This is a genomic window from Pseudomonas sp. F9001, from assembly GCF_013385435.1.
GTDB lineage: Bacteria > Pseudomonadota > Gammaproteobacteria > Pseudomonadales > Pseudomonadaceae > Aquipseudomonas.
The window spans coordinates 1-50,363 of the sequence record NZ_JACAPX010000054.1 but is presented as its reverse complement, the minus strand read 5'-3'; the positions used below and the strand labels follow the sequence as shown (position 1 = coordinate 50,363).

General features: G+C 61.3%; 50 protein-coding genes. 35 read left to right on the top strand and 15 right to left on the bottom strand.

From position 1 onward, the window contains the following. Nucleotides 1-339 precede the first annotated feature (339 nt). Nucleotides 340-642 carry a DUF2288 domain-containing protein gene (locus HX818_RS30055; RefSeq protein ID WP_003211652.1) on the bottom strand — a complete coding sequence of 101 codons (303 nt, stop codon included), beginning with the start codon at nt 640-642 and terminating at the stop codon, nt 340-342. A gap of 340 nt (nt 643-982) precedes the next feature. On the opposite strand from HX818_RS30055, the gene HX818_RS30050 reads away from it, so the two are divergent. From HX818_RS30050 to HX818_RS30005, 10 genes are all read left to right on the top strand, one after another. After that, nucleotides 983-2,110, top strand: coding sequence for a branched-chain amino acid ABC transporter substrate-binding protein (locus tag HX818_RS30050; protein ID WP_087693197.1), 1,128 nt, complete (start codon nt 983-985; stop codon nt 2,108-2,110). A gap of 45 nt (nt 2,111-2,155) precedes the next feature. After that, nucleotides 2,156-2,338 carry a hypothetical protein gene (locus HX818_RS30045; RefSeq protein ID WP_003211657.1) on the top strand — a complete coding sequence of 61 codons (183 nt, stop codon included), beginning with the start codon at nt 2,156-2,158 and terminating at the stop codon, nt 2,336-2,338. Continuing rightward, on the top strand, nt 2,338-3,261 hold the full coding sequence (livH, locus tag HX818_RS30040) for a high-affinity branched-chain amino acid ABC transporter permease LivH (RefSeq protein ID WP_017137212.1): 924 nt from the start codon (nt 2,338-2,340) through the stop codon (nt 3,259-3,261). Before HX818_RS30045 ends, livH begins: the two co-directional genes overlap by 1 nt. Further along, nucleotides 3,258-4,511: a high-affinity branched-chain amino acid ABC transporter permease LivM gene (locus HX818_RS30035; RefSeq protein WP_003211661.1), complete on the top strand. Its 1,254-nt coding sequence runs from the start codon at nt 3,258-3,260 to the stop codon at nt 4,509-4,511. Before livH ends, HX818_RS30035 begins: the two co-directional genes overlap by 4 nt. Continuing rightward, a complete protein-coding gene (gene livG / locus HX818_RS30030; RefSeq protein WP_003211663.1) occupies nt 4,508-5,275 on the top strand; it encodes a high-affinity branched-chain amino acid ABC transporter ATP-binding protein LivG in 768 nt (255 codons plus the stop codon). The genes HX818_RS30035 and livG overlap by 4 nt, the downstream gene beginning before the upstream one ends. Nucleotide 5,276: 1 nt before the next feature. Then, nucleotides 5,277-5,978: an ABC transporter ATP-binding protein gene (locus HX818_RS30025; protein WP_003211664.1), complete on the top strand. Its 702-nt coding sequence runs from the start codon at nt 5,277-5,279 to the stop codon at nt 5,976-5,978. 260 nt (nt 5,979-6,238) lie between these two features. Further along, nucleotides 6,239-6,544, top strand: a complete 306-nt coding sequence (locus HX818_RS30020) for a DUF2282 domain-containing protein (RefSeq protein ID WP_003211666.1) — start codon at nt 6,239-6,241, stop codon at nt 6,542-6,544. 26 nt (nt 6,545-6,570) lie between these two features. After that, a complete protein-coding gene (locus HX818_RS30015; RefSeq protein WP_003211668.1) occupies nt 6,571-7,446 on the top strand; it encodes a DUF692 domain-containing protein in 876 nt (291 codons plus the stop codon). Beyond that, nucleotides 7,443-8,219 carry a DUF2063 domain-containing protein gene (locus tag HX818_RS30010; RefSeq protein WP_102368254.1) on the top strand — a complete coding sequence of 259 codons (777 nt, stop codon included), beginning with the start codon at nt 7,443-7,445 and terminating at the stop codon, nt 8,217-8,219. Before HX818_RS30015 ends, HX818_RS30010 begins: the two co-directional genes overlap by 4 nt. Beyond that, entirely contained in the window at nt 8,216-8,701 is a 486-nt protein-coding gene (locus HX818_RS30005) for a DoxX family protein (protein WP_003211673.1), read from the top strand. Before HX818_RS30010 ends, HX818_RS30005 begins: the two co-directional genes overlap by 4 nt. On the opposite strand, the gene HX818_RS30000 is transcribed toward HX818_RS30005, so the two are convergent. Beyond that, nucleotides 8,698-9,606 carry a LysR family transcriptional regulator gene (locus tag HX818_RS30000; protein ID WP_003211675.1) on the bottom strand — a complete coding sequence of 303 codons (909 nt, stop codon included), beginning with the start codon at nt 9,604-9,606 and terminating at the stop codon, nt 8,698-8,700. The genes HX818_RS30005 and HX818_RS30000 overlap by 4 nt on opposite strands. A gap of 104 nt (nt 9,607-9,710) precedes the next feature. Between HX818_RS30000 and HX818_RS29995 the strand changes: the two genes are divergently transcribed. The 3 genes from HX818_RS29995 (at nt 9,711) to HX818_RS29985 (ending at nt 12,777) form a co-directional block, all read left to right on the top strand. After that, nucleotides 9,711-10,310, top strand: coding sequence for a short chain dehydrogenase (locus HX818_RS29995; RefSeq protein ID WP_003211677.1), 600 nt, complete (start codon nt 9,711-9,713; stop codon nt 10,308-10,310). A 74-nt stretch (nt 10,311-10,384) separates the two neighbouring features. After that, nucleotides 10,385-11,056 (top strand): COG3650 family protein, encoded by a 672-nt coding sequence (locus HX818_RS29990; protein ID WP_003211681.1) that lies wholly within the window; start codon nt 10,385-10,387, stop codon nt 11,054-11,056. Between the two features lie 107 nt (nt 11,057-11,163). Further along, entirely contained in the window at nt 11,164-12,777 is a 1,614-nt protein-coding gene (locus HX818_RS29985; protein WP_177021288.1) for an NAD(P)/FAD-dependent oxidoreductase, read from the top strand. A gap of 135 nt (nt 12,778-12,912) precedes the next feature. On the opposite strand, the gene HX818_RS29980 is transcribed toward HX818_RS29985, so the two are convergent. Next, on the bottom strand, nt 12,913-14,010 hold the full coding sequence (locus tag HX818_RS29980; RefSeq protein WP_173406096.1) for a PLP-dependent cysteine synthase family protein: 1,098 nt from the start codon (nt 14,008-14,010) through the stop codon (nt 12,913-12,915). Between the two features lie 213 nt (nt 14,011-14,223). Between HX818_RS29980 and nhaA the strand changes: the two genes are divergently transcribed. From nhaA to HX818_RS29965, 3 genes are all read left to right on the top strand, one after another. Continuing rightward, nucleotides 14,224-15,411, top strand: coding sequence for a Na+/H+ antiporter NhaA (gene nhaA / locus HX818_RS29975; RefSeq protein WP_177021287.1), 1,188 nt, complete (start codon nt 14,224-14,226; stop codon nt 15,409-15,411). 156 nt (nt 15,412-15,567) lie between these two features. Then, entirely contained in the window at nt 15,568-16,797 is a 1,230-nt protein-coding gene (locus tag HX818_RS29970) for an S-type pyocin domain-containing protein (RefSeq protein ID WP_008432082.1), read from the top strand. Continuing rightward, nucleotides 16,794-17,129, top strand: a complete 336-nt coding sequence (locus HX818_RS29965; RefSeq protein WP_134325849.1) for a hypothetical protein — start codon at nt 16,794-16,796, stop codon at nt 17,127-17,129. Before HX818_RS29970 ends, HX818_RS29965 begins: the two co-directional genes overlap by 4 nt. Nucleotides 17,130-17,204: 75 nt before the next feature. On the opposite strand, the gene HX818_RS29960 is transcribed toward HX818_RS29965, so the two are convergent. The 6 genes from HX818_RS29960 to dinG all read right to left on the bottom strand — a co-directional run bounded on the left by HX818_RS29960 (nt 17,205) and on the right by dinG (nt 25,734). Further along, complete coding sequence (locus HX818_RS29960; RefSeq protein ID WP_003189251.1) at nt 17,205-17,669, bottom strand: glycine zipper 2TM domain-containing protein; 465 nt, start codon at nt 17,667-17,669, stop codon at nt 17,205-17,207. Nucleotides 17,670-17,950: 281 nt separating this feature from the next. Next, nucleotides 17,951-18,598, bottom strand: a complete 648-nt coding sequence (gene pdxH / locus HX818_RS29955; protein WP_003211693.1) for a pyridoxamine 5'-phosphate oxidase — start codon at nt 18,596-18,598, stop codon at nt 17,951-17,953. 27 nt (nt 18,599-18,625) lie between these two features. Beyond that, entirely contained in the window at nt 18,626-19,786 is a 1,161-nt protein-coding gene (locus tag HX818_RS29950) for an OmpA family protein (protein ID WP_177021286.1), read from the bottom strand. Nucleotides 19,787-19,928: 142 nt separating this feature from the next. Then, on the bottom strand, nt 19,929-21,074 hold the full coding sequence (locus HX818_RS29945) for an EstA family serine hydrolase (RefSeq protein WP_003211696.1): 1,146 nt from the start codon (nt 21,072-21,074) through the stop codon (nt 19,929-19,931). Nucleotides 21,075-21,166: 92 nt separating this feature from the next. After that, nucleotides 21,167-23,494: a beta-galactosidase gene (locus HX818_RS29940; protein ID WP_008432094.1), complete on the bottom strand. Its 2,328-nt coding sequence runs from the start codon at nt 23,492-23,494 to the stop codon at nt 21,167-21,169. A gap of 95 nt (nt 23,495-23,589) precedes the next feature. Next, nucleotides 23,590-25,734 carry an ATP-dependent DNA helicase DinG gene (gene dinG, locus HX818_RS29935; protein ID WP_008432096.1) on the bottom strand — a complete coding sequence of 715 codons (2,145 nt, stop codon included), beginning with the start codon at nt 25,732-25,734 and terminating at the stop codon, nt 23,590-23,592. A gap of 99 nt (nt 25,735-25,833) precedes the next feature. On the opposite strand from dinG, the gene HX818_RS29930 reads away from it, so the two are divergent. Continuing rightward, on the top strand, nt 25,834-26,298 hold the full coding sequence (locus HX818_RS29930) for a CopD family protein (RefSeq protein ID WP_177021285.1): 465 nt from the start codon (nt 25,834-25,836) through the stop codon (nt 26,296-26,298). Nucleotides 26,299-26,400: 102 nt separating this feature from the next. On the opposite strand, the gene HX818_RS29925 is transcribed toward HX818_RS29930, so the two are convergent. The 3 genes from HX818_RS29925 to HX818_RS29915 all read right to left on the bottom strand — a co-directional run bounded on the left by HX818_RS29925 (nt 26,401) and on the right by HX818_RS29915 (nt 28,269). Then, nucleotides 26,401-27,159 (bottom strand): hypothetical protein, encoded by a 759-nt coding sequence (locus HX818_RS29925; RefSeq protein WP_003213707.1) that lies wholly within the window; start codon nt 27,157-27,159, stop codon nt 26,401-26,403. Next, nucleotides 27,152-27,445 carry a DUF1145 domain-containing protein gene (locus HX818_RS29920; protein ID WP_102368245.1) on the bottom strand — a complete coding sequence of 98 codons (294 nt, stop codon included), beginning with the start codon at nt 27,443-27,445 and terminating at the stop codon, nt 27,152-27,154. Before HX818_RS29920 ends, HX818_RS29925 begins: the two co-directional genes overlap by 8 nt. 128 nt (nt 27,446-27,573) lie before the next feature. After that, nucleotides 27,574-28,269: an OmpA family protein gene (locus tag HX818_RS29915; RefSeq protein WP_008432103.1), complete on the bottom strand. Its 696-nt coding sequence runs from the start codon at nt 28,267-28,269 to the stop codon at nt 27,574-27,576. Nucleotides 28,270-28,449: 180 nt separating this feature from the next. Between HX818_RS29915 and HX818_RS29910 the strand changes: the two genes are divergently transcribed. The 4 genes from HX818_RS29910 (at nt 28,450) to HX818_RS29895 (ending at nt 30,181) form a co-directional block, all read left to right on the top strand. Next, nucleotides 28,450-28,947, top strand: coding sequence for a DUF6231 family protein (locus tag HX818_RS29910; RefSeq protein ID WP_008432105.1), 498 nt, complete (start codon nt 28,450-28,452; stop codon nt 28,945-28,947). 4 nt (nt 28,948-28,951) lie between these two features. Continuing rightward, nucleotides 28,952-29,422: a YchJ family protein gene (locus tag HX818_RS29905; RefSeq protein WP_003213699.1), complete on the top strand. Its 471-nt coding sequence runs from the start codon at nt 28,952-28,954 to the stop codon at nt 29,420-29,422. Between the two features lie 61 nt (nt 29,423-29,483). Further along, the gene (locus HX818_RS29900; protein WP_003213697.1) at nt 29,484-29,984 is read left to right on the top strand and encodes an LEA type 2 family protein; all 501 of its coding nucleotides are present in this window, start codon (nt 29,484-29,486) and stop codon (nt 29,982-29,984) included. Beyond that, on the top strand, nt 29,981-30,181 hold the full coding sequence (locus tag HX818_RS29895) for an SEC-C metal-binding domain-containing protein (protein WP_003213695.1): 201 nt from the start codon (nt 29,981-29,983) through the stop codon (nt 30,179-30,181). Before HX818_RS29900 ends, HX818_RS29895 begins: the two co-directional genes overlap by 4 nt. Before the next feature lie 140 nt (nt 30,182-30,321). Here the strand turns inward: HX818_RS29895 and HX818_RS29890 are convergent, their stop codons facing one another. Then, nucleotides 30,322-31,713 carry an ATP-binding protein gene (locus HX818_RS29890; RefSeq protein WP_003213693.1) on the bottom strand — a complete coding sequence of 464 codons (1,392 nt, stop codon included), beginning with the start codon at nt 31,711-31,713 and terminating at the stop codon, nt 30,322-30,324. Beyond that, a complete protein-coding gene (locus HX818_RS29885) occupies nt 31,710-32,420 on the bottom strand; it encodes a response regulator (protein ID WP_003213692.1) in 711 nt (236 codons plus the stop codon). The genes HX818_RS29890 and HX818_RS29885 overlap by 4 nt, the downstream gene beginning before the upstream one ends. 196 nt (nt 32,421-32,616) lie before the next feature. Here HX818_RS29885 and HX818_RS29880 point away from each other — a divergent pair, with 196 nt between their 5' ends. From HX818_RS29880 to HX818_RS29860, 5 genes are all read left to right on the top strand, one after another. Then, nucleotides 32,617-34,998 (top strand): TonB-dependent siderophore receptor, encoded by a 2,382-nt coding sequence (locus tag HX818_RS29880; protein ID WP_177021284.1) that lies wholly within the window; start codon nt 32,617-32,619, stop codon nt 34,996-34,998. A gap of 3 nt (nt 34,999-35,001) precedes the next feature. Next, nucleotides 35,002-35,682, top strand: a complete 681-nt coding sequence (locus HX818_RS29875) for a Fe2+-dependent dioxygenase (RefSeq protein ID WP_003213688.1) — start codon at nt 35,002-35,004, stop codon at nt 35,680-35,682. A 28-nt stretch (nt 35,683-35,710) separates the two neighbouring features. Continuing rightward, on the top strand, nt 35,711-36,826 hold the full coding sequence (locus HX818_RS29870) for an ABC transporter substrate-binding protein (protein WP_177021283.1): 1,116 nt from the start codon (nt 35,711-35,713) through the stop codon (nt 36,824-36,826). A gap of 161 nt (nt 36,827-36,987) precedes the next feature. After that, entirely contained in the window at nt 36,988-38,046 is a 1,059-nt protein-coding gene (locus tag HX818_RS29865; RefSeq protein ID WP_134325843.1) for an iron ABC transporter permease, read from the top strand. Beyond that, the gene (locus HX818_RS29860; protein ID WP_177021282.1) at nt 38,043-38,831 is read left to right on the top strand and encodes an ABC transporter ATP-binding protein; all 789 of its coding nucleotides are present in this window, start codon (nt 38,043-38,045) and stop codon (nt 38,829-38,831) included. Before HX818_RS29865 ends, HX818_RS29860 begins: the two co-directional genes overlap by 4 nt. A 158-nt stretch (nt 38,832-38,989) precedes the next feature. Here the strand turns inward: HX818_RS29860 and HX818_RS29855 are convergent, their stop codons facing one another. Beyond that, nucleotides 38,990-39,541 (bottom strand): cysteine hydrolase family protein, encoded by a 552-nt coding sequence (locus tag HX818_RS29855; RefSeq protein ID WP_177021281.1) that lies wholly within the window; start codon nt 39,539-39,541, stop codon nt 38,990-38,992. Nucleotides 39,542-39,637: 96 nt separating this feature from the next. On the opposite strand from HX818_RS29855, the gene HX818_RS29850 reads away from it, so the two are divergent. From HX818_RS29850 to HX818_RS29810, 9 genes are all read left to right on the top strand, one after another. Continuing rightward, nucleotides 39,638-40,282, top strand: a complete 645-nt coding sequence (locus HX818_RS29850) for a glutathione binding-like protein (protein ID WP_003213676.1) — start codon at nt 39,638-39,640, stop codon at nt 40,280-40,282. 233 nt (nt 40,283-40,515) lie between these two features. After that, nucleotides 40,516-42,957, top strand: coding sequence for a penicillin acylase family protein (locus HX818_RS29845; RefSeq protein ID WP_177021280.1), 2,442 nt, complete (start codon nt 40,516-40,518; stop codon nt 42,955-42,957). A gap of 199 nt (nt 42,958-43,156) precedes the next feature. Continuing rightward, nucleotides 43,157-44,161 carry a ligase-associated DNA damage response exonuclease gene (locus HX818_RS29840; protein ID WP_003213671.1) on the top strand — a complete coding sequence of 335 codons (1,005 nt, stop codon included), beginning with the start codon at nt 43,157-43,159 and terminating at the stop codon, nt 44,159-44,161. Beyond that, entirely contained in the window at nt 44,158-45,792 is a 1,635-nt protein-coding gene (locus HX818_RS29835) for an ATP-dependent DNA ligase (RefSeq protein WP_177021279.1), read from the top strand. Before HX818_RS29840 ends, HX818_RS29835 begins: the two co-directional genes overlap by 4 nt. Nucleotides 45,793-46,121: 329 nt before the next feature. Continuing rightward, nucleotides 46,122-46,901: a transporter substrate-binding domain-containing protein gene (locus HX818_RS29830; RefSeq protein ID WP_003213667.1), complete on the top strand. Its 780-nt coding sequence runs from the start codon at nt 46,122-46,124 to the stop codon at nt 46,899-46,901. Between the two features lie 57 nt (nt 46,902-46,958). Further along, entirely contained in the window at nt 46,959-47,687 is a 729-nt protein-coding gene (locus tag HX818_RS29825) for an ABC transporter permease (protein ID WP_134325837.1), read from the top strand. After that, complete coding sequence (locus HX818_RS29820; protein WP_003209532.1) at nt 47,684-48,394, top strand: ABC transporter permease; 711 nt, start codon at nt 47,684-47,686, stop codon at nt 48,392-48,394. The genes HX818_RS29825 and HX818_RS29820 overlap by 4 nt, the downstream gene beginning before the upstream one ends. A gap of 9 nt (nt 48,395-48,403) precedes the next feature. Next, the gene (locus HX818_RS29815; RefSeq protein ID WP_177021278.1) at nt 48,404-49,522 is read left to right on the top strand and encodes a succinylglutamate desuccinylase/aspartoacylase family protein; all 1,119 of its coding nucleotides are present in this window, start codon (nt 48,404-48,406) and stop codon (nt 49,520-49,522) included. Nucleotides 49,523-49,535: 13 nt separating this feature from the next. Continuing rightward, nucleotides 49,536-50,300: an ABC transporter ATP-binding protein gene (locus HX818_RS29810; protein ID WP_008432141.1), complete on the top strand. Its 765-nt coding sequence runs from the start codon at nt 49,536-49,538 to the stop codon at nt 50,298-50,300. Nucleotides 50,301-50,363 lie beyond the last annotated feature (63 nt).

The following is a 50,363-nucleotide window of genomic DNA, read 5'->3' as shown; positions in this document are numbered from 1 at the left end:
GGCGGCCCGCGGAACCGTGCCGGAGTGCGGGCATGCCGAGCCTAGGCGAGGCACCGAGTGGTGGGGCAAAGACTTTTTGGTTACTTTTGGGGCGTTTGCCAAAAGTGACCCGCTGTAAGAGCGGAACCATAGGTGGCCGTTACCTAAATAACGGATATGTACACATACCCAGAAACAATTCCCCCCGCACTCCGCCGCTACCAAAACTGTTCCCATGACGCGCACGTAACCCCCGCCTGTGACCTTTCTCTACGGCAAGGTGCCATCACCGCAAATGCAGTTACCCGCCTACACACTTAAACTCGGAAAAATCACGCACCTTTTTCGCGCATGCATTTCCTACACTGCCCTTTCCTGGATCAGAATCCACGGCGAAACCACCACCGCCCACAAACTCGGATCCCGCTCAACCAGGTCCAATGCCCGCGTCGCAGACACCTCGCCAAGACTCCCCGCAGCCAGCCAGGCAGCGACTTTCTCACGGTTGTCCTCAGCCATGCCCTCGGCGGCCTCGATCAAATCCAGCCCGGCGTCGACCCACAATAGGGCACCCTTGGCAAAGAACGGCTCAAGCTCCTTCCAGGAAATTTCGGCAGTTTCACCAAGCAGCTTGGCATAGAGGGTGCTAGGTTCTTGCGTCATGGGAGTTCACCTGAAGAAAAAATCGGCGCAATCATACCGTCGAGCCCCAGGCAGAAAAACCCAGTTGCAAATGAGGCACCGAACGAAAGTGTCAGGAAAGCCAAGGATTGCCCGAAACTCTGGCATCACCCCGCCGCAATTCTGTCTTTTTCTTTCATTTAAGCGACATACCCGGGTTTTGCCCCCAGCAGCCAGCTTTTCAAGCGATCAACCGGCGCTCTACACTGTACCGGTACAGTTGCCAGGCCGCTGCCGGGGGATATCCGAGATATCTGATCCGGTTCTGCAGCTCACAAGGCCGCTAGAACTATAAAAAATACAACAGTAAGAGTGGAGCACTATGAATAAGGCTACTAAGCAGATTTCCAAACTGTTTGCCGCTATGGTCCTGGCCGGGGTTGCCAGCCATTCGTTCGCAGCTGACACCATCAAGATCGGTATTGCCGGCCCTAAAACCGGCCCTGTGACCCAGTACGGCGACATGCAGTTCATGGGTGCCAAGCAGGCCATCGCCGACATCAACGCCAAGGGCGGCGTAGATGGCAAAATGCTCGAAGCCAAGGAATACGACGACGCTTGCGATCCAAAACAAGCCGTGGCCGTAGCCAACAAAGTGGTCAACGACGGCGTCAAGTTTGTGGTCGGTCACCTTTGCTCCAGCTCCACTCAGCCAGCATCCGACATCTACGAAGACGAAGGCGTGATCATGATCACCCCGGCTGCCACCAGCCCGGAAATCACGTCCCGTGGCTACAAGCTGGTCTTCCGCACCATCGGCCTGGACAGCGCCCAGGGCCCTGCCGCCGGTAACTACATCGCCGACCACGTGAAGCCGAAAGTCGTAGCCGTTATCCACGACAAACAGCAATACGGTGAAGGCATCGCCACCGCCGTTAAACAAACCCTCGAGAAGAAAGGCGTGAAAGTTGCCCTCTTCGAAGGCATCAACGCTGGCGACAAAGACTTCGGTTCGCTGATCCAGAAGCTCAAGCAAGCCAACGTCGACTTCGTCTACTACGGCGGCTACCACCCTGAGCTGGGCCTGATCCTGCGCCAAGCCAAGGAAAAAGGCGTGAACGCCAAGTTCATGGGCCCTGAAGGCGTCGGCAACGACTCCATCTCGCAAATCGCCCAGAACGCTTCCGAAGGCCTGCTGGTTACCCTGCCGAAATCCTTCGACACCGATCCTGCCAACAAGGCAATCGTTGAAGAGTTCACCAAGAACAAGCAGGACCCAACCGGTCCGTTCGTGTTCCCGGCCTACTCGGCTGTTGAAGTGATCGCCGGCGGTATCGCTGCCGCGAAGAGCGAAGACACCGCCAAGGTGGCAGCGGCCATCCACGCCGGTACCTTCAAGACCCCGACCGGCGACCTGAGCTTCGACGCCAAGGGCGACCTGAAGGACTTCAAGTTCGTGGTCTACGAATGGCACTTCGGCAAACCAAAAACCGAAGTTTCCCCTCAGTAAGCCAGGCGTTACTGGTCAACAAGCCCACTGTGCAAGCAGTGGGCTTTGTTTTACGAGGTTTATGGGCCTGTCACCCGCGATCCGGGCGCTGGCTCACCTGAAAATCTTAAAACCGTCACCAGCGGTTCGCTGGCAAACGCTTTGTGCAACCTGATCACAGAACAGGGCACCGAGCCGGAAATTGACTCCACCAGTGAAATGCGTATCGGGTTTTTAGGAGCGCTGTAATGCCTGAGATCTATCATTTTTTCCAAACGCTGGTTAACGGCATGACCGTTGGCAGCACCTATGCCTTGATAGCCATTGGCTACACAATGGTTTACGGCATCATTGGAATGATTAACTTCGCCCATGGCGAGGTGTACATGATTGGTTCCTACGTGGCCTTCATCGCCCTTGCCGGGCTGGCCATGCTGGGTATCCATTCCCTGCCGCTGTTGATGACCGCTGCATTCCTGGCGTCCATCGTCGTAACCAGTGCCTATGGCTACAGTATCGAACGCGTTGCGTACCGCCCCTTGCGTGGCAGCAACCGCTTGATCCCGCTGATCTCTGCGATCGGCATGTCGATTTTCCTGCAGAACACCGTATTGCTGTCCCAGGATTCCAAGGACAAATCCATTCCCAACCTGATCCCGGGGAGCTTCTCCTTCGGCCCAGGCGGCGCACAGGAAGTGCTGATTTCCTATATGCAGGTCCTGGTCTTCGTCGTCACCCTGGTGGCAATGCTCGGCCTGACCCTGTTCATCTCTCGCTCCCGTCTGGGGCGCGCCTGCCGGGCCTGCGCCGAAGACATCAAGATGGCCAACCTGTTGGGCATCAACACCAACAACATCATCGCCCTGACCTTCGTCATCGGTGCCGCACTGGCGGCTATCGCTGCCGTGTTGCTGAGCATGCAGTACGGCGTGATCAACCCCAACGCTGGTTTCCTGGTGGGCCTCAAGGCCTTCACCGCAGCGGTATTGGGCGGCATCGGCAGCATTCCGGGTGCGATGCTCGGCGGGCTGGTGCTGGGGGTGGCTGAAGCCTTTGGCGCCGACGTATTCGGTGACCAGTACAAGGACGTGGTGGCATTCGGTCTATTGGTTCTGGTGCTGTTGTTCCGGCCGACCGGCATTCTGGGCCGTCCGGAGGTTGAGAAAGTATGAGCAGATATCTTAAATCGGCGTTTTTCAGCGCCTTGCTGGTCTGGGCCGTGGCCTTCCCGGTACTCGGGCTCAAGTTGAGCATTGTCGGGATCAACCTTGAAGTGCATGGCACCGGTCCCGTGACGTTGACCATCATTGCCCTGTGCTCGGTGTTGATGTTCCTGCGCGTGCTGTTCACTCAGCAGGTCGGCGCGCTCCTCAAGTCCAACCGTGGCCCGTTGGTATCGCCCAAGGTCAGCCAGTTCCTGACCCTGCCGCGCACCCAGCGCTACATCATCATCGGCCTGATCGTGGCCGCGTTGATCTGGCCGTTCTTCGGCTCCCGTGGTGCGGTGGATATCGCGACGCTGATCCTGATCTACGTGTTGCTGGGCCTGGGCCTGAACATCGTGGTGGGTCTGGCCGGCCTGCTCGACCTGGGCTACGTGGGCTTCTACGCGGTGGGTGCCTACACCTACGCGCTGCTCTCGCACTACCTGGGCTGGGGCTTCTGGATCTGCCTGCCACTGGCCGGCATGGCGGCGGCCACATTTGGCTTCCTGCTGGGCTTCCCGGTACTGCGCTTGCGCGGTGACTATCTGGCGATCGTGACCCTGGGCTTCGGTGAAATCATCCGTCTGTTCCTGCGTAACCTCACCGATATCACCGGCGGCCCCAACGGCATCAGCAGCATTCCCAAGCCGACGTTCTTCGGGCTGACGTTCGACCGCACCGCGGCCGAAGGCATGCAGACGTTCCACGAGTACTTCGGGATCGACTACAACCCGGTGAGCAAAGTGGTGTTCCTGTACCTGGTGGCCCTGCTGCTGGCACTGGCGGCGCTGTTCGTTATCAACCGCCTGCTGCGCATGCCGATCGGCCGCGCGTGGGAAGCGCTGCGCGAAGATGAAATCGCCTGCCGTGCACTAGGCATGAACCCGACCGTCATCAAGCTTTCGGCATTCACCCTCGGGGCCACCTTCGCCGGTTTTGCCGGCAGCTTCTTCGCCGCTCGCCAAGGTTTGGTGACTCCGGAGTCGTTCACCTTCATCGAGTCGGCAATCATCCTCGCCATCGTGGTACTGGGCGGCATGGGCTCGCAGCTGGGCGTGATCCTCGCGGCGATCGTGATGATCCTGCTGCCGGAAATGATGCGTGAATTCAGCGAATACCGCATGTTGATGTTCGGCGCCATGATGGTGCTGATGATGATCTGGCGACCTCAAGGCCTGCTGCCCATGCAACGTCCCCACATGGAGCTGCGCAAATGAGCCGCGAGATCCTGAAAGTCGAAAACTTGAGCATGCGCTTCGGCGGTTTGCTGGCGGTCAACGGCGTGGCCCTGACCGTGCAAGAGAAACAAGTCGTGGCCCTGATCGGCCCCAACGGCGCCGGCAAGACCACGGTGTTCAACTGCCTGACCGGCTTCTACAAGCCGGCTGGCGGCACCATCCTGCTGGACGGCCAGCCGATCCAGGGCCTGGCCGGCCACGAGATCGCCCGCAAGGGCGTGGTGCGGACCTTCCAGAACGTGCGGTTGTTCAAGGACATGACGGCGGTCGAGAACCTGTTGATCGCCCAGCATCGCCACCTGAACACCAACTTCTTTGCCGGCCTGTTCAAGACTCCGTCGTTCCGCAAGAGCGAGCGCGAGGCCATGGAATATGCAGCGTACTGGCTGGACAAGGTCAACCTCACCGAGTTTGCCAACCGTCCTGCCGGCACCCTGGCCTACGGTCAGCAACGGCGCCTGGAAATCGCCCGCTGCATGATGACCCGCCCGCGGATCCTCATGCTCGACGAACCGGCCGCCGGCTTGAACCCGAAGGAAACAGAAGACCTCAAGGCGCTGATCAGTGTGCTGCGTGAAGAAAACAACGCCACCGTGCTGCTGATCGAACACGACATGAAACTGGTCATGAGCATTTCCGACCATATCGTCGTGATCAACCAGGGCACGCCACTGGCCGACGGTACGCCGGAGCAGATCCGCGACAACCCGGAAGTGATCAAAGCCTATTTGGGGGAAGCGTAAAATGCTGCAATTCGAAAACGTTTCCACTTTCTACGGCAAGATCCAGGCGCTGCACAGCGTCAACGTGGAAGTGCGCCAGGGCGAAATCGTTACCCTGATCGGCGCCAACGGTGCCGGTAAATCCACGCTGCTGATGACCCTGTGCGGTTCGCCCCAGGCTCACAGCGGCAGCATCCGCTACATGGGTGAGGAGCTGGTGGGCCAGGCCTCCTCCGAGATCATGCGCAAGAGCATTGCCGTGGTTCCGGAAGGCCGCCGGGTATTTGCCCGCCTGACCGTGGAAGAGAACCTCGCCATGGGCGGGTTCTTCACCGACAAGGGCGATTACCAGGAGCAGATGGACAAGGTGCTGCACCTGTTCCCGCGGCTCAAGGAACGCTTCAGCCAGCGCGGCGGCACCATGTCCGGCGGCGAACAGCAAATGCTCGCCATCGGCCGCGCGCTGATGAGCAAGCCCAAGCTGTTGTTGCTGGACGAACCGTCCCTGGGGTTGGCGCCGATTATCATCCAGCAGATCTTCGACATCATCGAACAGCTGCGCAAGGACGGTGTGACGGTGTTCCTGGTGGAGCAGAACGCCAACCAGGCGCTGAAGATTGCCGACCGCGCCTACGTGCTGGAAAACGGCCGCGTGGTGATGCAGGGCAGCGGCGAACAACTGCTGACCGATCCGAAAGTACGTGAGGCTTATTTGGGCGGTTGATGCCCATCTGGTCAATGTATGAGCGGGCTTTTGTGGGAGCGGGCTTGCTCGCGAAGGCGGTGGATCAGCCAACTTGTTTGGTGACTGACCCACTGCCTTCGCGAGCAAGCCCGCTCCCACATTTGTTTGGTGTGAACCAAAGACTTTGGCGAAACCTGAAATTATTTTCCCCGGCTTTGTAACGAATCCCTTCCCCCTTTCTCTAGTGGTGTAAGCAGGCGAACATGCTTGCCAACTCAACCCACTGCTGGAGATACACCATGACTACCAAAACCCGCTCGCTGTCCGCCGCCACCCTCGTCCTGGCCCTGGGTTCGGCCCTGAGCCTGTCCGCCCTGACCACCACCGCCCACGCCGCCGATGACATGCAGAAATGCTTCGGTGTAGCCGAAGCCGGCAAGAACGATTGCGCCGCAGGCGCCGGCACTTCCTGCGCGGGCACCTCGAAGGTCAAGGATCAGGCCAACGCCTGGAAGCTGGTCCCGGCCGGTACCTGCCTGAAAACCCCAAGCACCACCTCGCCAACCGGCTTCGGCCAGGAAGCTGCCTTCACCGCCAAGTCCTGAAACCCTGCACAGCCTGAGTACTGACGATGACGCTCTCATTCACCCACTCCATCTCCCAGGCTCAGGCGCCCGGCCTCCCCCGTCGGGCCGGGCTGGGGCTCAAGAACGAGCACTTCAGTGAAGTGCTCGAGACGTCCCCCGATATCGGTTTTTTTGAAGTCCACGCCGAAAACTACATGGTGGCCGGCGGGCCTTTCCATCACTACCTGGGCTTGATCCGCGAACAGTACCCGCTGTCGCTGCACGGTGTAGGCCTGTCCATTGGCGGCGAAGGTCCGCTGAACGACGAGCACCTGGCGCGCTTGGCCACGCTGATCGAACGCTATCAACCCCACTCCTTTTCCGAACACCTGGCCTGGTCCAGCCACGGCCCGGTGTTTCTCAATGATTTGCTGCCGCTGGCGTATGACGATGAAACCCTGAAGCGGGTGTGCGAACACATCGACCAGGTACAAACCCGCCTGCAGCGGACCATGCTGCTGGAGAACCCGTCGACCTATCTGCAATTCCAGTGCTCCACCCTGGAAGAGACCGACTTCATCAGCGAAGCGATTCGCCGCACCGGCTGCGGGCTGCTGCTGGACGTGAACAATGTGTATGTGTCGTGCATCAACCATCAGCAAGACCCGCTGAAGTACATCGAGGCCTTGCCGTTGCACGCCGTGGGCGAGATTCACCTGGCAGGGTTTGCCGAAGACACCGACAGCCTCGGCGACCGTTTGCTGATTGACGATCACGGCGCCCCCATCGACAACGCGGTATGGCAGCTCTACCAGCACGTGCTCAGCCGCACCGGGCCGGTCGCCACGCTGATCGAGCGCGACAACCAGGTGCCGGCGTTCAGCGTGCTGCACGCTGAAGCACGCGAGGCCGACCGGTTTCTGCTGGAGGTGCGTGCATGAGCCGCCAGGACGTCTTTAGCCGCGCACTGCTGTCCCCCGACGAAAACTGCCCGCAAGGCTTGTTCAGCCGCAACGGCGCCGATCCGGCCGGTCGTTTTGCGGTGTATCGCAACAATGTCCATAGCTCGCTGATCAACGCGCTGGCCGCCGGCTACCCGGTCACCCTGCAACTGGTGGGCGATGAGTTTTTTCGGGCGATGGCCGGTGTGTATGTCCAGGGTTTCCCGCCGACAAGCCCTCTGATCAATGAGTACGGCAGCGACCTGGCGGACTTTATCCAGGGCTTCGCGCCCGCCGCCAGCGTGCCTTACCTGGCTGATGTGGCGCGCCTGGAGCGATTGCGGGTGAGGGCCTACCACGCGGCAGACGCACAGCCACTGGATCAACAGGAGGTCATCGCCACCCTGCAACAACAGTCGGACCTGGGCGAACTGCGCCTGCAACTGCATCCATCCCTGGCCACCCTGAACTCGGCCTACGCCGTGGTGGCTTTATGGGCGGCGCATCAGACCGGCGAATCCCTCGCCACCCTCGACCCCTTCCATGCCCAAAGCGCGCTGGTGCTACGCAATGGCCTGCACGTGCAGGTATTTCACATCGACAGCGGCTCAGCGACGTTTATCAACAGCCTGAACAACGGTTGGCCATTGGAAATGGCCGTGGCCTACGCCCTCGATGCGGCCGCCGAATTTGACCTGCACCAATGCCTGGCCCTGCTGATCGGTCACGGCGCCATCACCCACTTGCACACAGAACCCAAGGTATCGCCATGAACACCACCGCTCCCGGGCTGATCCAACGGATCATCCAGTGCTTCGAGAAAATCCCCTACAGCCTGATCGCCTTTGTCGCACGCTTCTCTATCGCAGCAGTGTTCTGGAAATCCGGCCAGACCAAAGTGGAAGGCCTCGCCGTGGACCTGATCGGCGGCACGTTCCAACTGGGCTGGCCGCACTTGGCGCCGTCCACCCTGCCGCTGTTTCGCAGCGAATACCACGTGCCGCTGCTGTCTGCGGAAGTGGCGGCACACATGGCTGCGTTCGCCGAGCATTTCTTCCCGGTGCTGATCCTCGTGGGGTTTGCCACGCGATTCTCGGCGCTGGCGCTGCTGGGCATGACCCTGACCATCCAGCTTTTCGTCTACCCGGACGCCTACCCGACCCACGGCACCTGGATCGCATTGCTGCTGCTGTTGATGGCCAAGGGGCCGGGCAGCTTCTCGATTGATCACCTGATTGCGCGACGCTACCGCTAAAGGCGATCGAGGGCCTCGCCGCTGCGCTTGAACCAGCCCACCAGATAATCTGCGAGTACCTGGGTGCGGCGCGGCAGGCCGCCCTGATACGGATGGACCAGGTACATCGGCATGCTGCGGGTCTGATAATCCCGCAGGAGCCAGCGCAGGCGACCGTCAGCCAATTCCGCGTGCAGCACGTAGGACGGCAAGCGCGCGATGCCCGCCCCCACCAGTGCAGCCTTCTTCAACAAGTTGTAATGGTTGGAGGCAAAGGTCCCGGATACCCGAACCCGCAGCAGCTCATGCTGCTGGTGATACAGCCACTCTTCACGACCACTGTAGTGGCTGTTCAGCAAGCAGTTGTGGCCCACCAGTTCCGCCGGCGTCAGCGGCTCGCCGTGCTGTTCCAGGTAAGCCGGGCTGGCGCAGGTCATCTCGTGCCAGGCGAGCAACGGCTTGGCGACCAGACGCTCGTCGTTGGCGACCTCCGAACGTACCGCCAGGTCGAAGCCATCCCGCGCCAGGTCCCGGTACTGGTTGTTGAGCTCCAGTTCGATCTGCACCTGCGGGTACTCCCGGGAAAACTCCAGCAACAGACCGTCGAAGAAGGTTTCGCCCAGGGACACCGGAACCGTCATACGCACCGGGCCGACGAGATCATCCTTGAGCCTGGCCAATGCCTGACGTGCCCGCTCCACCTGGACCACCAACGCCTGGGCTTGCGGCAACAGCGCCGCACCCGCCGCCGTCAGGCTCAGGCGGCGGGTGGTGCGATGCAACAACACCACCGAAAACTGCGCTTCCAACTGGCTGATGCGCTTGGACAGTTGCCCTTTGCTGCAGCCCAGTTGCTGGGCCGCCAAGGTAAAGCTGCCGGCTTCGATCAACACGGCAAACGCGGCGAGGTCATCCATTTCGCTCATGGATTGTTTCCAATTGAAAACCAAAGGTTGCCTATTAGTGCACTTATCCGCGCAAAAAATCACTCTAGACTGAAACCTCACCTACACATCTGGAGGAAGGCACGATGAAAATCCTGTTGATTGGCGCAAGCGGTACCGTGGGTTCGGCGGTGAAGGCAGAACTGTCCCAACGTCATGAAGTGATCAGCATCGGTCGCAAAAGTGGCGACTTCCAGGTCGATATCAGCGACAGCGCCTCGATCCGCAAACTGTTCGAACAGACCGGCAAATTCGACGCACTGATCTGCGCCGCCGGCAGCGTCAACTTCGTGCCCCTGGGCGACATGAGCGAAACCGACTTTGACCTGGGCCTGCAAGACAAGCTGATGGGCCAGGTCAACCTGCTGCTGATTGGCCGCGAGTTCGCCAATGACGGCGCGTCGTTCACCTTCACCAGCGGCATTCTCAACCGCGATCCGATTCGCACCGGTGCTTCGGCTGCCCTGGTCAACGGCGCGCTGGATGCATTCGTGAAAGCCGCTGCGATCGAACTGCCCCGCGGCCTGCGCATCAACTCGGTCAGCCCTACCGTCCTGCTGGAAGCCATGGGCAGCTACGCGCCGTACTTCCGTGGGTACAAACCGGCTCCGGGTGCAGAAGTGGCGTTGGCCTACGCGAAAAGCGTGGAAGGCTTGCAGACCGGGCAGACGTTTATCGTTGGTTGATTCAACCTGTGTCCCGGGCTTGTGATGCACCGCCAGCCTGCGTAACGTGGCGGCACTTATCAGGAGACCCGATGATGCGTGCCGCCCGTACCCTAGCCTTGTTTGCCCTGCTGCCCCTGTTCGCCGCCTGCCAGATGTTCGATAACGAGCCGGCCAAGCCCTCTCTCGCCGGGATGACCCGCATGCAGGGCGAGTTGACGGCCCAGGGTGACAAACTGCTGTTCCAGCCCTGCAACGACAAACGCAACTACGTGGTCAACGACACCGGTGGCACCAGCATCCTGCAGGAGGCCGCCTCCCTGGCCGGCCAGCAAGGCGCACTGTTTGCCGACCTGCGTGGCAAGTTCTCCGGCGTCGCCAGCGGCACCCAGGGCACGGTGGACCTGCAACAGGTGTACCGCGTCGAGCGCTCGACCTCGGCCTGTGATGACCCGGACTTCAAGCGCATGATCCTGCGGGCCAACGGCCACAAACCGGCCTGGGCGATGAACGTCACCGCCAAGGGCATGGTGCTGGAGCGTGAAGGCCAGCCACCATTGGCCGTGCCGTATGTGGAAGAGCAATCGGGCGACGGACGGTTCAACCTGATGACCGAAGCGAATAACCAGCACATCGAACTCTGGGTGGCCCCGCAACGCTGTGTCGACAGCGCCAGCGGCAGCCTGCAGCACATGTCCGCTGAGCTTCGGGTCAACGGCCAGGTGCAACGCGGTTGCGCGTCGTTCGGCGGTTCGCGAGACGACTGATTGCGCCCTGCGCTGTTTTAGCATGACGGGAAACCGCTGTTGGGGCTTATAATCGCCGGTTTGCAAAACAGCCGGCCTCTTTGCCCGCCGCCTACCGGATTCCTGTCATGTTACGAATCACCGAACTCAAGCTGCCCATCGACCATCCCGAAGAAGACCTGCGGCCTGCCATTGTGCAACGCCTGGGCATCGCCAGTGATGACCTGCTCGATTTCACCCTGTTCAAACGCAGCTACGACGCCCGCAAGAAATCGTCGGAGCTGTGCTTCATCTACACCATCGACCTGGAAGTCAAAGGCGAGGCGGCCCTGCTGCTCAAGTTCGCCGACGACCGCAACGTCAACCCGGCGCCGGACATCAGCTACAAGGTCGTGGGCCATGCGCCGGAAGGCCTGACCGAGCGGCCGATCGTCGTCGGTTTTGGCCCGTGCGGGATCTTCGCCGGGCTGTTGCTGGCACAGATGGGTTTCAAGCCGATCATCCTCGAGCGCGGCCGCGAAGTGCGCCAGCGCACCAAGGACACCTGGGGCCTTTGGCGCAAGAATGTGCTGAACCCGGAATCCAACGTGCAGTTCGGTGAAGGCGGCGCCGGGACCTTCTCCGACGGCAAGCTCTACAGCCAGATCAAGGACCCGAAATTCCACGGTCGCAAGGTGCTGCACGAGTTCGTCAAGGCCGGTGCGCCAGATGAAATCCTCTACGTCAGCAAGCCGCACATCGGTACGTTTCGCCTGACCGGCGTCGTGGAAAACATGCGCCAGCAGATCATCGCCCTGGGCGGTGAAGTGCGCTTCGAGCAGCGGGTCACCGACGTGCTGATCGAAGACGGCCAGTTGAATGGCGTGGTGGTGGATGGCGGCGAGCAGATCCTGTCCAAGCACGTAATCCTGGCCCTCGGCCACAGCGCCCGCGATACCTTCCGCATGCTGCATGGCCGTGGCGTGTACATGGAAGCCAAGCCGTTCTCGGTGGGTTTCCGTATCGAACACCCGCAGTCGCTGATCGACGCTGCACGCCTGGGCAAGTACGCCGGCCACCCGAAACTCGGGGCCGCCGATTACAAACTGGTGCACCACGCCAAGAACGGCCGTTCGGTGTACAGCTTCTGCATGTGCCCGGGCGGTACCGTGGTCGCGGCGACATCAGAGCCGAACCGCGTAGTAACCAACGGCATGAGCCAGTACTCCCGTAACGAACGCAACGCCAACTCCGGGATCGTGGTGGGCATCACCCCGGAAGTGGATTACCCGGGCGGCCCGCTGGCCGGGATCGAGTTGCAGGAACGCCTGGAATCCCACGCGTTCATCCTCGGCGGCAGCAACTACGAAGCACCGGCGCAGCTGGTGGGTGATTTCATCGCCGGCAAGCCGTCCACCGCCATCGGTACCGTGGAGCCATCCTACAAGCCCGGCGTAGCCCTGGGTGACCTGGCGCTGGCGTTGCCGCAGTTTGCCATCGAAGCCATCCGCGAAGCGTTGCCGGCGTTCGAGAAGCAGATCAAGGGCTACTCGCTGCACGACGCGGTCCTGACCGGGATCGAGACCCGCACTTCATCGCCGCTGCGGATTACCCGTAATGAGTCGATGCAGAGCCTGAACGTGAAAGGCCTGTTCCCGGCGGGCGAAGGTGCCGGTTATGCCGGTGGGATTTTGTCGGCGGGTGTCGACGGGATTCGGATTGCCGAGGCGCTGGCGCGGGATATGTTGGGCCTGGAGGCTTAACCACTGCGCTGAAAACGCAGCAGATCAAATGTGGGAGCGGGCTTGCTCGCGAATGCGGTGGATCAGCCGAATCATGTATTGGCTGACACTCCGCATTCGCGAGCAAGCCCGCTCCCACATTGATAATGCGGTGTTTTAGATATTGGCGCGCAGGATGCTTTCCGGCAACGGTTGCCCCCGCTCGACACTCGCCGCAACGGCCGCAATCAAACCCTCCAACTCATACCCCTGCCCTGCCAGCCAGGCCTGATCGTAATAGGTCGTGGCATAGCGCTCACCGCCGTCGCACAAGATCGCCACGATCGAGCCCGACTCCCCTGCCGCCTTCATCTGCTGCGCCGCGATCAACGCACCGATCAGGTTGGTGCCACTTGAGCCGCCTACTCGCCGCCCCAAGCGCTGCGCCAGGTAATGCATGGCCGCCAGGGACAGCGCATCCGGCACCTTGACCATCGCATCAATCACTTTCGGCAGGAACGACGCCTCAACCCGTGGCCGGCCAATACCTTCGATGCGCGAGCCACAGTCCAGGCGCAGGCTGGCGTCGCCGCTCAGGTAGTAGTCGAAAAACACCGAACGCTCCGCGTCCGCGCACAACACTCGGGTGCAGTGCTGGCGATAACGCACATAACGCCCCAACGTCGCCGTGGTGCCACCCGTGCCGGGGCTGGAAATCAGCCAACTCGGCTCCGGATAACGCTCAAAGCGCAGTTGCTGGAAGATCGATTCAGCGATGTTGTTGTTCGCGCGCCAGTCAGTGGCACGTTCGGCATAGGTGAACTGGTCCATGAAATGACCACCGCTTTCCTGCGCCAGGCGCTCGGATTCAGCGTAGATCTGCGTCGGATCCTGCACCAGATGGCTCTTGCCCCCGTAGAACGCGATCTGCGCAATCTTTTCCTGGGAAGTGGTGGCCGGCATCACCGCAATAAACGGCAAGCCCAGCAGCCTGGCGAAGTACGCCTCGGAAATCGCCGTGGAACCGCTGGAGGCTTCGATCACCGGTGCACCGGGCTTGAGCCAGCCGTTGCACAACGCATAGAGGAACAACGAACGCGCCAACCGATGTTTCAGGCTGCCGGTGGGATGGCTGGACTCATCCTTGAAATACAACTCGATACCTGGCAAACCCTGCATTGGCAAGGGGATCAGGTGGGTGTCGGCGCTGCGCTGGAAGTCCGCTTCAATAATGCGAATGGCTTCGCGGGCCCATTGGCGGTTGTCGCTCATGATCGGTTTCTCTAAGGATTTCAGACCTGATCTTAGGATGTTTCCTACACTCCACACAGATACAGTCATGACTCAATTGGACACACAATTTTCGGGGTCTGGCGCGCAAGTGATCAGACCGATTCCTTATAACAAATAAGAATATAACTTTTGTTTTAACAACTAACGGTACGGGTTAGGGTACCCACCTATTGAACTTTGATTGGAGAGCATCCCTTGCCTCTGCGTAGCACTTTCACTCGTTTCTTCCAGCTGGAAGCCGCCAGCGGTCTGCTCCTGATCGCTGCTGCCGCTTTGGCGCTGATCATCAACAACTCACCGCTGTCGCACCTCTACGCAAGTTTTCTCGACGTGCCGGTGGTTGCACAAATCGGCGCCCTGAAAATCGCCAAGCCGGCGCTGCTGTGGATCAACGATGGCCTGATGGCCCTGTTCTTCCTGCTGATCGGCCTTGAGGTCAAACGCGAGTTGCTCGACGGCCAACTGTCCAAGCCTTCGCAAGTGGTACTGCCGGGAGCGGCAGCCATCGGCGGCATGGTCGTGCCGGCGCTGATCTATTGGGCGCTGAACAAGGACAACCCGGCCGCCCTGGGTGGCTGGGCAATCCCCATGGCCACCGACATTGCCTTCGCCCTGGGCGTATTGGCCCTGCTGGGCAAGCGCGTGCCGGTTTCGCTGAAGCTGTTCCTGATGACCCTGGCCATCATCGACGACCTTGGCGCAATCATCGTGATCGCCATCTTCTACTCCACCGACCTGTCCGGGGCGTCATTGGGCGGCGCAGCGGCATGCCTGATCGCCTTGATTGCGATGAACCGGCTGGGTGTCGTCAAGCTGGGGCCCTACATGATTGTCGGGCTGATCCTGTGGGTCTGCGTGCTCAAGAGTGGCGTGCACGCCACCCTGGCGGGCGTGACATTGGCGTTCTGCATCCCGCTGCGCACCAAAAACGCCGAACCATCGCCGCTGCTGACCCTGGAACACGCCCTGCATCCCTGGGTGGCCTACGCGATCCTGCCGCTGTTTGCCTTTGCCAATGCCGGCGTCTCGCTGGTGGGCGTCAACCTGGAAAGCTTCACCCACCACGTGCCAATGGGCATCGCCGCCGGCCTGCTGCTGGGCAAGACCGTTGGCGTACTGGGCTTCACCTGGGTCATGGTAAAAACCGGCCTTGCCGCACTGCCCGCCGGCGCCAACTGGGGCCAGGTGCTCGGCGTGGCGGTCCTGTGCGGCATCGGCTTCACCATGAGCCTGTTTGTCGGCTCCCTGGCGTTTGTGCCGGGCAGCAGTGAATACGCGGGTATGGACCGGATGGGCATCCTGACCGGGTCGATACTGGCGGCGCTGATCGGGTATGCAGTAACGGCGATGGCCAGTCGCAAGCAGGCACTCGCTCAGGTCTAATCACTTTTGGAGCCGGCTTGCCGGCTCCAGTCTCCTCTCGGCCCATTCGGCGCCATCTCACAGAAGCGTCCTACATCCCCCCTCCGCGGCTTGCAATAACGTCGTGCTCCCGGCTCCGCCGCCGGACGTCGTTATGCAACACGCCAGGAGGGCACGATGGCAAACAGCAAGGATATCCCCCAAGTCTGGCGATGCTACGGGACCGGCACGGGGGGTTACCGTCGGCTCGAGTACATGAGCGAGCGCGAGCTGGCTGATCGTGAGGCCAGGCAGCGAGCATACGAAGCCATGCTTGCCCGTCAGGAGGTCTACGAGGCCAGACGCAAAGTGGAGCGACCGCCAGCAACATTGCCCATCGCGGGCTGCGTCTTCGCCAAGTCCTGCAACCTGCCGGACGCCCACATCGACTACAACAATCCATCCGGCTATGTACCGCTTGACCCCATAGGAGACTATGGCGAGCACGTTCTGCTGGGTGGTCGTGAAACGGACATCGAGGGGCTGCTGTCACTCAAAAAGATCAGCGGCAGCGCACTCCCGGCTGGGCTAGGGACATTGGCACTGGGTGGCTCAGCGGTTAGTGGCGCCTCCAGCATCGCAGCGAGTGTTGGAACAGCTGGGGCCGGACTGATGCTTGGGGTTGCAGCCCTCGTCTGGCCCTCCAGCCTGGGCGATAGTGCGCTTTACAGCGACCGTCAACTGCGCTCAATGCCACGGGCACGCACCCGAGCCCGCCTGCATATCGAGCAACTTGCTGACGGCACGCTCAAGGGATACGCCTTCTACACCGGGAAAAATCGCGACTGGGAAATGGTTGATGTCGTGCAGTTTGGCCAGCGCGGCACGCAGCAGGTCGCGGACTTGGGCGACGGCGTCGAGCTGATCTGGACGCCTGCTGTCGACCCCGCTGACACCCTCGGCATTCCTGCATTGGAGGCTGCACCGCAGGCGCCGCAAATCTGGGTGTATCCGCCAACCGAGAAGGCCGACAACATCATCGTTGATCCGATCTATCCGCCGGAATACAGGGATTTTATTCTGGTGTTTCCGGCGGGTTCGGGTATTCGACCTCTGTATATCGTCGTAAGCCTGAGGTATGAGGACGCCCCCTATCACGGAAAAAAAGATAACGCTGTCAAAAGCAGAAAGCCGACTAACGGCCTGGATGCGCTTAATAACTCGGTAGAGCTGAATCCGCCAAACTCACGTAGACGCATAGGGATTGACCCACACACAAAAGAGTTTGTAGTGATCGATCGCACCTCAGAAGGCGTTTACCACGGTCATGTGAGACTGTGGAGTGAGCTAAGACAAGAGATGAAAAATGCTTTAATAAAAGCGAACAAAACAGATCGAAAAGGAAAGATTCTGGGAGCCGAAAAATGAGTTTGCGCTATCACGACCCTTCTTTAAGTCAGGATGAAGCTATAAGCTTTATAGCCACTAATGACCTGACCAAGGTCACAGAAGCTCTAATATCCATCGGCCTTAACGAGACAGATGCTATCTGGGCACAAGAAACCTGTCTCAAGTACGCAAACAATGACAACGAGGACATCGCGTCGGCTGCCATCATTGCGATAGGCCACATTGCGCGCCGTTTCGGTGAGTTGGATATGGCGAAGGTTACGCCCGTGCTGCAGCAAGCAAAAAGAAAATCTCCTTCTCTGAGTGGGGTCGTACAAGACGCACTTGACGATATTCAGATGTTCACCTGACGTCCCGGATTTTCTCCAACAAAAAACCCCAACCGGCCACCCGGTTGGGGTTTTTCTTTTCCTGCAACCTTACCCTTAGCGAGTAACGCGGCTGGTTCCGTCCACCGTCATGATGCGAACGCGGTCGCCGATGCGGAAGATTTCGTTCTCTTGAACCGCCTGGACGTAGGCGCGCATGCTGCCATCATCTTCGCGGACGGTGATTTCAACACCCTGGGTGCGGGTCAGGCCTTCCTCGGTGGCCGAGCCCAGCAGGCCGCCGGCGACTGCGCCGATAACGGCGGTCACGATGCTGCCACGGCCGCCGCCGATGGCGCTGCCGCCAACGCCGCCGATGACTGCGCCCGCAGCGCCGCCGATTGGGGTCTTGGTGCCTTCGATTTTCACCGGACGCAGGGATTCGATGGTGCCCATGCGAACAGTCTGTACACGACGAGCTTCGTCACGGGAGTACGAGTCGCCGGTCAGACTCGAGGCGCAGCCACCCAGCAGCAGCGACAGGGTGGTAAAGCAGGCAACTAGTAAAACGGACTTACGCATAGCATCAACTCCAAAGGACAGGTATCCATTAAACCGCTGTGGCTTGCCGCCTGTCACGGCATGCCGGGCAGAAAATTGTTTTCATTCAGCCTTAGTACAGAGAACCTGTACCGAAAAACTCGACGAACGGTAGCAATCCCACCTCCGTCAGGATCTTGATGGACGCTGTCATCATTGTAGCTAACGGCCGCATAACGCAGCGCAGCGCTACCCATCCAAGGCCTCTGACTAGAGACTTCGGCGTGCAGCGCTACATTCAGGCGAGGTGACGAAAGGTGGGCTCAGGGCGCCAGGCGCTCACGGGTCCAGTCGGCCCCCTGCAAGCGGAAGTTCAAGCGGTCGTGCAAACGACTCGCGCGGCCTTGCCAGAACTCGATGCGCTCCGGCAGCAGGCGGTAACCACCCCAGTGTTCGGGGCAATCAGGCTGGGTATCGCTGAAGCGTTGTTCGGTGGCCTTGAGCAGCGCCTGCAACTCTTCGCGGTCCCTGATTACCCGGCTTTGCGGTGAAGCCCAGGCACCCAGGCGGCTACCCAGGGGACGGACCTGGAAGTAAGCATCCGACTCCTCGGGCGAGACCTTGACCACCCGACCTTCGATGCGCACCTGGCGCTCCAGGGTCGGCCAGAAGAAGGTCATGGCGGCAAACGGTCGCGCCGCGAGCTGTTCGCCCTTGGCGCTCTGATAATTGGTGAAGAAGGTAAAGCCTTGTGTATCCAGGCCCTTGAGCAGCAGGATCCGGCAGTGCGGGCGACCGTCCTGGTCCACCGTAGCCAGGGTCATGGCATTGGCCTCCACCGGTGGCTGTTCGGTTTTCACCGCGTCGGCGAACCACTGGTGGAACAAGGCAAACGGTTCATCCGGGGCCTGGGCCTCGCTCAAACCGTCCCGTGTGTAGTCACGGCGCATATCGGCCAGTGCCTGGGTCATGCGGCTTTATCCTTCTTGCTCAAATAATCAGTTCTTCGCCTGGTCGTTGGTAGCAGCTGGAGCGGCGGCCTTGGCAGGTGCTGGCTTTTTAGCGGCAGGCTTGGCCGGGGCCTTTTTGGCAGCCGGCTTGGCGGCAGCTTTCTTGGCCACGGTTTTTTTCGCCGGAGCGGCAGCTTTTTTGACCGGAGCAGCGGCTGGAGCAGGAACGTCCTGCACAGCGACCATTTCAGCCTTCGGCGGGTTGGCCGAGTTGTACTTGCTCAATAGGGCCAGCATGGTGGTGCGCTGGGTGAACATGATTTCCATGCGACGGTTCAGGGCGCGGCCCTGGTTGCTGTCGTTGGCGGCACGCGGCATCAGGTCACCCATGCCACGCAGCATCAGGCGGTCCTGCTTCAGGCCGCTGAGGCTGAAGATCGAAGCGATGGACTGTGCACGCTCCTTGGTCAGGGCCTGGCTCACCGGCTCGGCACCCGAGGTATCTACATGGCCCAGGACCAGTACGGCAGTTTTCGGATCGCCTTCAACGGCCTTGGCAACACGGGTGAACGGACCCAGGGTCACCGGCAGCAACATCGCCGGGCGTTTCGGGTTGTAGGAGCCATCAACCGGGGCAATCACCACCAATACGTTGTCGCGGCGTTCCAGTTGCAGGTTGCTGTCCTTGATCGCGAGACGCAGGCGTGGCTCGTAGTCGTCCAGCCAGGCCTGGGTGATTTTTGGATCAGGCATCGGGATGTTGGCGACGTCGACCTTGGCCAATGGCTTTGGCTTGCTTTCGAACGGCCACCACCATTTGGTATCGGTATCCGTCTTGGCAACGGCAGGTGCAGCGGCCGGTGCATCAGCCGGGGCGCCGGAGGCAGGCGTTGCCGCCTTGAGGTCGGCCTTCAGGTCTGCCTTGGCGTCGTCGGCTTTCGACGAGAACGGCCACCAGCTGGAGCCGGTATCCGCCTTGGCAACCGGAGCAGGTGCAGCAGCGGCGGGTGCTACCGGCGCTGGCGCCTTGGCCGCTACCGCCGGCTTGGCATCCGGCTTGGTGTCGGCCTGGCTCACTGCGTCCTTGGTAGCAGCCTTATCGGAGCCAAATGACCACCAATGCCCGCCCTCGGCATCATTTTGTGGGGTTTGTGCACAGCCAGTAATAGTGAGGCATAGCGCCAGTGCCAAGGACTTGTTCGATAACATGAGATATCCACAAAATGAGAAAAAACCAGGGGCCTGAATGACCCGTTAAACAGACGCTTTTGGAACATTAAAGTTACAACATTTTGCCTAGCGTCTTTTTGTATGTGCCTTTGTAACAAAAAAACGCAAGACAGCAAGCTATTTACAGACAACCGGCCAATATTCTTACCAACTTTTGCGCCCGCGGGTCCATAAGTACATAAGGGCCCAATGTATTGGTCACGAAACCAAAGGCTACATCATGTTCCGGATCGGCAAACCCCACCGAACCACCGGCCCCGGGATGCCCAAAGGCCCGTGGGCCAAGGCCGAACGTGGCGTTTGGCACGTGCGGTTGATCCAACATGCAACCCAGCCCGAACCGGGTTTGTGTCAATAAGGTTTTATCCGGGCCGATACTGTGTTCGCGGGTCAACTCTTCGAGCATATCGGCTTCCAGCAAACTACCGTCGAGCAGCCCACTATAAAAACCCGCCAGACTTCGCGCATTACCGTGACCATTTGCCGCTGGCTGCTGCATACGCCGCCATTCGGGTTTATTAGTGCTGGTCAGAATAGACGGTGGATTGGTAAATGCACGGGTAGTCATCGCCGTCGGCTCGCGCATCGTTACTTGAAGTAAACGTTGTGCCGCCTCATCGCCAACATTGCCCTTGCCTCGGGCTATATGGGCAACTCGATAAAACTCTTCATCCGCCAACCCCACATGAAAATCCAGGCCCAGTGGCCGTGCAACCCGGGCCACGATGGACTCGCCTGGCCCACGACCGTCGGCGCGGCGCAGCAACTCGCCCACCAGCCAACCATAGGTAATCGCCGCATAACCGTGCCCTTCCCCGAGCTTCCACCATGGCGCTTCGGCGGCGAGGGCGTCGACCATCATCTGCCAGTCGTACAGGGCTTCGGCGGGCAGCGTTTCACGCAGGGCCGGCAACCCGGCCTGGTGGCAGAGCAGATGGCGCAGGGTAATGGCTTCCTTGCCCGCGGCAGCAAACTCCGGCCAGTACTTGGCGACCGGCGCATCCAGCTGCAACTTGCCTTCGGCCACCAGTTGCAGCGCCGTGACGGCCGTAAAGGTCTTGGTGCAGGAGAACAGATTGGCAATGGTGTCGCTGTGCCAGGCCTCGGCACCGTCCTTGTCGGCGGTACCGGCCCACAAGTCGACGACGGTTTCGCCGCCAATCTGGATGCACAGCGCGGCACCACGTTCCTGAGGGTCGTCGAACAGCGCGGCGAAGGCTTCACGCACCGCTTCGAATTGAAGCTCGTAATGACCCTGAATCTGCACCTAAGCCCCCTTGGAAAAGTACTACAGAAAGTGGCCGACATTGTTCCAGCCATTGAGCGATTTGTGAACCCGCTCTCGTCGATCAGCCCCCATCAATGACCTTTGCCGGAATGCCCGCCGGAATGCTCTGCACCCGGCGCTGCTGCATTGCCTTCACGCCCGGGCTTGCCGCCCTCACCGGCGTGGACCGCTGCGGCAGCCTTGGCCTTTTCGGCCTCCTTGCCCAGCTGATCGACGGCAGCCAGGTTACTTTTGCGCACACTGTCGACAAACCCCTGGAACGGCACATCGGTGATGCCGACCAGGCCGAAGTGGCCGTTTTCGCCGTCAAGCAAACGGCCGGTAACCGGCTGGTCCAGGTACTGGAACCAATGCACGCCGACGATCGACGGCTCGGCCATGGCCTGCTTCAGGAAGTTGGCGTAGGCAACCCCACGATCCTCTTCCCGGGCCAGCTGCGTCACGCCGCCCCAGAACGGGCCGCGGTCCGCCGAGCCGAAGTTGAATTCGGTGATCAGCACCGGCTTGTCCAACGTCCGCAGGGCCGCGAAGTCGTAGCCGTCCTGAGGCTTGAGGGTGTACATGTTGAAGCTCAGCACATCGCAATATTGCGCGCAGGACGCCACCGCTTCCGGCGTGCTGACCGCGTATCGGCCACCCAGCAACAGCTGGTTGGGCGCATGCCATTTCAATGCATCGGAGATGGTCTTGAAGTAGGCGTCGGCAAAGGTCTTCTGGAAGTACTTGAAGTCCGCTTCGATTTCCGGGTGCTCCGGGCTTGGCATTGGCGGCACAAAGCCCGGGTCTTCCATCAGTTCCCAGGCGGGCAGCTCGATGCCCCAGGCCCTGGAAAGCCCCTCCTGGTTGCGGTACTTGTCGCGCAATTGCTTGAGAAACGCGCGCTTGGCCGGCACGTCGGTGGTCATGCGCAGGGTGCCGTAGGCCAGGGCGTAGCGGGATTTCGCATCATCACCGGGACCGGCCCAGGCCAGTTCGTTGTCGGCAAAGAAGCCGATCAGCCACGGGTCGTCGCGATGGTCACGGGCGGCAATTGCCACCGCACGCTCGGTGGCCATGGCGAAGCGCGGGTCGAACGGGTCGGGCATGCCGCCCCACCAATCGGTGCCGGTGCTGATGCTCGCGTAATCACCGACGATCGACAGTGGCAAGGTGTAAGGCACGCGGTCGGCGGTCGCCAGCTGCGGCGCACTCCAGTTGCCCACAGTATTGAAACCCCAGGCCCGCAGGCGGTCGAGGGTGTGGCTGACCCAGCGTTTCTGGTCGAAACCTTCCGGAGCACAAGGTGCCGGCGGCACGCACGGCTGGCCATAGGTACGCTGCAGGTTGGCGCCATAGAAGTCGTACCAGCGGCCGACATTAAAGCTGCGCCCCTGATCGGCACCATTGCCGCTGCGGCTGTCACCGCTGCCGTAGTATTTGTCGAAAGGCTCGCCGGCCTTGGGCAGCGCGGCAAACATCCATTCGCGGCCCGCCACGTAGGTCTGGCTGTTGTCCGGGGCGACGGTGTTGACGCCCAGGGAGTAGAACGGATGGCCTTCCGGTGTCACCAGGTACCAGCGCCCGTCGCGCTTCTCGGTGCGGAAGAAGCCGCTGGCGTCAAAGGCCGGGCCCTTGTTCCAGCCGCCGAATTTGTCCAGGGAGGCCTTGTCGCGCTCGGCCAGCCAGCCCTTGAGCTGTTGCTGTTCCTTGACCGCTGCGGCCCTCAACTGCTCGTCGCTGCTGACTTTCTCCGGCCACCGGGCGCGGGTGGACTGCCCATAGGCGTCCACCAGATCGCTGTAGGTAGCCTTGAGTACCGGCGCGATGTCCTGCACGCCAAAGCGTTCGAGCAAGATGCTTTGGGCAACGTTCGGCTTGATCATCGACAGGGTCACCGACACGATCTGGCTGCGGTCGATCTCCCCTTCGCTGCTGGCCAGCAGCACGCGCTGGCCATCGACGGTGATCGGCATCGGCGGGCCGGCCTTCATCCCCTGGCTCAGGGGCGAGTTGGCTTGCAGCGGAATCAACAGCGTTTGCGCGGGACCGGCTGGCAGGTCGATACGGCTGAACAGCGTCCGGCCGTCATTGCTCTGCACCTTGACGTACAGGGTCAGCGCCCAGTCCATCGCACTTTGAATACGCAGGCTCATGGCACCGGATTGCGACCAGTCCCAGGCGCCGGTCTGCGGGCTGAGCACCAGGCTCGGTTCGGCCGCCGGGTTGAAGGTGATACGGCGCAGCACTTCGCCTTCAGCGGTTTGTTCGGCGTTGTATTGCGGCAGGCTGGCGTCCTGGGTCGCCACCTTGACCACATCGGCGGGCCGTACAAAGTTGAACAAGGTTTGTTGCCCGGCAGGCGCAGCCAGCAATGGCGCGGCAAACAACAGGGCAAAAACAGCGGGCAGCGTGCGAATCATGTGAACAAGGTTCTCCCAAACGGCCGGTGACTGGCCTGATGACGTGAAGCGATGGTGAGATAGACCACAAAGTGGGCGAATTCGCCCACTGGGCCTTAAGAAATTTCCCGCCGAAACGGCGGTAAAGCATTCAGGATAGCTTTCCCATAGCGCTGGGTAACCAGACGCCGGTCAAGCAAGGTGATGGTGCCGCGATCTTCTTCGGTACGCAGCAGGCGGCCGCAGGCCTGGACCAGTTTCAAGGAAGCGTCCGGCACCGAGATCTCCATGAACGGATTGCCGCCCCGGGCTTCGATCCATTCGGCCAACGCGGCTTCCACCGGATCATCCGGCACCGAGAACGGGATCTTGGCGATCACCACGTGTTCGCAGTAGGCACCGGGCAAATCCACACCCTCGGCGAAACTCGCGAGGCCGAACAGCACGCTGGAATCGCCGCCATCCACCCGCGCCTTGTGCTTGTTCAGGGTTTCCTGTTTCGACAGGTTGCCCTGGATAAACACTTGCTTGCGCCAGTCACGGTCGAGGCCGTCGAACACGTCCTGCATCTGTTTGCGGGACGAGAACAACACCAGCGTGCCCCGTGAGCCCTCCACCAATGATGGCAGGTCACGAATGATCGCCGCCGTATGGGCCGGCGCATCCCGTGGGTCGGCCTTGAGGTCCGGTACCCGCAGCACACCGGCGTCGGCGTGATGGAACGGGCTGGGCACCACGGCGGTGACGGCCTTCTTCGGCAGCCCGGCGCGCATGCGGAAGCGGTCGAAGGTGCCCAGGGCCGTCAGCGTAGCCGAGGTGACCAAGGCACCGTAGGCCACGTTCCACAGATTGCGTCGGAGCATTTCCGCCGCCAGGATCGGGCTGGCGTTGACCTCGATATCGAACAGCGCACCGCTTTCCGACAGGGTCAGCCAACGGGCCATGGGCGGGTTGTCTTCCGGGTCTTCGACGGTAAAGGCGGTCCACAACTCCCAGTTGCCCTGGGACCGGGACAGCAGGCTGCCAAACAGCGGGTACCATTCTTCAGCCTGATTGCTGGCGATGCCGATATTGACCTCGCCATCCATGCCTTCCTTGAGCAAATCGGTGAGACGGGTGAACAAGTCGGTCAGGCGCGAAAAGCCCTTTTTCAGCTCGACGCCCATTTCGCGCATGTGCTCGGGGATCAGCCCGCCAACGAAACGATGGCGCGGCCGTTCGCGACCTTCCACATCTTCGCCGGGCTTGAAGTCTGCCACCTGCTCGCAGGCGCTGAACATGAATTGCTGCTGGGTCTTGATCTCCCGCGCCAGCTCCGGCACCTGCTCGATCAACTTGCCCAGGTCGCCCGGCAGCGGGTGCTGGGCGAGCAACTTGGTGAGGTTCTTGGCCGTGGTTTCCAGCCAGTCGGCGGTGGAGCGCAGCCGCGTGTAGTGAGCAAAGTGGCCGATGGCCTTGTCGGGCAGGTGATGGCCTTCGTCGAACACGTAGAGTGTGTCGCGCGGGTCGGGCAACACGGCGCCGCCCCCCAGGGCCAGGTCGGCGAGGACCATGTCATGGTTGGTGACAATAACGTCGACCTTGCCCATGCCCTCCCGGGCCTTGTAGAAGGCGCACTGGCCGAAGTTGGGGCAATGACGGTTGGTGCACTGGCTGTGATCGGTGGTCAGCCGTGCCCAGTCGGCGTCTTCCAGGGCATTGGGCCAGCTGTCGCGGTCGCCGTCCCATTTATTGCCCGCCAGTTTCTCGATCATGCTGGTAAACAGCTTCTGACTGACCTCATCGACTTCGATCTTGAAGCCTTCTTCTTCGAACAGCGAGGCAGTGGCGGTTTGCGCGTGGCCTTCCTGCAACAGCACGTCGAGCTTGGACAGGCACATATAGCGCCCACGGCCCTTGGCCAGGGCGAAGGTGAAATTCAGGCCGCTGTTGCGCATCAGGTCGGGCAGGTCTTTGTAGACAATCTGCTCTTGCAGGGCGACGGTAGCGGTGGCAATCACCAGGCGCTTGCCGGCGGCCTTGGCGGTGGGGATCGCCGCCAGGCTGTAGGCCACGGTTTTACCGGTACCGGTGCCGGCCTCGACGGCCACCACGGCGGGGTCGCCACTGCGCCGACCTTCGTCGTCGGTGTCGATATCCCCGAGGACCTTGGCGACTTCGGCGATCATCAGGCGCTGGCCGTACCGCGGTTTCAAGCTCTTGGCTTCGAGAAAACGCGAGTAGGCGCCCTGGATCGTGGTTTTGAGTTCAGTGCTGATCATGGATAGTCGGGCGCAAAAAACGCTGGATAAATTTTCAGTGGTTCGGATCGGCCGCTATCATACCCCGCTAATTAATCCCGCGCAGAACGGAGTACCCCAATGACCGTCTTTAGCTTCGCTTACACCCTGCATGTACTGGCCGCCCTGATCTGGGTCGGCGGTATGTTTTTCGCCTGGATGATCCTGCGCCCCGCCGCCATGGCCGCGCTGGACGGGCCGGCCCGGCTGAAACTCTGGGTAAATGTGTTTCAACGTTTTTTCGTGTGGGTCTGGGTGGCGGTGCTGGTGTTGCCGATCAGCGGTGTCGGCCTGCTGCAACTGCGCTTCAGCGGGTTTGAGACCGCGCCGCGTTATGTACAGCTCATGATGGGGTTGTATGTGGTGATGACGGCGCTGTTTATCCGGATTCAGGCGCTGAAGTTGCCGGAGCTGCGCGTGGCGGTGGCGGCTGAGGATTGGCCGGCCGGGGCTGCGGCCTTGGGGCAGATTCGTAAATTGGTGGGGATCAACTTGATAGTGGGGTTGGTGCTGGTGGCGATTGCTTCGGCACGGCCGATGTTCTAAAGCGCCTAGTAGACCGCTTTCGCGAGCAAGCCCGCTCCCACATTTGGAATGCGTTTCAAATGTGGGAGCGGGCTTGCTCGCGAAAGCGTCAGGCCAGTCGCGTTAGAGCCTCTGAATGGTCACAGCACCCGCAGGCCCCGCTGGCCCCGGCTGCCCTTCCAACCCGGCCCGGCCCTTTTCGCCGCCATCCGCGCGGTACACCAGGCACCCCTTGGACTGCCCGCCTTTACCCGGCTTGCCCGCCGTGCCCGCCAAGCCACCGGCTCCGCCGTCCACCCAGACCTTGATCTTCTCGCCCGGGAAGTCCTGCGGCAATTCCACACGGACCTGCGCGCCCGCCGCGCCCGGCAGCCCGTCGCCGCCGTTGTCGCCATTGGCACCGCGCCCGGCCGAACCCCAGGTGCAGCCCGGGTCTTCGCCGTTGGCACCATCCAGCCCGGCATAACCCTGGGCACCCGCGCCACCGCGGGCATCCACCGACAGCTCATCGGCCGTCAGCGAGTTAATCCGCAACACCAGGTCACGCCCCGCCTTGGCCGGGCGCTCATGGGTACCGGGAGCGCCGCGTGAGGTGATCTGGCTGCCCTGCTCCAGCTGCGCCTGACGCACCTGCAGTTGCAACGTGGTGCTACCGGGCACGATGGCGATTCGCGCGTCGCGGCCCAGGTGCAGTTCATCCACGGTCACCTGGGTGATATTGGCGGGAATCAGCAAGGTGCCGTAATCCGCCACGTCCAGTCGCTCCAGTTGCAACACACCACTGCTGTTGGGCAGGCGCATCAAGGAGTTGGTCTCGACGCTGACGCTCTGGGCCAGGGCAATGGGGCTGACCAGCAGGGCCAACAGAAAAACCTTACGCATGATTGGCCTCCTTGTTTACATCATTAGTCGGTGTCGGCGTCGAAAAGCTCTGCACATGGAACATACCCACCAGCAGGATCTGCAAGCGGTCACGCCAGGGATGGGCACGGGTTTTCACACTGCCGTTGAACAACAGCAGTTCCAGAACATGGGTCAGCAACAACAGGCTGCCGGCCAGGTTGACCAACAGGTGGAACGGGTTGATCAGCGGTGTGATCAGGTTGACCACCACCACGACCCAGAACAGCAACGTCAAGAATTTACCCAGCCCCCAAAACACCTTCATCCCGCACGCTCCCCTTGCACATTATTCTTTGGGCGCACAGTAACGACTTCTACAGGCGTTGTGCCAGTGAAGGATTAAAAAATTGATGAAGGGGCCCCTGGGGATTCCACAGGGGCCTTGAGGCGGGGTCAGCGGTTGATCTGAATTTCCACGCGGCGGTTCAGCGCGCGGCCATCAGCGGTTTTGTTATCGGCTACGGGGTGGCTTTCGCCGGCGCCGGTCACGGAGACAAAACTGCTGCGCGGGATGCCGGAACTGACCAGGTAGTCGGTCACCGAATGAGCGCGTCGTTCAGAGAGTTTCTGGTTGTAGGCATCTTTACCGACACTGTCGGTATGCCCGCTGACGCGCAGCTGCGCACTCGGGGCCTCTTTTTTCAGGCGGGTGGCAATCACGTCGAGCTTGGTTTTGTCGGCAGCCGTGAGCTTCGCGGAGTCGAACTCGAAGTGCACGTCACGAATCACGATGGTTTCTTCCTTGACCACCACCACTTCCTCTTGAACCACCGCTACCGGCACCGGAGGGCAGCCATTGGCGTCGACCTGCACGCCTTTTGGCGTGCCAGGGCACTTGTCGCGGCTGTCCGGTACGCCATCGCCGTCCTCGTCACCGTCGCCATGCACCCAGCAATAGGCGCCAGCCATGCCGCCAATCAGCAGCGCGCCGTAGCCTGCATAGGACGAGCTTTGGGTCGCACCAATGGCAGCACCTGTCACACCGCCGACGGCGGCACAGGTGGGCCAGTCGGTTTTTTGCAAGCCTGCGCAACCTGTCAATACTCCGGTTAGCAGAACCAAGGGTAGAGCTGTCCGCATGATGCTCATCTGACTTTCTCCTGAGGGGATCGGCGGGGGCCGACGAGTGGAGTAAAGACGGCTCTTTTCATCTGCGCCAGCGTGTCACACCCCAGTATTCATTGGGCCGAGCGGTTTATTCTCGCCGCCCGCTCTAGGCCCGCACGCTCAGGCAGGCTAGTCTCTACGGTCCTGATGTGAGGATCTTCGATGACTGCCGGTATTTCTTCCCGTACACCCCAGCAAGCGCTCGCTGCGCTGCTTGATCTTCACGCGCCCAAACGCCTGTTGTTATTGGGCGCCAGCCAGTTCCCGGCGCTGGATGCCTTTAAGGAAGCACACCCGGATACCGTGGTGTCCTTCGCCGAGCCCGGTCCCTTGCCCACCGACCTCGCGGCCCAGCGTTTTGACCTGGCACTGGCGGTCGGTTGCCTGGAACACCTGTCAAAACCTGCGGGCCTGACCTTGCTGGGGGGCATTCGCAACCTCAATGCCAGTCGCATTGCGGTGCTGGTGGACCTGGAGGCCTGCCACTGGAAAGACACCGATTTCTTCTCCCTGGCCCTGCAAGCCAGCGAGCGTTTCCAGCGCGACGATCAGGTTTTGACGCTGTTTACCTATGATCTGCTTGACTATAAACAGGTGCCGGATTGGCTGAACGCCCGCTTCTGGGCCAACCCGCAAAATTTTGGAAAGTATTGGTGGTAACCCGATGAGTACATCCATTTGCCCCTGCGGCAGCGGCAACCTGCTGGATGCCTGCTGCGGTCATTATCACGCCGGCCACCCGGCCCCCTGCGCCGAAGCGCTGATGCGTTCGCGCTACAGCGCCTACGTGTTGGGACTGGTGGACTACCTGGTGGCAACCACCCTGCCTGCGCAGCAAGCCGGGCTGGACACGGCCGCCATCGGCGCCTGGAGCGCCCAAAGCACCTGGCTGGGCCTTTCAGTGGAAAGCTCCGAGGTGTTCGGCGGCCAGCCGGAACACGCCTTCGTGACCTTTACCGCTCGCTGGCATGACAGCACCGGCGAACACAGCCACCGCGAGCGCTCATCTTTCGTACAGAACAATGAGCACTGGTACTTTATCGACCCGACAGTGGACGTGAAGGCCGGGCGTAATGACGCCTGCGTGTGTGGCAGCGGGCAGAAATTCAAGAAGTGCTGTTCCGGCTACCTCTGACATTCATTGATACCCGACAGGCTCTCGCTTGCTATGCTGACTCTTCACACGGAGTAACGGCATGGTTTCTCAGGCGCGGGTATTCAGGACTTACAGCCTTCTGCTGGCATTGATGCTGGGGCTCTCCGGCTGCGCGTCGTGGTTCGCCGACGATACGCCCGCCCCCGAGGTGCGTCTGGTCAAGGTCGACCCCGTGCGGGTCAAGTTGCTGGAGCAGAAGTTCAAGCTGTATTTCCGCGTGGATAACCGTGACGACAACGACCTGACCGTACGCGGCCTGGTTTACAAGGTCAGCCTCGGCACGATGGTGCTGACCGAAGGCGAGTCCAACGAATGGCTGACCGTGCCACCCCACAGCCACGCTTTTTTCCGGGTATCGGTGCGCACCAACCTGTGGCCGCAGATCCGCGATGTGGTCGACATGCTGAAAAATCCGCGCGATCCCGTGCCCTATCGTCTTGAAGGCGAGTTGAAAACCGGTTTATTTATCGGGAACGACGTGCAGGTGTTGCGCAATGGCGAGATAATCCCCGGCGATTTTATTCCGGAGCGACATCGATGACTCAGCAACCCCATGTCCATGGTCCCGACTGCAACCACGATCACGATCATCATGATCACGACCACGGCCATGTCCACGGCCCGAACTGCGGCCACGCTCACCAGGAGCCGGTGCGCAATACGTTGAAGGACGTGGGTCGTAACGATCCTTGCCCGTGCGGCAGCGAGAAGAAATTCAAGAAGTGCCACGGGGCTTGAGTTAAGAAACCCGATTCTCGAAACACTGCACATCCAAATGTGGGAGCGGGCTTGCTCGCGAAAGCGCAGTGTCAGTCAACCTCTCTGTTACTGATACACCGCTTTCGCGAGCAAGCCCGCTCCCACATTTAGCCTGTATTTCAAGGCCAGGATTTGCGCTGAAACTCCAACACGACCTCCAATCCCCCACCCTCCCGATTGCTCAAGCCCAACCGCCCGTCATGGGCACTGGCGATCGTATGCGCGATACTCAGCCCCAGCCCGTAACCACCGGTTTCCACATTGCGTGAGCCTTCCACCCGGTAAAACGGCTCCATCACCTGTTCCAGTTGCTCCTGGGGAATCCCCGGCCCACGGTCGCTGATGACGATCTTCAAGCTGTCCGCCTTGTCTTCTACCCGCACCACCACCTCGGAGCCATAACGCACCGCGTTCTCCAGCAAGTTCTGCACGCAACGCTTGAGACTGCGGGCATACCCCGGCAATGGCTGTTTGGCCCGCCCTTCTATCGTCACCGTCTCGCCCACGTCCTGCAGGTCCGCCTGCAAGCTTTGCAGCAAGGCGTTGATGTCGATGTTCTGGCGCTTCTCGTTGATTTCGCCGCTGCTGACGAAGTCCAGGGTGCTGGAAACCATGTGCTCCATTTCTTCCAGGTCGCTGCGAAAACGTTCCTTGGTGCGGTTGTCGTCGAGCATTTCCGTACGTAACCGCAGGCGCGTAATGGGCGAGCGCAGGTCGTGGGAAATCGCCGCCAGGAAGCGCGTCCGCTCGGCGATGTTGGCGATCAGCCGCTGCTGCATGGCGTTGAACGCCTGGGCGGCACGGCGCACTTCGGTGGGCCCATCGAGGGCCAGCGGTGGCCGCTGGATGTCCCGGCCCAAGGCTTCGGCAGCCTTGGCCAGGGCGTTGAGCGGGCGAATGGCCAGGCGCACCGCCACCAGGGCAATGATCACCAGCACCAATACCCGCAGCAGATAAATGCGCATCACGTAATCGAACAGCAAGTCCATCGGCGAAGTACTGGTCCAGCCTTGTTCCTCGGTGGCCTGCACCTGCAGCCAGCGCCCGTCCGGCAAACGCAGGTCAATCAGGAATTGCCCCACCACAGGCCTGGAGCTGAGCAGAGTCGACAGCCCGGCATGCTGGCCCTCGGCATCCAGCAGCTTGAGGCTCAACAGATGCAGGTTCTGGGTGTAGCCGGTTTTCTCCGAGAGCACTTTATTCAGCAAGCGCTCGGTGGCCTGGTCGCTGTCGCTGATGCTGCTTGTCACATCACTGGCCTGGTCACTCAGGGTCAGGCGAAAGCGCGGCGTATCGAGCAGCTTGATCAGCACATCCGCCTGCGCCGGATCGCTGTGTACCAGCCGCACCACGTCCGCCAGCCGCGTGGCGATCAGCCGGCTGGGGATTTCCAGCACCTGGCCGTGGCGCATGTCGTACCAGATGCTGCTGGTCAGGGCCTGGGCCGCGAGCATGCCGCTGACCAGGATCAGCACCAGCCGGCCGAACAGCGAACGCGGCAGCAGTTTCACGATTGCAGCGCCACGTCGTCGGCGGTGAGCATGTAACCCTCGTTGCGCACGGTCTTGATCAAACCGGCCGGCAACTGCGAGCGCAGTCGGCTGACGCACACATCAATCGAGCGGTCGAACGGCGTGCTGTCTTTGTCGAACACGTGGTTGAGCAAAAAGTCGCGGCTCAGCGGCCGGTTGGGATGCTGCAACAACAGGCGCAACACCCGGTAATCGGAGTTGCCGAGGCTGACCACCACGCCTTCCGGCGAAAGCAATTGGCGGGCCCGGGTGTCCAGCTGCCAGCCGGCAAAGCTGATGCTCGGTGCTTCATCGAGCCGCGCCCGGTCCGGAAAACTCTGCACCCGGCGCAGCACCACCTTGATCCGCACCAGCAACTCCCGCGGGTCGAACGGCTTGGGCAGGTAATCGTCGGCGCCGATTTCCAGGCCGACGATCCGGTCGATCAGCGTGCCCTTGGCGGTGAGCATGATCACCGGCGTGTTGGAGCTGACGCGCAATTCGCGGCACAAACTCAGGCCGTCTTCGCCGGGCAACATCAGGTCGAGGACGATCAGGTCGATGACATTCAGCGCCAGGCGGCGGCGCATTTCCTTGCCGTCGCCGGCGGTGGACACCTGGAAGCCGGCGTCACTCAGGTAGTCGCACAGCAATTGGCGGATTTGCGGGTCGTCATCAACGATCAGCAGGTGGTCTTGCTTGGCCATGGGGCAATTCGTCCGAAACTCAAAAGGCAGGAGATAGCCGAAACTTCAGCCAGGAGTACGCGCAAATGTAATGGAATGTTGTGGGAAGCGGTAATCACGCATCCACATTACAAAGCCACGGCATGGCGGCCGGTATCGGTCTTTAGACTACCGAATCTAAATGAGATTAATTGTAATTTAGCCTAGGTCACTCCGAATGCCATTGCCTACCCCTCGCGCCCTGTCGCTGCAATCTACCCTTGCGCCGATGTTCGGCCTGCTTGCCGCCGGCAGCGTTTCTCCCACCGCCTGGGCCGATGCGCCGGTGGCGGCGTCGAATGATTCAGTGCTGAGCCTGCCGGAAATCAAGATCGACGGTGAAGCCACTTCCACCTTTAAAGTCGACCGGGTGACCTCGGCAAAAATCAGCCAGCCGCTGCTTGATGCCCCGCAAAGCGTAACCATCGTCCCGCAGCAAGTGCTCAAGGAGCAAAACGCGCAGACCTTGCAGGAAGTGTTGCGCAACGTGCCGGGCATCACCTTCATGTCCGGCGAAGGCAACCTGGGCTGGGGCGACCTGTTTTCGATTCGCGGGTTTTCCTCGGAGCAGAGCCTGACCGTCGACGGTGTGCGCGATGCCGGCCAATCGACCCGCACCGACACCTTCAACCTGCAACAGGCAGAAGTGTTCAAGGGCACCGGCTCGATCGAATCCGGCGTTTCCGCGGTAGGCGGCAGCGTCAACCTGGTGAGTAAAGAGGCGCATCTGGGGGATGCCAACAAACTCTCGGCCGGCATCGGCACCGACAGCTACCGCCGCCTCACCGGCGATTTCAACCAACAACTGAATGACACCACCGCCCTGCGCATCAACCTGATGAAGCACTACAACCAGGTGGCCGAGCGTGACGACGTGGACTACGACCGCTGGGGCATCGCGACCTCCCTCGGCTTCGGCCTGGGCACCGACACCCGCCTGTTTATCGACACCTTCTACCAGAAGGACGACAACACGCCGGACGGCGGTGTGCCGATCCAGCGCGGCACCGACGGCGACCGCATGCCGGGAGTCAAGCGCTCCAACTGGTATGGCGACTCGCACCTGTACACCCAGCAGACCAAAACCACTTCGCTGACCACCCGCTTCGAGCATGATTTCGACTGGAACGAAGCGACCCTGAAGAACCAGACCAAGTGGGAGCGTACCGACAACTTCGCGGTGCTCTCGCCCGCGCGCTTCTTCGCCGCCAACGGCAATGGCCAAAAAACCTGCACCGGCACGCGCTGTGCGACCTTGGGCTACACCGGCGTAGGACCGATCAGCCAAGTGCCCGGCAGCACGGTAAATGCCTACCCGGGATACGCCAACAGCGGTAACACCGCCTACGGTATTTTGCGAGGGAGCGACTTCGGCCAGTCGACGCGCTATACCATCCTCGACAACCAGACCGACTTCGCCTTCAAGCTCAATACCGGCGGGCTGGAACACGCGGTGGTCAGCGGGCTCGAGTTCTATCACGAGACCTACGGCGGCCTGAAACGCAACGCCGAAGTGCCAGCCGGCGACCTGTTCTTCGACATGAACGACCCGAACCACAGCTTCGCCAGCAGCGAAGTGACCAAGGGTGAAGGCCAGCCACGCTCAGTGATCGACAACGCCGGCATCTACCTGGGTGACACCATCACCCTGAATGAACAGTGGCAAGTGCTCGGCTCCCTGCGCTACGACAACTGGCAGGCCAAAACCACCCAGCGTGGCCAAGCGTCCATCGACAGCACCGACGGTGCCGTGAGCGGCCGGGTCGGCGCGGTGTACAAGCCGTTGCCTAACGGCAGCATCTACGTGTCCTACAGCGAAGCGGCACAACCGTCAGCCCTGGGCGCGTCGACCAACAACCAGATCTACGGCGCCGCGAGCACCAGCAACTACACCCCGGCCAAGTCGAAGACCTACGAGATCGGCACCAAGTGGGACATTGCCCACGACCTGCTGAACGTCACCGCCGCGATCTTCCGCACAGAACTGGACAACTCCTGGGAATACCAGGACGGCGAAAGCGCTCCGGTACGCGCCCTCCCCGCCAAGCGCGTAGACGGTGTGGAACTGGGCCTGCAAGGCAATATCAGCCCGCGCTGGACGGTGTACAGCGGGTTCTCCGCGCTGAAAAGCACCCAGACCAAAGGGGCCAACAAAGGCGAGGAAGCCAAGAACGTTCCCGACCTGACCGCCAACCTGTGGACCACCTACGCCGTCACCGACGACCTGAGCCTGAGTTACGGCGCGCAATACGTAGGACGCCGCCGCTACAGCGACAACAAATACGTCGGCGGCCTGAACAACAACAGCAGCTACGCCACCGGCCCGTCCGGCGTGTACGCGATCTACACCCGTGACCACGAAAAGGCCCCCGGCTACTGGCTCAACAACGTGGCTGCGCAATACAAAGTGACCAGGCAAACCACGGTCAACCTCAACCTGAACAACGTGTTTAACAAGTTCTACTACAGCCAGATCGGCGCGTCCCTGGACGGCTTCCAGCTCTACGGCATTCCGGGCGCCGGGCGCACGCTCACCGCCAGTGTCGACTATGAGTTTTAAGCCGTGCTGATCGAAATCCCCGGCCTGTTGAGTGCCGAAGAAGTCGCGGTGGCCGTCGCCACCCTGCTCGATCAACCGTGGGTCGACGGCAAGGTCACTGCCGGGCAACGCTCGGCCATGGCGAAAAACAACCGGCAGCTGTCGGAAGACGCGCCGGTAGCGATTCGCCTGGGTGAGCAGATTCTGTCGCGGCTGTCGGACAACGCGCTGTTCATGTCCGCCGCCCTGCCGAAGAAAATCTACCCGCCGCTGTTCAACCGCTACAGCGGCGGCGAAGCCTTCGACTGGCATATCGACAATGCGATTCGCGGCCTCAAGGGTGTGCGCGAACGGGTGCGCACCGACATCTCCGCCACCTTGTTCCTGGCTGATCCGGCCAGCTACGACGGCGGCGAACTGGTGATCCGCGACACCTTCGGCGAGCACGCGGTGAAGCTGCCCGCAGGGCACCTGCTGATTTATCCCGGCAGCAGTTTGCACAAGATCAACCCGGTCACTCGCGGCGAGCGCATCGCCAGTTTCTTCTGGGTCGAAAGCCTGGTGCGCGAAGACAGCCAGCGCCAACTGCTGCTGGACATGGACGTGGCGATTCAACGCCTCACCGCGCAACACGCCGACGACCACGCGCTGCTGCAACTGAGCGGCGCCTATCACAACCTTTTGCGGCGCTGGAGCGATGTCTGATGCGCCGCCTTCACCTGGAGTTCTCGCCATGCTGAAACCCCGCAACTTCCTCAAGCTGGGCGCGCTGTTTGCCGTGCTGATCCTCGGCCACGCCGAAACCGCCGCCGCCCATGAAGTCACCGACGTGCTGGGCCGCAAGGTCGAGGTGCCAGACCACGTGCAGCGCGTGGTGCTCGGCGAAGGCCGGCTGATTTCGGCCTTTGCCTTGCTGGACAAGGACGCGCCATTCCAACGGATTGTCGGCTGGCAGAATGACTTGAAACTGTTGGACGCCCACACCTATAACGCCTACGTGGCGAAATTTCCGACGGTAAAAGACATTCCGCTGATTGGCCAGGCGTCGGAGCAAAGCGTCAGCGCCGAGGAAATTCTTTCGCTGAAACCGGACCTGGCGGTGTTCAGCATTTCCGGCCATGGCCCGACTGAACACAGCCCGGTGGCGGACGTGTTGGCCAAGGCGGGCATTGCAGTGTTGTTCGTCGACTTCCGCATCAACCCGGTGCAAGGCACCCACGCCAGCATGACCGCCCTGGGCCAGGCCCTGGGCCGGGAAACCCAGGCCAAGGCGTTCCTCGACTTTTATGACCAGCACATCAAGGTGATCACCGACGCCGTCGCCACCTTGCCGGCCGGGCCGCGCCCGAGCGTGTTCCTGGAATTGCTGGCCGGCGCCTGGCAGGCACCGGGGCACACCACTGGCAAGAGCGGCATGGGTGAAGTGATCAAGCTGGTGGGCGGGCGCAACATCGCCGCCGACGTGGTGCCGGGGGCGCTGGGAGATATCAGTGTCGAGTACGCGCTGAAAGCTGACCCGGATGTGTATGTGGCCACCGGCAATCACAAGCCCGGGTTGATTCTGGGTGCTGGCGTGAGCAACGAAGACGCGCGTGCCGCGTTTGATACCGTGCTGGCCCGCCCTGAGTTTGTGAACCTTCGGGCGATTCGTGAGGGCAATTCCCACGGTCTGTGGCATGACTTCTACAACTCGCCGTACAACCTGCTGGCGATTGAAGCGCTGGCCAAGTGGGTGCATCCGGAATTGTTCGCCAAGCTGGATCCCAAGGCGACCATGGAAGCGATGAACCAACAGTTCCTCGGCATGCCGCTGCAGGGTGCTTACTGGATTGATGGCAAGGCCAAGTAACTAAGGCTCACAACCCATTCCCTGCCTGTACACGGTTCCTGTGGGAGCTGGCTTGCCTGCGATAGCGGTGTTGGATTCACCATCGCCATCGCAGGCAAGCCAGCTCCCACACTGACCGTGTACCGGCAGGGATTTTCGTCGTTTTCAAGGCTGCGAATCCAATGACCACTCAAACCCTCGACCTCGCCACCGCCAGCCAAGGCTATCGCCGCCTGCTCGCGCGTCGTTGCTGGCTGCTGGCCCTGCTGGGTGGCGCGCTGATGTGCGCGATCCTCGTGGACCTGGCCAGCGGCCCGTCGGGCATGGGCCTTGGCGCCCTGCTCGATGGCTTGCTGCACCCGGCCCACCTGAGCGCCACCGACCAGGTGATCATCTGGAACGTGCGCCTGCCCTACGCCTTGATGGCGGTGTTGGTCGGTTGCGCGCTGTCGCTGGCGGGCGCCGAGATGCAGGCGATCCTTAACAACCCGCTCGCCAGTCCATTCACCCTGGGGGTTTCCTCGGCGGCGGCGTTGGGCGCGTCCCTGGTGATTGTGTTTCCGGTGACGACGCTGTGGGTGTCGGCCAATACGGCGATTTCCATTTCAGCCTTTGTGTTTGCCGCCGCCTCGGTCTTTTTGCTGCAAGCCATGTCGCGGCTGCGCGGTGCCGGGGTGGAAAGCCTGGTGCTGTTCGGGATTGCCCTGGTGTTCAGTTGCAACGCGGTGGTCGCCCTGTTGCAACTGGTCGCCACCGAAGATGTGCTGCAACAACTGGTGTTCTGGACCCTGGGCAGCGTGACCCGGGCCAACTGGGACAAGCTCGGCATCCTCGCGTTGGTGGTCGCCGTGGTCATGCCCTTTTCCTTCGCGGCCGCGCCACGCCTGACCCTGTTGCGCATGGGCGAAGACCGCGCGCAAAGCTTCGGTGTCGATGTGAAGCGCCTGCGGTTTTTCTCGTTGTTGCGTATCAGCCTGCTGTCGGCCACCGCCGTGGCGTTTGTGGGAACCATCGGATTTATCGGCCTGGTGGGTCCGCACATCGCGCGGATTCTGGTGGGTGAAGACCAGCGCTTCCTGCTGCCGGCCAGCGCGCTTGTCGGCGCGTTACTGTTGTCGCTGTCATCCATCGCCAGCAAGCTGATCATGCCCGGGGTGATCGTACCCGTGGGTATCGTCACCGCGCTGGTGGGCGTGCCGATTTTCGTGTTGCTGGTGTTCAAGCGCGGGAGGCAGTTATGAGCAGCGGGCTGTCGATTCAGAACGCCCAGGTCAGCTATGGCCGGCGCCAGATTGTGCATGACCTGAGTTTGCCAACCCTGGCCCACGGCAGCCTGACCGCGTTGATCGGGCCGAACGGTGCGGGCAAGTCGACGTTGCTGCGGGCGGTGGCGGGGCTGGAAAAGATGCAGGGCGTTGTCAGATTGGGTGACCTGGACCTGACGAAAATGTCCGTCGGTGACCGCGCCCGGCGTGTGACCTATATGCCGCAAAACCTTCCGCCGGGCTTGAGCCTGAGTGTGATGGAAAGCGTGATCGCGGCGCTGCGGGTGGCGAACGTCGAGGGCATTGCGCTTTCAAGCGACGCGTGCATGCGCGAGGCCTTTGATGCGTTGCAAAGGATTGGCATCGCTCATCTGGCGGATCAGCTATTGAGCACGTTATCCGGCGGCCAGCGGCAACTGGTCAGCCTGGCGCAACTGATTGCGCGCCGGCCACAGGTGATGCTGCTGGATGAACCCACCAGTGCGCTGGACTTGAACTACCAGTTGAAGGTCATGGATTGCGTGCGCGACCTGGTGCGGGAACACAACCTGATCGCCGTGGTGGTGCTGCACGACATCAACCTCGCGGCGCGCTATGCCGACCATATCGCGGTGCTGCGCCAGGGCAGGCTGTACGCCAGTGGCGCGGCGTATGACGTGCTGGATACGGCGCTGTTTGCCGAAGTCTATGGTGTGCGGGTACGCATCGAGCGATGCTCACAACAAACGTTGCAGGTGTTGGTGGACGGCGCGGTGGCTTAGATCCTCTGTGGCGAGGGAGCTTGCTCCCGTTGGGCTGCGTAGCAGCCCCAAAATCTGTGCACGCGCGTCTTCAGGCGGACTGAGGTGAGGCACTCGGGAGCGCTTCGCACTGGAGCTCCAGCCTGGTCCAGCGGGAGCAAGCTCCCTCGCCACAACGGTCACTCCAGCAACTGTTTGGAGGAAATCACTGTGGCGTACTCGCCGTGCAGGTTACCCAACGACATGGCATGTACCGCCTGCGCCGAATGCATCTGCCCGAAAAAGTCCGCCTTGTCGAAGGTGTAGCAGGCATCTTCGATAACCCACGTCTCAAACCCCAGGTTGCCGGCACTGCGGGCCGTGGCCTCCACCGAGTTATGGGTGGCCACGCCCACCAGCACCACTTGCCGAAGCCCGGCCTCATGCAACCTCGCTTCCAGCCCCGTCCCACAAAATGCGTCCGGCACCCGTTTCTGGATCAACTGCTCACCCGCCTGCGGAATAAATGCATCCTGAAACTCCACCCCCGACTGCTGCGGCCAGAACACCGATTCCGGCGAATGGGAAAGATGCTGCACATGAATCACCGGCCAGCCTTCGCGCCGCCAATGCGCCAGCAACGCCAGCATGCGCGCCTCGGCGTGCGGATTATTGCGCCGTCCCAGCCTGGGATGATGAATGCCTTTTTGCTGGTCAATCAGAATCAACGCTGCGCCCGCACGAATTTCCATATCGATAGACCCAAATGTTTCATTGAATTTTCGTCACCCTAACATCACCTATACCTACAGGCATTCGCTCAAGCATCACCACCCTTGGAGAGCTTCATGATCGACCTGTATTACTGGACCACCCCCAACGGTCACAAAGTGTCGTTGTTCCTGGAAGAAGCCGGCCTGCCTTACGAGGTACACCCGATCAACATCGGCCAGGGCGATCAGTTCAAGCCCGACTTCCTGAAGATCGCACCCAATAACCGCATCCCGGCCATCGTCGATCAGAACCCGACCGACGGCGGCGCGCCGATTTCCCTGTTCGAATCCGGTGCGATCCTGCTGTACCTCGCGGAAAAAACCGGCAAGTTCATTCCCCAGGACCTGCGTGGTCGTCAGGAAGCGCTGCAATGGCTGTTCTGGCAAATGGGTGGCCTGGGGCCGATGGCCGGCCAGAATCACCACTTCAGCCAGTTCGCCCCGGAAAAGATTCCCTACGCGATCAAACGCTATGTGGATGAGACCGCCCGCCTGTATGGCGTGCTGGACCGGCGCCTGGCCGACCGCACGTTCGTGGCCGGCGAGGAATACAGCATTGCCGACATGGCGATCTACCCGTGGATCGTTTCACACAAGTGGCAGAGCCAGAAGCTGGAAGACTTTCCACATGTAGAACGCTGGTTCAACCACATCAAGCAACGCCCGGCGACGGTGCGTGCCTATGAGCTGGTGCAGAAGGTCAATCCGCCAAAATCCTGAAGGTCAACGGGATCAAAATGTGGGAGCGGGCTTGCTCGCGAATGCCGTGGATCAGCCACAACTCTTTTAGCTGATACACCGCATTCGCGAGCAAGCCCGCTCCCACACTGATTTGTGCCCGACTGGAAACCTTACGCAAATCCTGAAATAAGCATCGCCTCCCGCTTGCGTCGTTTCGCCGCGCTCACTAACGTAGCGCTTTTACTGACGCTACCCCCCGCAGGAGCTTTGCCATGGCCTCGCCAGCCCTCTCACATTTTCTTCCCCGGTTCGGCGTTGCCGCGGCAATTGCCAGTGCCTTGGGCCTGGCCGGTTGCCAGTTACAGAGCACCCAAGACACCCTGCCTCCGGTTTCCGGCGTACAGCCGATCAAGGGCCTGGCGCAGAACGTTTCGGTGCGCCGCAACAGCCAGGGCATCCCGCTGATTGAAAGCAGCACCTTCCACGATGCGCTGTTCACCCTGGGCTACGTGCACGCCAGCGACCGCATCACCCAGATGGTCACCCTGCGCCTGCTGGCCCAGGGCCGCCTGGCGGAAATGTCCGGGCCGGATGTGCTGGATGTCGACCGTTTCATGCGGGCGGTCAACCTGCGCAAAAGCGCCGGCGAGCTGTATAACGCCTCGTCGCCGCGCCTCAAGCGCTTCTTTGAAGTGTACGCACGCGGGGTCAACGCCTACCTGTTCCGCTACCGCGACAAGCTGCCGCCAGATCTGGCCCAGACTGGCTACAAGCCTGAATACTGGAAGCCGGAAGATTCGGCGCTGCTGTTCTGCCTGCTGAATTTCAGCGAGTCGACCAACTTGCAGGAAGAGCTGTCGTCATTGGTGCTCGCGCAAAAAGTCGGTGCCGACAAACTCGCCTGGCTGACCCCGAGCTACCCGGATGAACCGCTGCCAGTGGCCGAGTCCGACAAGCTCAAGGGCATCAACCTGGGCCAGATCCCGGGCCTCGCTGCGCTGACCAGCCTCAGCGAGCACCTCGGCACCCTCAACACCCTGGGCACGTCCAGCTCCAGCAACTGGGCGATCGGCCCGCAGCGCAGCCGCAGCAACAAGAGCCTGCTGGCCAATGACCTGTCGACCTCGATGCAGGCCCCGTCGCTGTGGAACTACGTGCAGATCCGCTCGCCGAAATACCAGGCCGCCGGTGTGTCCATCGCCGGTTTGCCAACCCTGCTTTCCGGCTTCAACGGCAAGGTGGCCTGGAGCATGAGCCAGGTCTCGGGTGACACCCAGGACGTATTCCTGGAGAAGGTCAAGCGCCAGGGCAACGCGCTGTACTACGAGAACAACGGCAAATGGCTGCCCGCCATCGTGCGCAACGAAACCTACTTCGCCAAGGGCCAGCGGCCGATTCGCGAAACGGTGTACGAAACCCGCCACGGGCCGCTGCTCAACAGTGCCCAGTCGCTGACCAGCGGCTACGGCCTGGCGTTGCAAACCGCCGATTTCAAGGACGACAAGAGCCTGGACGCGTTCTTCGACCTGTCCCGTGCGCAAACCGCCGGTAAAGCGTCTGACGCCACCCGGGAAATTCGCGCAATTGCCTTGAACATGGTCTTCGCCGACGCCAGCAGCATTGGCTGGCAAGTGACCGGGCGGTTCCCCAACCGCCGTGAAGGCGAAGGCCTGGTGCCATCGCCGGGCTGGGACGGGCGTTTCGACTGGGATGGCTACGCCGACGCGATGCTGCACCCCTACGATCAGGACCCGGCCCAGGGTTGGATCGGCACGGCCAACCAGCGCACCATTCCCCGTGGCTACGGCATGCAACTGTCCAACTCGTGGGCCGCGCCGGAACGCGCCGAACGTATCGCGCAACTGGCCGGCAGCGGCAAGCATGACAGCCGCAGCATGATTGCCATGCAGTACGACCAGACCACCACGTTTGCCGCCAAGCTCAAGAGCATGTTCCAGGCGCCGGGCATGGCCCAGCCGCTGAAACAGGCGATCGATGGATTGCCGGTGGCAGACCAGGCCAAGGCGCGGGAAGCACTGGGCCGCCTGATGGCCTTCGACGGTCGGCTGGCATCCACCTCCGCCGACGCGGCGATTTATGAGTTGTTCCTGCAGGAAAGCGCCAAGCAGATTTTCCTCGACGAACTCGGTCCGGAAAACAGCGCCACCTGGAAAGCCTTTATCGGTAACGCCAACCTGTCGTACTCGGCGGTGGCCGACCACCTGCTGGGGCGCGAAGACAGCCCGTTCTGGAATGACGCCCGCACCGGGCAGAAAACCGACAAGCCGGCGATCCTCGCCCGCAGCCTGGCCGCCGCGATCACCGCAGGCGACAGCGCGCTGGGCGCCGATCACAAGGCCTGGCAGTGGGGCAAACTGCACAGCTACACCTGGAAGAACACCAGCGGCCAGGCCATTCGCGGCCCACTGGCCGCGGGCGGCGATCACAACACCCTGAACAGTGCACCGTATAGCTGGGGCCAGAGTTTCGACACGACCCAGGTGCCGGCGCTGCGGATGATTGTCGACTTCGGCCTGGCGGAACCGATGATGGGCCAAAGCGGCATCGGCCAATCCGGCAACCCGGCCAGCCCGAACTATGCCAATGGCATCGACCCGTGGCTGAAGGCGCAATACCTGAGCTTCCCGATGCAGCCGCAGAACTTTGACGGGGTGTATGGGAAGACGCGGTTGACGCTGGTACCAGGCAAGTAACCCGGTTTCCCAGACTCAACCGGATCAAAATGTGGGAGCGGGCTTGCTCGCGAAAGCGGCGGATCAGTCACCAGATCTATTGACTGACACACCGCATTCGCGAGCAAGCCAGCTCCCACATTTGATCGCATGCATTCCGATAGAACTTCTCCACCCGCCCTCGCCTCATAATTAACAAGCCCACCTCCACGGCACGCCCATGGACCTTGTTATCGCCCGGCCCGAAGGCCTCTACTGCCCCGCCGGGGATTTCTACATCGACCCCTGGCGCCCGGTGGAACGTTCGGTCATCACCCACGCCCACGGCGACCACGCCCGCACCGGCAACCAACACTACCTGGCCGCCGCCCCCGGCGAAGGTATCCTGCGCTCGCGCCTCGGCCAGGACATCAACCTGCAAACCCTGGCCTACGGCGAAAGCCTGCGCCACCACGGCGTCACCTTGAGTTTCCACCCCGCCGGCCATGTCCTCGGCTCCGCCCAGGTGCGCCTGGAATACCAGGGTGAAGTCTGGGTCGCCTCCGGCGACTATAAAGTCGAGCCCGACGGCACCTGCGCGCCGTTCGAACCGGTGCGCTGCCATACGTTTATCACCGAATCGACCTTCGGCCTGCCGATCTACCGCTGGCAGCCCCAGGCGCAGATTTTTGCCGGGATCAACGACTGGTGGCAGGCCAATATCGCCGCCGGCAAGGCCAGCGTGTTGTTCTGTTATTCCTTCGGCAAAGCCCAGCGGATTCTCCACGGCATCGACGCCAGCATCGGCCCGATCCTCAGCCATGGCGCGGTCGAACCCTTGAACCGGGTGTACCGCGAAGCTGGCATCTATATCCCTGAAACCCTCTACGCCGGCGACTTCAAAAAGACCGACCCTTTGTTGCGCCAGGCCCTGATCATCGCCCCGCCCTCCGCCGGTGGCAGCACCTGGATGCGCCGCTTCGGCGACTACAGCGACGCCTTCGCCAGCGGCTGGATGCGCCTGCGCGGCACCCGGCGGCGGCGCGGGGTGGATCGCGGCTTTGTGCTCTCGGACCACGCCGATTGGCCCGGACTGTTATGGGCCATTGAGCAAACCGGTGCCGAGCGGGTAATGGTCACCCACGGTTCTGTGGGCGTATTGGTCAGGCACCTGCGGGAAAAGGGCCTGGATGCCCAGGGATTCACCACCGAATACGGCGATGACGAAGAGGAGGCCACGTCATGAAAGCCTTCGCCGAGCTGTACGCCAACCTCGACGCCACCACCTCCAGCAACGCCAAGCTCGCCGCCTTGCAGGCTTATTTCCTACAGGCGCCCGCGGAAGATGCTGCGTGGGCGGTGTACTTTTTATCCGGCGGCCGGCCCCGACAACTGGTGCCCACCCGGTTGCTGCGGGACATGGCCACCGAAGCCGCGAGCATTGAGCCGTGGCTGTTCGAAGAGAGTTATCAGTCGGTAGGGGACCTGGCGGAAACCATTTCCCTGCTGTTACCGGAATCGCCCCACACCTCGGACGATGGTCTGGCCGTGTGGCTGGAAGAAAAACTCCTGCCCTTGCGTGGCCTGCCGCCAGAAGAACTGGCAGAACGCCTGCCCGCGTTGTGGGCACAGCTGGATCAGCCGAGCCTGATGCTCTGCATCAAGCTGATCACCGGCAGCTTCCGGGTCGGTGTGTCGAAGTTGCTGGTCACCCGCGCCCTGGCCGCCATGGCCGGGCTGGACAGCAAACGCGTGGCCCAGCGGCTGGTGGGCTACACCGACCTGTCGAACCGTCCGACGGCCGAAGGCTATTTGAAGCTGATTGCCGCCGAATCGTCCGACGAACACGCCCAGCGTGGCGGGCAGCCTTATCCGTTTTTCCTGGCCCATGGCCTGGCCCAGCCGGTGGAACAGTTCGATGCCTTGCTCGGCTCCCCTGCTGACTGGCAAGTGGAATGGAAGTGGGACGGTATCCGCGCACAACTGGTCAAGCGCGAAGGCCGCTTGTGGGTCTGGTCTCGGGGCGAAGAACTGGTCACCGAGCGCTTTCCGGAGCTTCATGACCTGGAAAACAGCCTGCCCGATGGCACGGTGATCGACGGCGAAATCGTGGTGTGGAAGGACTCGGTGCAACCCTTCGCCCTGCTGCAACAGCGCATTGGCCGCAAGACCCTGGGCAAGAAAATCCTCGAAGACGCGCCGGTCGCCGTGCTGGCTTATGACCTGCTGGAACACCACGGCGAAGACTGGCGCAACCACACCCAGGCCGAACGCCGGGCGCAACTGGAGCTGGTGGTCAGCGACTGCGACCAGCCAACGTTGCGCACGTCGCCAGTGCTGATCGGCGATAGCTGGCAAGACTTGGCAGAGCAGCGTGAGGCGTCCCGCAGCCTGGGCGTGGAAGGCATGATGCTCAAGGCCCGGGACGGGCTCTACGGCGTGGGCCGGACCAAGGACATGGGCGTGTGGTGGAAGTGGAAAGTCGACCCGTTCAGCGTCGATGCGGTGTTGATCTACGCCCAGCGCGGCCATGGCCGGCGCGCCAGCCTGTACAGCGACTATACCTTTGCGGTGTGGGACGGCCCGCCCGGTACTGAGCGTACGTTGGTGCCGTTCGCCAAGGCGTATTCGGGGCTGACCGATGAGGAAATGCGCAAGGTCGACGCCATCGTGCGCAAGACCACCGTGGAGAAATTCGGCCCGGTGAGCAGCGTCACGCCGAGCATGGTGTTTGAACTGGGTTTTGAAGGGATTGCCCTGTCCAAGCGGCACAAGAGCGGAATTGCGGTGCGTTTCCCGAGGATGTTGCGCTGGCGCCAGGACAAGGCCGTCGAGGAAGCCGACAACCTGGCGACCCTGCGGGATTTACTGGCCTGACACGCCTCTCACGAACGCCACCGATCAATGTGGGAGCGGGCTTGCTCGCGAATGCGGTGTGTCAGTCAATACATGTACCGACTGATCCACCGCATTCGCGAGCAAGCCCGCTCCCACATTTGAAAACCTCACACGCCCCAAAATAATGCATAGATTGATCAATGCCCATTTTCGGGCATTTCCTACTGGCACAACTCCTTAATCTCACCTTTTAAAACGACCATTCGGAACTATGGTGCAGAAATTGCTACTTGAGTCCGGTCTGACACCGTTCAGTAACAGTCCTAACCGCGCCACAAGCGCTTATCTTGGTTTCCAGGGATTACATAATGAAAAAAGCATTGCTGACCCTTTCTGCACTGGCTCTGTGCATGGCCGCCGGTTCCGCGCTGGCCAAGGAATACAAGGAATTGCGTTTTGGTGTCGATCCGTCCTACGCGCCGTTTGAGTCTAAAGCCGCTGACGGCAGCCTGGTGGGCTTCGATATCGACCTGGGCAATGCCATCTGTGCCGAGCTGAAGGTCAAGTGCAAGTGGGTCGAAAGTGATTTCGACGGCATGATTCCAGGCCTCAACGCCAACAAGTTTGACGGCGTGATTTCCTCGATGACCGTGACCGAAGCCCGTGAAAAGGCGATCGACTTCTCCAACGAGCTGTTCTCCGGCCCGACTTCCCTGGTGTTCAAAAAGGGCGCGAACTACTCCACGCCTGAGTCCCTCAAGGGCAAAAGCGTTGGCTACGAGCAAGGCACCATCCAGGAAGCCTACGCCAAGGCCGTACTGGACAAGGCCGGTGTCACCACCAAGGCCTACGCCAACCAGGACCAGGTGTACGCCGACCTGACCTCCGGCCGCCTGGACGCTTCCGTGCAGGACATGCTGCAAGCCGAACTGGGCTTTTTGAAGTCGCCAGCCGGTGCTGACTACGAAGTCAGCAAGGCCATCGACGATCCACTGCTGCCGTCCAAAACTGCGGTCGGTATCAAAAAAGGTAACAAAGACCTCAAGGCCTTGTTGGATAAAGGTATCAAAGCGTTACACGATGATGGCACCTACGCCACCATCCAGAAGAAACACTTTGGCGATCTGAACCTGTACAGCGGCAAATAATGCCTGGGGCGCCCTTCCTCTGGAGGGGCGCTTTTTTATCGCCATAGGTCCTGATTTATGTTCGAAGATCTTTTGCAAACCCTGGGGCTCAGTGCCTTCAGCTTGAAGGGTTTCGGCCCGCTGTTGCTGCAAGGCACCTGGATGACCGTCAAGTTGTCGGTGTTCTCCCTGGCCGTCAGCGTGTTGCTGGGCCTGCTCGGGGCTACTGCCAAACTGTCCAGCCTGCCGTTCCTGCGGATTCCCGCGCAGATCTACACCACCCTGATTCGCGGCGTGCCCGACCTGGTGCTGATGCTGCTGATTTTCTACAGCCTGCAAATCTGGCTGACCAGCTTTACCGACTTTATGGAATGGGACTACATCGAGATCGACCCATTCAGCGCCGGGGTGATCACCCTGGGCTTTATCTACGGTGCGTATTTCACCGAGACCTTTCGCGGCGCGATCCTCGCCGTGCCCCGTGGCCAGTTGGAGGCCGCCACGGCCTACGGGCTCACGCGTGGCCAGCGGTTTCGCTTCGTGACCTTCCCGCAGATGATGCGCTTCGCCCTGCCGGGCATTAACAACAACTGGTGCGTGATGCTCAAGGCCACCGCCCTGGTGTCGATCATCGGCCTGGCCGACCTGGTCAAGGCCGCGCAGGATGCCGGCAAGAGTACTTATCAGCTGTTCTATTTCCTGGTGATCGCCGCGTTTATCTACCTGTTGATCACCAGCGCGTCCAACTTCGTCCTGCGCCGCCTCGAACGGCGCTACTCCGCAGGCTCCCGGGAGGCAGTGCGATGATCGAACTTATCCAGCAATACTGGCGCCCCTTCCTTTATAGCGACGGCCAGCACATCACCGGGCTGGCCATGACGATGTGGCTGCTCAGCGCGTCGATCTTCATCGGCTTCCTGGTATCGATCCCGCTGTCCATTGCGCGGGTGTCGCGCAATCGCTGGGTGCGCTGGCCGGTGCAGTTCTACACCTACCTGTTTCGCGGCACGCCGCTGTATATCCAGCTGCTGATTTGCTACACCGGGATCTACAGCATCGCGGCGGTTCGCGCGCAGCCGGTGCTGGATGCGTTCTTTCGCGATGCGATGAACTGCACCATCCTCGCCTTCGCCCTCAACACCTGCGCCTACACCACGGAGATTTTTGCCGGGGCGATCCGCAGCATGGCCCACGGCGAAGTCGAAGCGGCGAAAGCCTACGGCCTCAGCGGCTGGAAGCTGTATGCCTACGTGATCATGCCGTCGGCCCTGCGCCGCTCGCTGCCGTACTACAGTAATGAAGTGATCCTGATGCTGCATTCGACGACGGTGGCCTTCACCGCGACCATCCCGGATATCCTGAAAGTCGCCCGGGACGCCAACTCGGCCACCTACATGACCTTTCAATCATTCGGTATCGCTGCGCTGATCTACCTGACCGTGACCTTTGCCCTGGTCGGTCTGTTTCGTCTGGCGGAGCGTCGCTGGCTGGCCTTTCTCGGCCCCAGCCACTAAGGAGCCTTCATGCGTCATCAGATTCATCCACTTGTGGCGCCGGTGCCGGGCACGGAGCGACAAATTCACAGTTTCCACTTCGGGCCGGAGCAGGCCGAAGGCAAGGTCTACATCCAGTCGTCGCTGCACGCCGACGAATTGCCGGGCATGCTGGTGGCCTGGCACTTGAAGGCGCGCCTGGCGGAGCTGGCTGCGGCCGGCCGCCTGCGCAGCGAGATCGTGCTGGTGCCGATCGCCAACCCGACCGGCCTGGAACAGGTGTTGATGGACATCCCCCTGGGCCGCTACGAGCTGGAAAGCGGGCAGAACTTCAACCGCCTGTTTGTCGACCTGTCCGACGAGGTTGGCAATCAAGTCGACGGCCTGCTGGGAGATGATCCTGCGCACAACGTCGAACTGATCCGCGATGCGCTGACCATGGCCCTGGCGGCGCAAACGCCCGTCACACAACTGGAATCCCAACGCCTGGTGCTGCAACGCCTGGCGTGTGATGCCGACATGGTGCTGGACCTGCACTGCGACTTCGAAGCCGTGGCGCACCTGTACACCACCCCCGAAGCGTGGCCCCGGGTGGAGCCGCTGGCGCGCTATATCGGTTCGGAAGCCAGCCTGTTGGCCACCGACTCCGGCGGGCAGTCATTCGATGAATGCTTCACGCTGGTGTGGTGGCAATTGCAGCAACGGTTTGGCGAGCACTTCCCGATCCCGATGGGCAGCTTTTCGGTGACCGTCGAGTTGCGCGGCCAGGGCGACGTCAACCACGGCCTGGCCAGCCTCGACTGCCAGGCGATCATCGATTACCTGATTCACTTCGGCGCAATCAGCGGCGAGCCGGCATCGCTGCCGGAATTGCCCTACCCCGCCACACCGCTGGCGGGCGTCGAGCCGGTGGCCACACCCGTGGGCGGCTTGCTGGTATTCAGCGCGCTGCCTGGGGAATACGTGGACGCCGGGCAACTGATCGCCGAAATCATCGACCCCATTTCCGACCGCGTAACGCCAGTGCATTGCCGCAATGCCGGGCTGCTTTACGCTCGTTCGCTGCGGCGCATGGCCACTGCCGGGATGGTCATTGCCCATGTCGCCGGCACTGAAGCCTATCGCAGCGGCTACCTACTTTCGCCTTGAGGATGCACGCCCCATGTACAAATTGACCGTTGAAGGCCTGCATAAAAGCTATGGCGACAATGAGGTGCTCAAAGGTGTCTCGCTCAAGGCCAGGACCGGTGATGTGATCAGCTTGATCGGCGCCAGTGGCTCGGGCAAGAGTACCTTTTTGCGGTGTATCAACTTTCTTGAACAACCGAATGACGGCGCCATGACGCTGGATGGGCAGCAGATTCGCATGGTCAGTGACCGCCATGGGATGCGCGTGGCGGATGATGCTGAGTTGCAGCGCCTGCGTACGCGGTTGGCGATGGTGTTTCAGCATTTCAATCTGTGGAGCCACATGAGTGTGCTGGAGAACATCACCATGGCGCCGCGCCGGGTGCTGGGTTGCAGCAAGAAGGACGCCGAGGATCGCGCTCGCCGGTATCTGGACAAGGTGGGGTTGCCGGCGCGGGTGGCCGGTCAATATCCGGCGTTTTTGTCGGGTGGCCAGCAACAGCGGGTGGCGATTGCCCGGGCGCTGGCGATGGAGCCGGAGGTGATGCTGTTTGACGAGCCGACTTCGGCGCTGGACCCGGAGTTGGTGGGTGAGGTGTTGAAGGTGATCCAGGGTTTGGCTGAGGAAGGCCGGACGATGATCATGGTGACCCATGAGATGAGCTTTGCGCGCAAGGTGTCGAGCCAGGTGCTGTTTTTGCACAAGGGGTTGGTGGAGGAACAGGGTGCGCCGGAGGATGTGCTGGGTAATCCGAAGAGCGAGCGGTTGCAGCAGTTTTTGAGTGGGAATTTGAAGTAGCCCGCAGGGGTTGGGTGTATATCCGTTATTTAGGTAACGGCCACTTATGGTTCCGCTCTTACA

Coding starts and splice junctions, on each gene's coding strand:
- HX818_RS29825 (WP_134325837.1), top strand. CDS start 46,959: ATGTTCGAAGATCTTTTGCAAACCCTGGGGCTCAGTGCCTTCAGCTTG.
- HX818_RS29960 (WP_003189251.1), bottom strand. CDS start 17,669: ATGCGTAAGTCCGTTTTACTAGTTGCCTGCTTTACCACCCTGTCGCTG.
- HX818_RS29900 (WP_003213697.1), top strand. CDS start 29,484: ATGGTTTCTCAGGCGCGGGTATTCAGGACTTACAGCCTTCTGCTGGCA.
- HX818_RS29845 (WP_177021280.1), top strand. CDS start 40,516: ATGGCCTCGCCAGCCCTCTCACATTTTCTTCCCCGGTTCGGCGTTGCC.
- HX818_RS30055 (WP_003211652.1), bottom strand. CDS start 642: ATGACGCAAGAACCTAGCACCCTCTATGCCAAGCTGCTTGGTGAAACT.
- HX818_RS30015 (WP_003211668.1), top strand. CDS start 6,571: ATGACGCTCTCATTCACCCACTCCATCTCCCAGGCTCAGGCGCCCGGC.
- HX818_RS29880 (WP_177021284.1), top strand. CDS start 32,617: ATGCCATTGCCTACCCCTCGCGCCCTGTCGCTGCAATCTACCCTTGCG.
- HX818_RS29965 (WP_134325849.1), top strand. CDS start 16,794: ATGAGTTTGCGCTATCACGACCCTTCTTTAAGTCAGGATGAAGCTATA.
- HX818_RS29835 (WP_177021279.1), top strand. CDS start 44,158: ATGAAAGCCTTCGCCGAGCTGTACGCCAACCTCGACGCCACCACCTCC.
- HX818_RS29820 (WP_003209532.1), top strand. CDS start 47,684: ATGATCGAACTTATCCAGCAATACTGGCGCCCCTTCCTTTATAGCGAC.
- HX818_RS29950 (WP_177021286.1), bottom strand. CDS start 19,786: ATGTTATCGAACAAGTCCTTGGCACTGGCGCTATGCCTCACTATTACT.
- HX818_RS30005 (WP_003211673.1), top strand. CDS start 8,216: ATGAACACCACCGCTCCCGGGCTGATCCAACGGATCATCCAGTGCTTC.
- HX818_RS29940 (WP_008432094.1), bottom strand. CDS start 23,494: ATGATTCGCACGCTGCCCGCTGTTTTTGCCCTGTTGTTTGCCGCGCCA.
- HX818_RS30000 (WP_003211675.1), bottom strand. CDS start 9,606: ATGAGCGAAATGGATGACCTCGCCGCGTTTGCCGTGTTGATCGAAGCC.
- HX818_RS29995 (WP_003211677.1), top strand. CDS start 9,711: ATGAAAATCCTGTTGATTGGCGCAAGCGGTACCGTGGGTTCGGCGGTG.
- HX818_RS29860 (WP_177021282.1), top strand. CDS start 38,043: ATGAGCAGCGGGCTGTCGATTCAGAACGCCCAGGTCAGCTATGGCCGG.
- HX818_RS30020 (WP_003211666.1), top strand. CDS start 6,239: ATGACTACCAAAACCCGCTCGCTGTCCGCCGCCACCCTCGTCCTGGCC.
- HX818_RS29830 (WP_003213667.1), top strand. CDS start 46,122: ATGAAAAAAGCATTGCTGACCCTTTCTGCACTGGCTCTGTGCATGGCC.
- HX818_RS29870 (WP_177021283.1), top strand. CDS start 35,711: ATGCTGAAACCCCGCAACTTCCTCAAGCTGGGCGCGCTGTTTGCCGTG.
- HX818_RS29970 (WP_008432082.1), top strand. CDS start 15,568: ATGGCAAACAGCAAGGATATCCCCCAAGTCTGGCGATGCTACGGGACC.
- HX818_RS29925 (WP_003213707.1), bottom strand. CDS start 27,159: ATGCGTAAGGTTTTTCTGTTGGCCCTGCTGGTCAGCCCCATTGCCCTG.
- HX818_RS29895 (WP_003213695.1), top strand. CDS start 29,981: ATGACTCAGCAACCCCATGTCCATGGTCCCGACTGCAACCACGATCAC.
- HX818_RS29915 (WP_008432103.1), bottom strand. CDS start 28,269: ATGAGCATCATGCGGACAGCTCTACCCTTGGTTCTGCTAACCGGAGTA.
- HX818_RS30010 (WP_102368254.1), top strand. CDS start 7,443: ATGAGCCGCCAGGACGTCTTTAGCCGCGCACTGCTGTCCCCCGACGAA.
- HX818_RS29855 (WP_177021281.1), bottom strand. CDS start 39,541: ATGGAAATTCGTGCGGGCGCAGCGTTGATTCTGATTGACCAGCAAAAA.
- dinG (WP_008432096.1), bottom strand. CDS start 25,734: ATGATCAGCACTGAACTCAAAACCACGATCCAGGGCGCCTACTCGCGT.
- HX818_RS29985 (WP_177021288.1), top strand. CDS start 11,164: ATGTTACGAATCACCGAACTCAAGCTGCCCATCGACCATCCCGAAGAA.
- HX818_RS29910 (WP_008432105.1), top strand. CDS start 28,450: ATGACTGCCGGTATTTCTTCCCGTACACCCCAGCAAGCGCTCGCTGCG.
- HX818_RS30050 (WP_087693197.1), top strand. CDS start 983: ATGAATAAGGCTACTAAGCAGATTTCCAAACTGTTTGCCGCTATGGTC.
- HX818_RS29850 (WP_003213676.1), top strand. CDS start 39,638: ATGATCGACCTGTATTACTGGACCACCCCCAACGGTCACAAAGTGTCG.
- HX818_RS29905 (WP_003213699.1), top strand. CDS start 28,952: ATGAGTACATCCATTTGCCCCTGCGGCAGCGGCAACCTGCTGGATGCC.
- pdxH (WP_003211693.1), bottom strand. CDS start 18,598: ATGACCCAGGCACTGGCCGATATGCGCCGTGACTACACACGGGACGGT.
- HX818_RS29930 (WP_177021285.1), top strand. CDS start 25,834: ATGACCGTCTTTAGCTTCGCTTACACCCTGCATGTACTGGCCGCCCTG.
- HX818_RS30025 (WP_003211664.1), top strand. CDS start 5,277: ATGCTGCAATTCGAAAACGTTTCCACTTTCTACGGCAAGATCCAGGCG.
- HX818_RS29840 (WP_003213671.1), top strand. CDS start 43,157: ATGGACCTTGTTATCGCCCGGCCCGAAGGCCTCTACTGCCCCGCCGGG.
- livH (WP_017137212.1), top strand. CDS start 2,338: ATGCCTGAGATCTATCATTTTTTCCAAACGCTGGTTAACGGCATGACC.
- livG (WP_003211663.1), top strand. CDS start 4,508: ATGAGCCGCGAGATCCTGAAAGTCGAAAACTTGAGCATGCGCTTCGGC.
- HX818_RS29810 (WP_008432141.1), top strand. CDS start 49,536: ATGTACAAATTGACCGTTGAAGGCCTGCATAAAAGCTATGGCGACAAT.
- HX818_RS30035 (WP_003211661.1), top strand. CDS start 3,258: ATGAGCAGATATCTTAAATCGGCGTTTTTCAGCGCCTTGCTGGTCTGG.
- HX818_RS29920 (WP_102368245.1), bottom strand. CDS start 27,445: ATGAAGGTGTTTTGGGGGCTGGGTAAATTCTTGACGTTGCTGTTCTGG.
- HX818_RS29865 (WP_134325843.1), top strand. CDS start 36,988: ATGACCACTCAAACCCTCGACCTCGCCACCGCCAGCCAAGGCTATCGC.
- HX818_RS29815 (WP_177021278.1), top strand. CDS start 48,404: ATGCGTCATCAGATTCATCCACTTGTGGCGCCGGTGCCGGGCACGGAG.
- HX818_RS29885 (WP_003213692.1), bottom strand. CDS start 32,420: ATGGCCAAGCAAGACCACCTGCTGATCGTTGATGACGACCCGCAAATC.
- HX818_RS29990 (WP_003211681.1), top strand. CDS start 10,385: ATGCGTGCCGCCCGTACCCTAGCCTTGTTTGCCCTGCTGCCCCTGTTC.